Annotated in this window: 52 protein-coding genes and 1 pseudogene (1 of these 53 only partly in view); 34 read left to right on the top strand and 19 right to left on the bottom strand. The window is 72.0% G+C overall.

The genetic code is table 11. The features are described from left to right. Positions 1-20: the 5' portion of an amino acid deaminase gene (locus ACIPRD_RS03265; RefSeq protein ID WP_401559462.1), read on the bottom strand. 1,261 nt of this gene lie to the left of the window's left edge; the window shows 20 of its 1,281 coding nt (coding positions 1-20); it begins with the start codon at positions 18-20; its stop codon lies off the left edge, out of view. Between the two features lie 282 nt (positions 21-302). Between ACIPRD_RS03265 and ACIPRD_RS03260 the strand changes: the two genes are divergently transcribed. The 5 genes from ACIPRD_RS03260 (at position 303) to ACIPRD_RS03240 (ending at position 5,043) form a co-directional block, all read left to right on the top strand. Continuing rightward, positions 303-1,370: a sugar kinase gene (locus ACIPRD_RS03260; protein WP_401560034.1), complete on the top strand. Its 1,068-nt coding sequence runs from the start codon at positions 303-305 to the stop codon at positions 1,368-1,370. Beyond that, positions 1,367-2,131 carry an IclR family transcriptional regulator gene (locus ACIPRD_RS03255; protein WP_356410409.1) on the top strand — a complete coding sequence of 255 codons (765 nt, stop codon included), beginning with the start codon at positions 1,367-1,369 and terminating at the stop codon, positions 2,129-2,131. The genes ACIPRD_RS03260 and ACIPRD_RS03255 overlap by 4 nt, the downstream gene beginning before the upstream one ends. Continuing rightward, positions 2,128-2,538 (top strand): RidA family protein, encoded by a 411-nt coding sequence (locus ACIPRD_RS03250; RefSeq protein WP_356410406.1) that lies wholly within the window; start codon positions 2,128-2,130, stop codon positions 2,536-2,538. The genes ACIPRD_RS03255 and ACIPRD_RS03250 overlap by 4 nt, the downstream gene beginning before the upstream one ends. A gap of 286 nt (positions 2,539-2,824) precedes the next feature. Further along, positions 2,825-4,309 (top strand): GntP family permease, encoded by a 1,485-nt coding sequence (locus ACIPRD_RS03245; RefSeq protein WP_401559459.1) that lies wholly within the window; start codon positions 2,825-2,827, stop codon positions 4,307-4,309. 92 nt (positions 4,310-4,401) lie between these two features. Further along, positions 4,402-5,043, top strand: a complete 642-nt coding sequence (locus ACIPRD_RS03240) for a hypothetical protein (protein ID WP_401559456.1) — start codon at positions 4,402-4,404, stop codon at positions 5,041-5,043. Positions 5,044-5,259: 216 nt separating this feature from the next. On the opposite strand, the gene ACIPRD_RS03235 is transcribed toward ACIPRD_RS03240, so the two are convergent. Further along, the gene (locus ACIPRD_RS03235; RefSeq protein WP_356410396.1) at positions 5,260-5,475 is read right to left on the bottom strand and encodes a type A2 lantipeptide; all 216 of its coding nucleotides are present in this window, start codon (positions 5,473-5,475) and stop codon (positions 5,260-5,262) included. A gap of 499 nt (positions 5,476-5,974) precedes the next feature. On the opposite strand from ACIPRD_RS03235, the gene ACIPRD_RS03230 reads away from it, so the two are divergent. Then, the gene (locus ACIPRD_RS03230; RefSeq protein ID WP_401559452.1) at positions 5,975-6,592 is read left to right on the top strand and encodes a hypothetical protein; all 618 of its coding nucleotides are present in this window, start codon (positions 5,975-5,977) and stop codon (positions 6,590-6,592) included. A 341-nt stretch (positions 6,593-6,933) separates the two neighbouring features. Here the strand turns inward: ACIPRD_RS03230 and ACIPRD_RS03225 are convergent, their stop codons facing one another. Together ACIPRD_RS03225 and ACIPRD_RS03220 are read right to left on the bottom strand one after the other, a co-directional pair. After that, on the bottom strand, positions 6,934-7,347 hold the full coding sequence (locus tag ACIPRD_RS03225) for a hypothetical protein (protein WP_401559449.1): 414 nt from the start codon (positions 7,345-7,347) through the stop codon (positions 6,934-6,936). A 183-nt stretch (positions 7,348-7,530) separates the two neighbouring features. Next, positions 7,531-9,228, bottom strand: a complete 1,698-nt coding sequence (locus tag ACIPRD_RS03220; RefSeq protein ID WP_401559446.1) for a chitinase — start codon at positions 9,226-9,228, stop codon at positions 7,531-7,533. 332 nt (positions 9,229-9,560) lie between these two features. Between ACIPRD_RS03220 and ACIPRD_RS03215 the strand changes: the two are divergent. The 14 genes and pseudogenes from ACIPRD_RS03215 to ACIPRD_RS03150 form a co-directional block, all read left to right on the top strand. Next, a pseudogene (locus ACIPRD_RS03215) lies at positions 9,561-10,370 on the top strand (hypothetical protein); the annotation flags it as partial. Between the two features lie 260 nt (positions 10,371-10,630). Next, positions 10,631-11,335 (top strand): Flp pilus assembly protein CpaB, encoded by a 705-nt coding sequence (gene cpaB, locus ACIPRD_RS03210; RefSeq protein ID WP_356410384.1) that lies wholly within the window; start codon positions 10,631-10,633, stop codon positions 11,333-11,335. Between the two features lie 12 nt (positions 11,336-11,347). After that, positions 11,348-12,598 (top strand): CpaE family protein, encoded by a 1,251-nt coding sequence (locus ACIPRD_RS03205; RefSeq protein ID WP_401559443.1) that lies wholly within the window; start codon positions 11,348-11,350, stop codon positions 12,596-12,598. Positions 12,599-13,100: 502 nt separating this feature from the next. After that, on the top strand, positions 13,101-13,430 hold the full coding sequence (locus ACIPRD_RS03200; protein ID WP_356410377.1) for a pilus assembly protein: 330 nt from the start codon (positions 13,101-13,103) through the stop codon (positions 13,428-13,430). A gap of 1 nt (position 13,431) precedes the next feature. After that, complete coding sequence (locus ACIPRD_RS03195) at positions 13,432-13,788, top strand: TadE/TadG family type IV pilus assembly protein (RefSeq protein ID WP_356410374.1); 357 nt, start codon at positions 13,432-13,434, stop codon at positions 13,786-13,788. Positions 13,789-13,806: 18 nt separating this feature from the next. After that, positions 13,807-15,144 carry a CpaF family protein gene (locus ACIPRD_RS03190; RefSeq protein WP_401559440.1) on the top strand — a complete coding sequence of 446 codons (1,338 nt, stop codon included), beginning with the start codon at positions 13,807-13,809 and terminating at the stop codon, positions 15,142-15,144. A gap of 4 nt (positions 15,145-15,148) precedes the next feature. Continuing rightward, complete coding sequence (locus ACIPRD_RS03185) at positions 15,149-16,093, top strand: type II secretion system F family protein (RefSeq protein WP_401559438.1); 945 nt, start codon at positions 15,149-15,151, stop codon at positions 16,091-16,093. Between the two features lie 13 nt (positions 16,094-16,106). Beyond that, the gene (locus tag ACIPRD_RS03180) at positions 16,107-16,997 is read left to right on the top strand and encodes a DUF5936 domain-containing protein (RefSeq protein WP_401559435.1); all 891 of its coding nucleotides are present in this window, start codon (positions 16,107-16,109) and stop codon (positions 16,995-16,997) included. 358 nt (positions 16,998-17,355) lie between these two features. Then, positions 17,356-18,714: a sensor histidine kinase gene (locus ACIPRD_RS03175; RefSeq protein WP_401560032.1), complete on the top strand. Its 1,359-nt coding sequence runs from the start codon at positions 17,356-17,358 to the stop codon at positions 18,712-18,714. A gap of 80 nt (positions 18,715-18,794) precedes the next feature. Further along, the gene (locus ACIPRD_RS03170; protein WP_401559432.1) at positions 18,795-19,562 is read left to right on the top strand and encodes a response regulator; all 768 of its coding nucleotides are present in this window, start codon (positions 18,795-18,797) and stop codon (positions 19,560-19,562) included. A gap of 125 nt (positions 19,563-19,687) precedes the next feature. Continuing rightward, entirely contained in the window at positions 19,688-19,918 is a 231-nt protein-coding gene (locus ACIPRD_RS03165) for a hypothetical protein (protein ID WP_401559429.1), read from the top strand. 53 nt (positions 19,919-19,971) lie between these two features. Further along, complete coding sequence (locus tag ACIPRD_RS03160; protein ID WP_401559426.1) at positions 19,972-20,511, top strand: pilus assembly protein TadG-related protein; 540 nt, start codon at positions 19,972-19,974, stop codon at positions 20,509-20,511. 33 nt (positions 20,512-20,544) lie between these two features. After that, the gene (locus ACIPRD_RS03155; RefSeq protein ID WP_401559424.1) at positions 20,545-21,129 is read left to right on the top strand and encodes a hypothetical protein; all 585 of its coding nucleotides are present in this window, start codon (positions 20,545-20,547) and stop codon (positions 21,127-21,129) included. A 7-nt stretch (positions 21,130-21,136) separates the two neighbouring features. Then, positions 21,137-21,760, top strand: coding sequence for an OmpA family protein (locus tag ACIPRD_RS03150; RefSeq protein ID WP_401559421.1), 624 nt, complete (start codon positions 21,137-21,139; stop codon positions 21,758-21,760). Between the two features lie 57 nt (positions 21,761-21,817). Here ACIPRD_RS03150 and ACIPRD_RS03145 read toward each other — a convergent pair whose 3' ends face one another. Further along, complete coding sequence (locus ACIPRD_RS03145) at positions 21,818-22,204, bottom strand: DUF192 domain-containing protein (protein ID WP_401559418.1); 387 nt, start codon at positions 22,202-22,204, stop codon at positions 21,818-21,820. Positions 22,205-22,304: 100 nt separating this feature from the next. Here ACIPRD_RS03145 and ACIPRD_RS03140 point away from each other — a divergent pair, with 100 nt between their 5' ends. From ACIPRD_RS03140 to ACIPRD_RS03115, 6 genes are all read left to right on the top strand, one after another. Beyond that, the gene (locus ACIPRD_RS03140; protein ID WP_401559415.1) at positions 22,305-22,805 is read left to right on the top strand and encodes a GNAT family N-acetyltransferase; all 501 of its coding nucleotides are present in this window, start codon (positions 22,305-22,307) and stop codon (positions 22,803-22,805) included. 172 nt (positions 22,806-22,977) lie between these two features. Then, positions 22,978-23,763, top strand: coding sequence for a methyltransferase domain-containing protein (locus tag ACIPRD_RS03135; RefSeq protein WP_356410341.1), 786 nt, complete (start codon positions 22,978-22,980; stop codon positions 23,761-23,763). A 769-nt stretch (positions 23,764-24,532) separates the two neighbouring features. Beyond that, entirely contained in the window at positions 24,533-25,306 is a 774-nt protein-coding gene (locus ACIPRD_RS03130; protein ID WP_356410338.1) for an isoprenyl transferase, read from the top strand. Positions 25,307-25,675: 369 nt separating this feature from the next. Then, positions 25,676-27,001: a PhoH family protein gene (locus tag ACIPRD_RS03125; protein ID WP_356410335.1), complete on the top strand. Its 1,326-nt coding sequence runs from the start codon at positions 25,676-25,678 to the stop codon at positions 26,999-27,001. 433 nt (positions 27,002-27,434) lie between these two features. Continuing rightward, positions 27,435-28,136, top strand: coding sequence for a transglycosylase SLT domain-containing protein (locus ACIPRD_RS03120; protein WP_356410332.1), 702 nt, complete (start codon positions 27,435-27,437; stop codon positions 28,134-28,136). A gap of 140 nt (positions 28,137-28,276) precedes the next feature. Beyond that, a complete protein-coding gene (locus ACIPRD_RS03115; protein WP_401559410.1) occupies positions 28,277-29,917 on the top strand; it encodes an AI-2E family transporter in 1,641 nt (546 codons plus the stop codon). A 27-nt stretch (positions 29,918-29,944) separates the two neighbouring features. Here the strand turns inward: ACIPRD_RS03115 and ACIPRD_RS03110 are convergent, their stop codons facing one another. Continuing rightward, positions 29,945-30,478 (bottom strand): alkyl hydroperoxide reductase, encoded by a 534-nt coding sequence (locus tag ACIPRD_RS03110; protein ID WP_356410541.1) that lies wholly within the window; start codon positions 30,476-30,478, stop codon positions 29,945-29,947. Between the two features lie 3 nt (positions 30,479-30,481). Next, complete coding sequence (locus ACIPRD_RS03105; protein WP_356409294.1) at positions 30,482-31,033, bottom strand: peroxiredoxin; 552 nt, start codon at positions 31,031-31,033, stop codon at positions 30,482-30,484. Between the two features lie 133 nt (positions 31,034-31,166). Between ACIPRD_RS03105 and ACIPRD_RS03100 the strand changes: the two genes are divergently transcribed. After that, positions 31,167-32,123 (top strand): LysR substrate-binding domain-containing protein, encoded by a 957-nt coding sequence (locus ACIPRD_RS03100; protein WP_356409297.1) that lies wholly within the window; start codon positions 31,167-31,169, stop codon positions 32,121-32,123. A 266-nt stretch (positions 32,124-32,389) separates the two neighbouring features. Here the strand turns inward: ACIPRD_RS03100 and ACIPRD_RS03095 are convergent, their stop codons facing one another. The 3 genes from ACIPRD_RS03095 to ACIPRD_RS03085 are packed head-to-tail and all read right to left on the bottom strand — an operon-like array spanning position 32,390 to position 35,972. Next, positions 32,390-34,765, bottom strand: a complete 2,376-nt coding sequence (locus tag ACIPRD_RS03095) for an FtsX-like permease family protein (RefSeq protein WP_401559406.1) — start codon at positions 34,763-34,765, stop codon at positions 32,390-32,392. Then, on the bottom strand, positions 34,762-35,451 hold the full coding sequence (locus tag ACIPRD_RS03090; protein WP_356409303.1) for an ABC transporter ATP-binding protein: 690 nt from the start codon (positions 35,449-35,451) through the stop codon (positions 34,762-34,764). Before ACIPRD_RS03090 ends, ACIPRD_RS03095 begins: the two co-directional genes overlap by 4 nt. Next, a complete protein-coding gene (locus tag ACIPRD_RS03085; protein WP_356409306.1) occupies positions 35,448-35,972 on the bottom strand; it encodes a PadR family transcriptional regulator in 525 nt (174 codons plus the stop codon). The genes ACIPRD_RS03090 and ACIPRD_RS03085 overlap by 4 nt, the downstream gene beginning before the upstream one ends. A gap of 307 nt (positions 35,973-36,279) precedes the next feature. On the opposite strand from ACIPRD_RS03085, the gene ACIPRD_RS03080 reads away from it, so the two are divergent. Further along, entirely contained in the window at positions 36,280-38,646 is a 2,367-nt protein-coding gene (locus tag ACIPRD_RS03080; RefSeq protein WP_401559401.1) for a transglycosylase domain-containing protein, read from the top strand. 73 nt (positions 38,647-38,719) lie between these two features. Here ACIPRD_RS03080 and ACIPRD_RS03075 read toward each other — a convergent pair whose 3' ends face one another. From ACIPRD_RS03075 to ACIPRD_RS03060, 4 genes are all read right to left on the bottom strand, one after another. After that, positions 38,720-40,861, bottom strand: a complete 2,142-nt coding sequence (locus ACIPRD_RS03075; protein WP_356409312.1) for a SpoIIE family protein phosphatase — start codon at positions 40,859-40,861, stop codon at positions 38,720-38,722. 295 nt (positions 40,862-41,156) lie between these two features. Continuing rightward, on the bottom strand, positions 41,157-41,846 hold the full coding sequence (locus tag ACIPRD_RS03070) for a DUF402 domain-containing protein (protein ID WP_356409315.1): 690 nt from the start codon (positions 41,844-41,846) through the stop codon (positions 41,157-41,159). A gap of 84 nt (positions 41,847-41,930) precedes the next feature. Further along, the gene (locus ACIPRD_RS03065; protein ID WP_356409318.1) at positions 41,931-43,343 is read right to left on the bottom strand and encodes a class II fumarate hydratase; all 1,413 of its coding nucleotides are present in this window, start codon (positions 43,341-43,343) and stop codon (positions 41,931-41,933) included. A gap of 126 nt (positions 43,344-43,469) precedes the next feature. Next, entirely contained in the window at positions 43,470-43,946 is a 477-nt protein-coding gene (locus tag ACIPRD_RS03060; RefSeq protein ID WP_401559397.1) for a DUF6294 family protein, read from the bottom strand. Between the two features lie 130 nt (positions 43,947-44,076). Between ACIPRD_RS03060 and ACIPRD_RS03055 the strand changes: the two genes are divergently transcribed. After that, positions 44,077-46,704: a LuxR C-terminal-related transcriptional regulator gene (locus tag ACIPRD_RS03055; RefSeq protein ID WP_401559394.1), complete on the top strand. Its 2,628-nt coding sequence runs from the start codon at positions 44,077-44,079 to the stop codon at positions 46,702-46,704. A gap of 189 nt (positions 46,705-46,893) precedes the next feature. On the opposite strand, the gene ACIPRD_RS03050 is transcribed toward ACIPRD_RS03055, so the two are convergent. Beyond that, a complete protein-coding gene (locus ACIPRD_RS03050) occupies positions 46,894-48,564 on the bottom strand; it encodes a fumarate hydratase (protein ID WP_401559392.1) in 1,671 nt (556 codons plus the stop codon). A 321-nt stretch (positions 48,565-48,885) separates the two neighbouring features. Here ACIPRD_RS03050 and ACIPRD_RS03045 point away from each other — a divergent pair, with 321 nt between their 5' ends. Together ACIPRD_RS03045 and ACIPRD_RS03040 are read left to right on the top strand one after the other, a co-directional pair. Then, a complete protein-coding gene (locus ACIPRD_RS03045; RefSeq protein ID WP_356409330.1) occupies positions 48,886-49,620 on the top strand; it encodes a DUF1707 domain-containing protein in 735 nt (244 codons plus the stop codon). Between the two features lie 177 nt (positions 49,621-49,797). Further along, the gene (locus tag ACIPRD_RS03040; RefSeq protein ID WP_356409333.1) at positions 49,798-50,184 is read left to right on the top strand and encodes a WhiB family transcriptional regulator; all 387 of its coding nucleotides are present in this window, start codon (positions 49,798-49,800) and stop codon (positions 50,182-50,184) included. A 64-nt stretch (positions 50,185-50,248) separates the two neighbouring features. On the opposite strand, the gene glpX is transcribed toward ACIPRD_RS03040, so the two are convergent. Then, positions 50,249-51,283 (bottom strand): class II fructose-bisphosphatase, encoded by a 1,035-nt coding sequence (glpX, locus tag ACIPRD_RS03035; protein WP_330459580.1) that lies wholly within the window; start codon positions 51,281-51,283, stop codon positions 50,249-50,251. Between the two features lie 125 nt (positions 51,284-51,408). Here glpX and ACIPRD_RS03030 point away from each other — a divergent pair, with 125 nt between their 5' ends. After that, complete coding sequence (locus ACIPRD_RS03030) at positions 51,409-51,933, top strand: DUF4245 domain-containing protein (RefSeq protein WP_356409337.1); 525 nt, start codon at positions 51,409-51,411, stop codon at positions 51,931-51,933. Positions 51,934-52,054: 121 nt separating this feature from the next. Here ACIPRD_RS03030 and ACIPRD_RS03025 read toward each other — a convergent pair whose 3' ends face one another. From ACIPRD_RS03025 to xseA, 3 genes are all read right to left on the bottom strand, one after another. Continuing rightward, the gene (locus tag ACIPRD_RS03025) at positions 52,055-52,645 is read right to left on the bottom strand and encodes a malonic semialdehyde reductase (protein WP_356409340.1); all 591 of its coding nucleotides are present in this window, start codon (positions 52,643-52,645) and stop codon (positions 52,055-52,057) included. Positions 52,646-53,028: 383 nt separating this feature from the next. Beyond that, positions 53,029-53,262 carry an exodeoxyribonuclease VII small subunit gene (locus ACIPRD_RS03020; RefSeq protein WP_356409343.1) on the bottom strand — a complete coding sequence of 78 codons (234 nt, stop codon included), beginning with the start codon at positions 53,260-53,262 and terminating at the stop codon, positions 53,029-53,031. An 8-nt stretch (positions 53,263-53,270) separates the two neighbouring features. Beyond that, positions 53,271-54,524 (bottom strand): exodeoxyribonuclease VII large subunit, encoded by a 1,254-nt coding sequence (xseA, locus tag ACIPRD_RS03015; RefSeq protein ID WP_401559386.1) that lies wholly within the window; start codon positions 54,522-54,524, stop codon positions 53,271-53,273. Positions 54,525-54,613: 89 nt separating this feature from the next. On the opposite strand from xseA, the gene ACIPRD_RS03010 reads away from it, so the two are divergent. Together ACIPRD_RS03010 and ppgK are read left to right on the top strand one after the other, a co-directional pair. Beyond that, positions 54,614-55,630, top strand: coding sequence for a 4-hydroxy-3-methylbut-2-enyl diphosphate reductase (locus ACIPRD_RS03010; RefSeq protein ID WP_356409349.1), 1,017 nt, complete (start codon positions 54,614-54,616; stop codon positions 55,628-55,630). Between the two features lie 53 nt (positions 55,631-55,683). After that, the gene (gene ppgK, locus ACIPRD_RS03005) at positions 55,684-56,526 is read left to right on the top strand and encodes a polyphosphate--glucose phosphotransferase (RefSeq protein ID WP_401559383.1); all 843 of its coding nucleotides are present in this window, start codon (positions 55,684-55,686) and stop codon (positions 56,524-56,526) included. Positions 56,527-56,742 lie beyond the last annotated feature (216 nt).

Here is a 56,742-nt window from a genome sequence, read left to right as displayed (position 1 = left end):
CTGCCGGTGTCACGGGCCATTCCAGCCTCCTGATCTGCCTCGTTGCATCATGTGCAACGACCGTTGCGTGTATCGCGCACTGCTGTCTAACATCTCGGCCGACACGGGGTCAACGGATCGGCCGCCCCCGAGACGGACGAGGAGCCCGCGCCATCGTGACCTCCCACGGATGCCGCACCACCACACCGGACTCGGTGGACGCCGCCGGCGCGGTGCGGACCGCGAGCGCGGCGCACACGGCACACCTGGCGGACACACCGGGCGCGGCGAACACGGTGGACGTCGTCGCGCTCGGCGAGTCCATGGTCACCTTCCTGCCCACCCGGCCCGGCCGCCTCGCCGACGCCCCCGCGTTCGACCGGACCATCGGCGGAGCCGAGTCCAACGTGGCGTGCGCGCTCGCCGCCGCCGGACACTCCGTGCGCTGGGTGAGCCGGGTCGGCGCCGACGGGTTCGGCGACCATCTGACCGAGACGATCGGCTCGTACGGCGTCGACGTCACCCGTGTGGCGCGGGACCCGGAGCGTCCGACCGGCGTCTACTTCCGCACCGCCGCCGACCGGGCCACGGCGGAGCACGAGGTGGCCTACTACCGGGCCGGCTCGGCCGCCTCCGCGATGACCGTGGACAACGTGGACCTGACGGCGGTGCGCGCGGCCCGGGTGCTGCACCTGTCGGGCATCACCGCGGCCCTGTCCGGGGACTGCCTGGAGCTGATGCGGGAACTGACCGCGCCCCGCCCGGGACGCCCGCTGGTCTCCTTCGACGTCAACTTCCGCCCCGCGCTCTGGCGGGACGCCGACGGGCCGCGCGTGCTGCTGGAACTCGCGCGGCGCGCCGACATCGTCTTCGTCGGCGACGACGAGGCCCGCGAGGCGTGGGGGCTGCGGGACGGCCGGGCCGTCCTGGACGCGCTGCCCGGACCGGGCCTGGTGGTCGTGAAGCAGGGGCCGGACGGGGCGTTCGTGGCGGGCGACGCCACCGGCGGTGCGGAGATCGCCGCCGGTGCGGAGACCGCAGACGGTGGGGAGGCCACCGGGGTCCCTGGTGGCACCGGGGAGGGCGGCGGCACCCTGACCCGTGTCCCGGCGCCCCGTGTGGACGTCGTCGCGCACGTGGGCGCCGGGGACGCCTTCGCCGCCGGATTCCTCTCCGCCACCCTGCGCGGCCTCCCCCTGCGCGACCGGCTGCGACACGGCCACCTCATGGCGGCGGCCACGCTCACCGTCCCCGGCGACCTCGCCGCCCCGCCCTCCCGGAGCCACGCCGACCGCCTGACGGCCCTGGACGACGACGCCTGGGGGAGACTTCGACTCGGCCCCGGCTGGACACAGGCCGAGCGGGCCGACGAGGAGGCAGACACCCCATGAGTCAGACCGTCGACCGCGCCCTCGGCATCCTGCCGCTGCTCGCCGAGGGCCCCGCGGACCTCGGGCAGGTCGCCGACCGTCTGGGCGTGCACAAGTCCACGGCCCTGCGGCTGCTGCGCACCCTGCACGAACACGGCCTGGTCTACCGCCAGTCCGACCAGCGCTACCGCCTCGGCGCCCGCCTCTTCGCCCTCGCCCAGGAGGCGATGGAGAACCTCGACATCCGCGAGATCGCGCACCCGCACCTCGTACGCCTCAACGAGGTCTGCGGGCACACCGTGCACCTCGCCGTCCACGAGGACGACGAGGTGCTCTACATCGACAAGGTCGACAGCCGCTACCCGGTGCGCATGTACTCGCGCATCGGCAAGCCCGTCGCCATCACCGTCGCGGGCGTGGCGAAGCTGCTCCTCGCCGACCTGCCCGGACCCGAGCGCCGCGCCCTCGCCGAGACGCTCGACTACCCCCTCTACACCCCCCGCTCCACCCCCAACGCCGCCGCTTTCCTCAAGGAACTGGAGAAGGTGCGCGAACAGGGCTGGGCCACCGACCTGGGCGGCCACGAGGAGTCCATCAACTGCGTCGCGGCACCCGTCCGCGGCGCCGACGGCCGGGTGGTCGCCGCGATGTCGGTCTCCGCGCCGAACGTCGTCGTCACCGCCGAGGAACTCCTCGCCCTGCTGCCGCAGGTGCGCCGCACCGCGGACGCCATCAGCGGCGAGTACTCCGGAAGAAACCCACAGAAGGACCCCAGCGCATGACCGAGAAGACCGCCCTGACCCCCAAGACCCACACCACCCCGCCCGCGAAGTTCTCGCACGGCGTGCGCAAGGGCAACATCCTCCAGGTCGCCGGCCAGGTCGGCTTCCTCCCCGCCGAGGAGGGCAGGCCCCCGACCCCGGCCGGCCCCACCCTGCGCGAGCAGACCCTGCAGACCCTCGCCAACGTCAAGGCGATCCTCGAAGAGGGCGGCGCGAGCTGGGACGACGCGATGATGATCCGCGTCTACCTCACGGACGTGGACCACTTCGCGGAGATGAACGACATCTACAACACCTACTTCGAGGAGCAGGGCCTCACCCAGCCGCCCGCCGCCCGCACGACGGTCTACGTCGGCCTGCCGGCCGGACTGCTCATCGAGATCGACGTGCTGGCCGTACTCGGCTAGGCCCTTCTTCCGGATCAGGCCGGCCTGGACGTGCGGCGCCTCACAGCAGGCCGGACCCCGCGCCCCCGGCAAGATCCGGAAGACAGGCCCTACCCACCCCTGCCGCCGGGTCGGGCGATCACCCGGCCTTCGCACCACGTACACGGCACGGCACCTTCACCGGGTGCCGTGCCGCGCTCCACCCTGCACGAAAGCACCATGCACGCACCGCACTCACGGCATCTCCGCCGCGTCCGGCACCCCCGCCGCACCCGGCGCTCCCGGCACCCACGAAGAGGACCCCCGTATGTCCTTCACGCTCGCCGCACCAGCCCCGGCCCCCGCCGCGCCACCCCACACCGGAGGCCTGCTCCTCCTCGTCGACGGCACCGCGGGACTGCTCACCGTCGCCGCCATCGGCATAGCCCTGCTGCTGTTCCTCATCATCAAGGCGCGCATCCAGCCCTTCGTGGCCCTGCTCACCGTCTCCATAACCGTCGGCCTGCTCGCCGGCCTGTCGGTCACCGAACTCTTCGGCACCGTCCAGCGCTCCGACGCCGTCTCCACCATCGAGTCCGGCATGGGCGGCATCCTCGGCCATGTCGCCGTCATCATCGGCCTCGGCACCATGCTCGGCGCGATCCTCGAGGTCAGCGGCGGAGCGGAGGTGCTGGCCACCCGCCTGCTGGGACTGTTCGGCGAACGCCGCGCCCCGCTCGCGATGGGCCTGACCGGCCTCGTCTTCGGCATCCCCGTCTTCTTCGACGTCGGCATCTTCGTCCTCGCGCCGATCGTCTACGCGGCCGCCAAGCGCGGCGGCAAGTCGATCCTGCTCTACTGCCTCCCGCTCCTCGCGGGCCTGTCGATGACGCACGCCTTCCTGCCCCCGCACCCCGGCCCGGTCGCCGCGGCCGGCCTGCTGCACGTCCAGCTCGGCTGGGTCGTCCTCATGGGCATCGTCTGCGGCATCCCCGCCGTGCTGGCCGCCTGGGTGTACGCCGCGTGGATCGGGCGGCGCATCTTCGTCGCCGTACCGCAGGACATGGTGGAGGCGGCCGAGGAGGCCAAGCGGGCCGTCCTCGCCGAGCAGCGCGCCTCCGGTGTGGAGCCGCAGGAGAAGCCCGTGCCGCTGGCCACCGTCCTCGGCATCATCGGCACCCCGCTGGTGCTGATCCTCGCCGCCACCTTCTCCTCCGTCGCGCTCGACCCCTCCACCGGCCGCTCGGTCGTCGAGTTCTTCGGCCACCCTTTCGTCGCCCTCACCCTCGCCCTGTTCCTCGCCTACTACCTGCTGGGCATCCGGCGCGGCTGGTCCCGCAAGTCCCTGGAGACGGTGTCGACCTCGTCCCTCAAGCCGATCGGCAACATCCTGCTGGTGGTCGGCGCGGGCGGTGTCTTCGGCGCTGTCCTCAAGGCCAGCGGGGTCGCCCAGGCGCTCTCCGACACCTTCCACGACGTGGGCCTGCCGGTGATCGTCCTGTCGTACCTGATCTCGCTCGTGCTGCGGGTCGCCCAGGGCTCGGCCACGGTCGCGATCGTGACGACGGCGGGCATCGTGGCCCCGCTGCTGAGCGAGGGTCACCACTCCCAGGCCTTCGCCGCGCTGGTCATCATGGCCATCTCGGCCGGCTCCATCTTCGCCTCGCACGTCAACGACGGCGGTTTCTGGATGGTCGCCAAGTACTTCGGCATCACCGAGCGCGACACCCTGAGGACCTGGACGGTTCTGGAGTCGGTGCTGTCGGTGGCCGGGTTCGCGGTGGCCGGCGCGGTGAGCCTGTTCGTGTCGTAGCCGGTGCCGGAACAGGCCCAAGTGACCGGTGTGTACCGGGGGATCGGTGGGCTGACTGGTTCCGGCACAGGGAAGTCGTCCATACTGCCGCCGTGGACCAGCGCATAGGATCGAGCAGCCAGCCCTTGAAGGGCGAGCCCGTCAAGGGCGCCGGGTTCGACCCGGCCTTCATCCCCGGGATCACCTCGCCGGTGAAGGCGGCGGCGCCCGGACCGGAGGACGCGGAGCCGGCCGGGTCCGCGGACCCCGCCGACGCGGTGGAACCGGCGTCCGCCGGGGAAGCACGGGTGGACGCGACGGACGCGACGGACGCTTCGGAGGCCTCGGACGCCTCCGACGCCTCGGATGCGGCTCCCGTGGCTCCCGCGGCTCCCGTGGCGGACGCGGCGGACACGCCCGGTGCGGCCGACGAGGCCGTCGCAGGCGGTGAGTCCGAGGAGACGGCGGCCCCCGACGGTCCGGTCTTCGAGGCCGCCGACCGCCGGGCCAGGATCGTCGCCGACCACCGCGGCGTCCGTCTCAGTCTCGACGACGAGTCCTGCGAGTTCCGCTGGAGCGAGATAGCGGCCGTCGAGACCGAGTCCCCGCGCTTCGGCAAGCGCTTCACCGTCACCGTGCACACTCCCGAGCGCCGCTGGTACCCGATCGAGATCGAGGCCACGGCGAGGTCCCGCTTCAAGGAGTGGGAGTCGGAGCTGGACGCGGTGCTGGACGCGTACTTCGAGGAAGCCTGACCCGGGCGTCGCACCCCGCGCGCCCGCGGACGACACGCAGAACGGGGCATCCCGCAAGGGGGTGCCCCGTTCTACGTGCGCGCGGTCTGAGACCTGAACCTGAGGTCTGAGCTTGAGGTCTGAGCCTGAGGTCTGAGACCTGAGCTTGAGACCTCAGGTCGGCCGTCAGCCGTCAGCCGTCAGCCGTCAGCCGTCAGCCGTCGGCCGGTCGGCCGCTCAGAGGCCGGCGGTGGCCGTCTGCTGGAGGCCGGTCACCGCGCCCAGGGCGGCCGTCTGGAGGGAGCCGACCTGGGACAGCAGGTCACCGGCGTCGAGGGCCACACCGGCGGACAGACCGGCGGCGGTGCCGGCCTGGACGGCCAGGCCGCCGGCCACGGCGTCGAGGTCGGCGTCGGAGATCTCGGCGGTCTGGATCTGGGGAGCGGAGTTCATCACGAACGTTCCTTCGTGTCGGTGTACTTGCCGGAGAGTGGCCCACCGGGGACAGGTGCCGGGCCACGGTCACGAGCCCGCGGCGCTCCACTGCGGGAGCCTCCGCACGACCGGCGACGCAAGGATCACACCACGCCGGACGCTGGCATTCCGGCGACCACCCGTTATCCCCACGGGAGTTGAACAGGTCGTCCGCGTCACCCCCTGAGACGGTCACGAACCTCCGCTCGCATCTCCACAACCCACCGCGCGACGCCCGCCGCACTCCCGCCCGCGGGGCGGCCCGCGCGGAGTATGGACGCGTCTTCCTCCGGCCCCATAAGATGCGGCGCTCAATTCGAACGTGATCATGCAAGGGGGGCGCGGAATGCTACTGACGTGCCAGAAGTGTCGGCAGCGCGAAATCGCTTTCGACGGGATCAAGGGACTCTGTCCGGTCTGTCAGGAGGAGAGCGATCTGGCGAAGCCGCCGCAGCGTCGCGGAAGCAACCACAAGTCGGTGTTGCTGATCCAGTCCAAGGTGAGTCCTGGCCGGGTCTCGATGACCGGCCCGCTGGTCACGGTGCTGGTCGCGATCGCGGCAGCTGTCGCCGGTGAGGTCGTGCGGTTCTCCGCCGATCGCGCGCGGGCCCATCAGTGGGTTCTGATCGCCGACGGCCACGGCTACGACCAGCACGCTCTGCACAGCGCGGACCAGGCGACCCAGGTCACGAGCATGCTGCGCTTCGTGCTCTTCCTGGCTGTCCTGTTCGCCTACCAGCGGTGGGTGCGGGTCGGTCACGCGAACGCGATGGCGCGCACCGACATCGGGCTGGGGTGGCTCAGGGCCCTGCCGGGCGGCAGCGGAGTCATCAAGACCTACCTCCTGTGGATCCTGTCGGTCTTCGCCTCGCTCCTGGTCACGTTCGTGACCAGCATCAACCTCCAGACGCCCGGCGACTACGAGACCGCGGCGAACGTCGACGCCGGCTACAGCCTGGTCCGCATGGTTCTGGCCGTCGTGCTGGGCGTGTTCGTCGTGCGGTTGACCCTCGGCCTGAACAAGCTGCTGGCCACACCGCAGTCGGCCCCCACGGACGAACCCCCCGCCGAACTGCAGTCCCTCCCCGGACACTGACCTTCCCTCGGCCGCCCGATGATGGCGACTTCGGCGGCACTCGGAGCCTTGCGGTCACGCAGCGCTGCGCGGGTGCCGCCTTCGGCGACTTCATCACCCCGGCCGCTCCGCTGAGGCTGATCGTCGTGTGGCTGCCCCTCGGCCTGAAAGCACAGTCGGCCACACCGCAGCCCGTCCTCGCGGCCGAAACCCCTGCCGCCTGCCGCCTGCCGCCTGCCGACGGACACCGACGCGGAACGCGGTTTCCTCGGCCGTCGCCGACAATTGCCTTCGTGCCTCAATTCGAGAGGCGAATAGCCCTCTTGGAATCTCGATCACAGAGCAGAAGGTGGCTCGGTTTTTCAAGTAAGTTCTTTCGCGAGGATCCAGTACTCGGCACCCTCCCCGCTTGCGGCGCACACCTGATTGCCGGTCGGGCTACGAGAAATGAACAAGAGGTCGCCTTCTTGGTCTTGCGTGGAAAAGATACTGGTCGTGGGGGTCAGTTTTACGTGGATCCAGCCATGCTCAAGGCTGCCGGCGGCAAGGAACGAGCCGTCTTCGGACAGCACCCCCATGCTCTGCGCGTGCGCCTGCCAGGATTCGCTTACCCGGTTGGCGGCTTCGGGGCAGTCTCTTGGAATCGTCTCGACAGGTTCCGCGTCCACGTTCACCACTCGATGGAATGCTTCGGCGACGCTTGAGCCCGCGCCTGAGAACGGTCCGACCACCTCTAGGCCCGCGGCTTCGAGGCGAAGCCTGATGTCGTCGTTCATGGCGAATCCTTTCATTTATTTATCTTAGAAGCAGTGAGGCCTCCGTCGATCTTGTTCAGTACGTGACATCGCTCGCCACGCGCTACGTGCCCCACCCGTCAGGTCCGGCCGTCACGCCTCATGGATACGACATGACGGCGCCCGGACCTGGAGGGCCCGGGCGTCCGTGTTCAGGGGTTCGGGTTACGGCAGTGCGTGGACGTGGGGGCCCACCGAGTTGGACCAGGCGTTGCCCGCGGAGGCGTCCCAGTTGGTGGACCAGGTCATGGCGCCGCGCAGGGCGGGGTAGGTCGTGGAGGGCTTGAAGGAGCCGCAGTTGGTGCCCCGGGTCAGGCAGTCCAGGGCGTTGTCGACCACCGTCGGGGAGACGTAGCCGCTGCCGGCACCGCTGGTGGAGGCGGGGAGGCCGAGGCCGACCTGGGACGGGGCGAGACCGCCCTGGAGCTGGATGCAGGCGAGGGCGGTGAGGAAGTCGACCGAGCCCTGGCTGTAGACCTTGCCGTCGCAGCCCAGCATGGAACCGCTGTTGTAGTACTGCATGTTGACGACCGTGAGGATGTCCTTGATGTTCAGGGCCGTCTGGAAGTAGGAGCCCGAGGTCGACTGCATGTCGATCGTCTGCGGGGCCATCGTGATGACCAGCGAGGAACCCGCCTTCGCCGACAGGGAGCGCAGCGCCTGCGTCATGTAGGTCGCGTTGAGCCCGTTCTCCAGGTCGATGTCGACGCCGTCGAAGCCGTACGTCTGCATCAGCGAGTAGAGGGAGTTGGCGAAGTTCGCCGCCGACGTCGAGTCGGTCACCGACACCGTGCCGTTCTGGCCGCCGACCGAGATGATCACCTTCTTGCCGGCCGCGTGCTTGGCGGCGATGTCCGCCTTGAACTGGGCGACGGTGTAGCCGCCGAGGCCCGCCGAGTCCAGGGTGAAGCTCACCGCGCCCGGTGTGGAGGTCGCGTCCGCGAAGGCCACCGCGATGATGTCGTAGGCGGAGGGGACGTCCGAGATCTTCTGGACGGTGGCACCGTTGTTGAAGTTCTGCCAGTAGCCGGTCACGGCGTGCTTGGGGAGCGTGCCGCCCCCTCCGCCTCCGGACGCGGTCGTCTTCGCCGTCACCGCCGCCGACTTCGGCGACTCACCGGCCGAGTTGGTCGCGGTGACCTGGAAGGAGTACGACGTCGACGCCGAGAGTCCGGCCACGGTCGCCGACGTGCCCGTCACGGCCGTCACCTTCGAGCCGTCGCGGTAGACGTTGTAGCCGGTCGCGCCCGACACCGTGTTCCAGGTGAGGGAGGCCGAGGACGAGGTCGTACCGGCGACCGCGAGGCCCGTCGGGGCGGCGGGGACCGTGGGGGGAGTGTCGCCGCCCCCGCCGCCGTCGGGGCCGAACACCGAGATGTCGTCGGCGTAGTAGGCGGCCTGGCCGTACCAGCCGTGGACGTAGACCGCGACGGAGGTCGTGGACGCGCCCGTGGTGAACGTCGTCGACAGCTGCGTCCAGGACGGCGCGTCGGGCGTCCAGGTCGAGGTGTCCGTCGTCCCCGTGCCCGTGACGCCCAGGAAGGAGTAGCCGCCCTGGACCCATCCGCTCAGCGTGTAGGTCGAGTTGGGCTTGACCGCGACCTGCTGGGAGCACTGGGCGTTGTCCTGGCCGGCCGGGGTCGCCTTGAGGGCGGAGGAGCCGCCGTGCACCGGGGAGGAGACGGTCGTGCCGCTGGCCGCCGTGCAGGTCCAGTTGCCGAGGCCCGACTCGAAGCCGGCGTTCTTGGCGTTGTTGACGTCCGCCGCGGAGGCGGGGGCCGCGGCGAGACCCGCGACGGCGAGGGCGAGCGTGGCGGCGGCCGACCATGTGCGCAGACGGATAGGGCGTCTGCGTCTGGGCATGACTGGTACGCGGTCCACTGGGGCCTCCGGTGGGGGAGAGGGGAGTCGAGGGACGGTGGCCACCGCTCGCTACAAGTTGGTCCAGACCAATAGGACTGTCAAGGGGTGCGGAACGGGGGAGTCTTCGGCGACGTGCTCAACCTGTCCTGTTTTGACGGGAGTTGTCGGAAGAGAGTTCCACACGGGCTGCACAAACGCTGTTCTCGGGCCATTGGGGCGTGGATACAGTGCCTAGGTAGTCACGCAATGAAGTCGTCCTGGCGCATTGGAGTCACACCGGTGGGCCGGAGGGTGTGAAGAGCGGGGAGCTGCGCGTGCCAACTGCCGTTGCCGTGACGAGTGCCGACCTGGCGCTGCCGGCGCAGGACGAACGGACCATGCCCGCCATCGTGCTGCGCGATCTCGACCGCCGTCCGCTCGATCACGCCCTCACCGAGGTCCACGCCCTGATCGAGCAGTTCGGGCACCTGGTCGTACTGTGCTCGCACGCCACCCCGGAACCCGTCGTACGGCGGCTGCACACCCTGCGGTCGCTGCTGGAGAGCGACCGCATCGCGCTCTTCCGGCCCGCTCTGCCCCCGCTCGGGATCGCCGTCCTCGCACGGCAGTTGAGGCAGCTCGCCTCCTGCGAGCTGAGCCCGGGCGTCCTCGCCTCCGCCGGGCGCCTGCTCACGCACTACATCCACGCCGGTGCCGTCCTCGGCTCGGTCGCCCGGCTCGACCGGGTGCCCGTCGGGCTCAAGGCGCACGCCAGGTCCTGGGTGCCGGGCAGCCAGTTCGCCGTACTCGCCCACCCCGAGCCGCAGCTCGTGAAGATCGCCCCCGGAGCCACGCTCAAGGGCCCGGAGTTCGGCACCTGGATGCTCGTCGCCAAGGGGCAGCTGCAGACCGACTGGGTCACCGGCCTCGCGAAGACCTGGGCGGTGCAGGGGCTGCGCGAGGCACCGCTGCCCGCCGAGTCGGCGCAGTGGTGGGGGACCGGCCGCGTGGTCGAGTTCTGCAGCTACCTCGGCGACCTCTCCGTGCTCTACCAACTGGTCACCTCCGTACGGCAGTCCAGCTGTCACTGGTGCGGTTTCGACGTCATCGGCGACCGCTGCGTCTTCTGCTCCGCAGTCCCGCCCGAGTACGGCCCACCGGCCCCGCACGCCCCGGGGCGGGCCGCCTCCGGCCGGCAGGGCAGCGCCGGGAGGCGGCGGAGCGCCGGCGAGGCGGGCGGCGCCGGGGGACCGGACGGCGGCGCCGGGGCACGGCGAGACGCCCTGGAGCCGCCGAGAAGGCTCGCCGGCACCGAACCCCGCAGGGCCCTGGAACCCCGGACGCCCGCCTGACCGGCCCCAGATGACACCGTCCGTCGCTCATATCCCGCTCGACCGATTCCCCCAATGAGGTTGCACGGTTCATGAACTCCCGTCAGCGCCGCGGCGTGATACTCCTGATCCTGTCGGTCCTGTGCGCTCTCGGCGCGTTCGCCGGCGTGCTCTCCGTCATCCACGACGTCCAGTCCAAGGTCGGCCCCGAGGTCGCCGCCTACCGGGTCAGGACCGAGGTGAAGCCGTACACCACCCTGGATCCGGGGCAGTTCGAGAAGATCCGGATGCCCCGGCGCTGGCTGTCCGGCAACGCCGTCACCAGCCTCGGGCAGATCCGCGGCAAGATCGCGGTGACCACCCTGCACACCGGCTCCCTGCTCCAGACCGACATGGTCGTCGACCAGCCCGCCCTGCGGCCCGGCCAGCAGGAGGTCGCCATCATGATCGACGCGGCCACGGGTGTCGCCGGCAAGATCACGCCCGGCTCCCGCGTCAACGTCTACGCCACCTTCGAGGGACGCAAGGACAGCGACCCCGACCAGTCGAAGATCATCGTCACCGACGCCCGGGTCCTCGACGTCGGCCGCATCACCGCACTGGACCCCGACCGCAGCAAGGACCAGCAGCCCACCGAGGCCGTCCCCATCACCTTCGCGCTGTCCACCCTCGACGCCCAGCGCGTCACCTACGCCGAGTCCTTCGCCCAGCGGGTCCGCCTCGCGCTGGTCGCCCCGGGCGGCGACACCGGCGTCCCCGACCGGGACCGCACCTACGAACTCGCCACGGACAAGTGAGAGGCGTCCCGCATGCCCACCAGGATCCTCCCGGCCGGCGCGGACCCGGACGCCGTCCGCTCGCTCGTCACCCTGCTCAGCCAGCTCCCGGACGCCGAACCGGTCCCCCCGGTGACCGACTCCACCCAGCTCGTCGACACCCTCGGCCGCCTCGCCGCCGAGTCGGTCGACGAACTGCCCGAGGTCGTCGTCGTCCACGAACGCATCGGCCCGGTGCCCGCGCTGGAGCTGATCCGCGAGGTCGCCCTGCGCTTCCCGGCCGTCGGCGTCATCCTCGTCACCACCGACGCCGGCCCCGGCCTGTTCGCCGCCGCCATGGACTCCGGCGCCCGCGGTCTGGTCGCGCTGCCGCTGTCGTACGAGGAACTCGCCCACCGCGTGCAGGCCGTCGCCCAGTGGTCCACCGGCGTCCGCCGCCACCTCGGGCACGGGGGCGCCGAAGCCCTCACCGGAGCCGGCGGCAGGGTCGTGACGGTCAGCGGAGCCAAGGGCGGGGTCGGCGCGACCACGGTCGCGATCCAGCTCGCCCTCGCCGCCCAGGCCTCCGGCCGCGCCACCGCCCTGGTCGACCTCGACCTCCAGACCGGCGACATCGCCTCCTTCCTGGACGTCCAGTTCCGCCGCTCGGTCGCGGACCTCGCCGCCATCAACGACATCTCCCCGCGCGTCCTCGCCGACGCCGTCTTCCGCCACGACACCGGCGTCGCCCTGCTCCTCGCGCCCGGCGAGGGCGAGCGCGGCGAGGAGGTCACCGACCGTTCCGCCCGCCAGATCGTCAGCGCCCTGCGCACCCGCTACGAGGTCGTGGTCGTCGACTGCGGCGCCCAGCTCAGCGGCGCCGGCGCGGCCGCCGTCGAGATGGCCGACACCGCGCTGCTGGTGACCACCCCGGACGTGGTCGCCGTCCGCGCCGCCAAGCGGACCGTGCGCATGTGGGACCGGCTCCAGATCCGCAAGGCCGAGGAGACGACCGGTGTCGTCAACCGCCTCGGCCGCGCCACGGAGATCCAGCCCGCGCTCGTCCAGCGCATCACCGGCACCGCGCTCGCCCGCACGGCCGTCCCCGCCAACTTCAAGGAGTTGCAGGCGGTCGTGGACGCCGGCCGGGTCCACGAACTCGACAGCCGGAGCACCGTGAAGCAGGCCCTGTGGGCCCTCGCCGGGGAACTGGGGCTGGCGGCGGCGCCCGAGGGAACCCCGCGCGGCGGCGGCCGGCTGCGCGGCGACCGGGGCTCGGTCAGCCTGCGGCGGCGGAAGGAGTGAGACGCCGATGAGACGCCTGTGGGGGAGAGACCGGGAGCCGGTGCGCGCCTGGGCGGATGGGGGACCGGTGCGCGCCGGTTCGGAGGCGGGACCGGTGCGCGCCGGGTCCGTGGGGGTACCGACGCGCGCCCGGACCGCCGGGAGCGGGCCGTACGGCGGGCAGCGGGTCCGGTGCCGCGCGGGTGACGGCGGACCGTCCGCGAGTGACGGCGCTCCGTCCGCGCATGGCGGCGGACCGTCCGCGGGTGACGGCGCCCAGTCCCCGCATGACGGCGGACCGTCAAGGAGCGCGATGCCCGTGCCCGGTCCGCACGGCCCGCACGGCCCGCACGGGATCCGGAGCGCCGCCCGAACCCCCGGTCGCCGGACCGGCACCGACGCCCCCTCCGGCCCCGCACCGGAGCCCCGCGACGAGCGCCGCGCACGCACTCCCGCGTGCGCGTGCGCGTGCCGTCGGCGCCGGGCCGGCGACCGGGGGCAGGTCAGCATCGAGCTGCTCGGGATGACCCCGCTGATCGTGCTGACCCTGGTGCTCATGTGGCAGGCCGTCCTCGTGGGGTACACCTTCACGCTCGCCGGGAACGCCGCCGACGAGGCCGCGCGCGCGGGGACCGCCGCCCCGCCCGGCGGGGCGCGCCAGGCCGCGTGCGAGGCGGCGGGACTGGAGAACCTGTCGGGGGCGTGGCGGTCGGGCGCGTCGGTGAACTGCAGCCCGTCCGGTTACGTCACGGCCGACGTCTCCCTGAGAGTCCCCGTCCTGTTCCCCGGAGTGGTCCCCTTCCCCGTCACCGTGCCGGGCCACGCGGGTGCTGTCGAGGAGGTGAAGCGCTGAGATGCGCAGGACGCCCCGGCGCGGCGGGAGGAACCGCGAGCGCGGCCAAGTGGCCATCGAATACCTGGGGTTCATCCCGATCCTGCTGATCGTCGCCCTGGCCGGCATCCAGCTCGGCGCGGTCGCCTACGCGGCCGAGCAGGCCGGCACCGCCGCCCGCGCGGGCGCGCGGGCCGCCTCCCTGCGGCAGTCGTCCGCGCAGGCGTGCGCGGACGCGGTCAGCGGCGGGATCTCGGTGACGTGCGCGCAGGCAGAAGGGGACGGCACCGTCACCGTGACCGCGACGGTGCACATCCCCGAGGTCGTCTGGGACCTCGGCGACGCCCGGAAGACCGCCACCATGCCCCTCGACCACTGACCGAGGAGAAGCGAACCCATGAGCCTGCGGGCACGCATCAGCACTCCGGAGGAGCACGGCAGCCGGGGCGAGGACGGCCACATGGTCGCCTCCTACCGGGCCAAGCTGCTGGAGGAGATCGACCTCGCGGAGATGAGCGCGCTCGCCGCCGCCGAACGCAGGGCGCGGCTCGAACGGGTGCTCGGGCACATCATCAGCCGCGAGGGGCCGGTCCTGTCGACCGCCGAACGCGCCCAGCTGATCCGCCGGGTCGTGGACGAGGCACTCGGCCTCGGCATCCTGGAGCCCCTCCTCGAGGACGCCTCCGTCACCGAGATCATGGTCAACGGACCGGACGCGGTCTTCGTCGAACGCGGCGGCCGCGTCGAGCAGTTGCCGATCCGCTTCGCCTCCGCCGACCAGCTGATGCAGACCATCGAGCGGATCGTCTCCACCGTCAACCGCCGCGTGGACGAGTCGAACCCGATGGTCGACGCCCGCCTCCCGTCCGGCGAGCGCGTGAACGTCATCATCCCGCCGCTGTCCCTGACCGGCCCCATCCTCACCATCCGCCGCTTCCCGCGCTCCTACACCCTCCAGGAGCTGATCGGCTTCGGCTCGCTCGACGAGCAGATGGTGTACCTGCTGGCCGGGCTGGTGCAGGCGAAGTTCAACGTCATCGTCTCCGGCGCGACCGGCACCGGGAAGACCACCCTGCTCAACGCCCTCTCGGGCCTGATCCCGTCCCACGAGCGCATCATCACCATCGAGGACTCCGCCGAACTCCAGCTCCAGCAGCACCACGTGGTCCGGCTGGAGTCCCGCCCGCCGAACGTCGAGGGCAAGGGGCAGGTCAGCATCCGCGACCTGGTCCGCAACTCGCTGCGCATGCGGCCCGACCGGATCGTGGTCGGCGAGGTCCGCGGCGGCGAGTCCCTCGACATGCTCCAGGCCATGTCCACCGGCCACGACGGCTCCCTGGCCACCGTGCACGCCAACAGCGCCGAGGACGCCCTCACCCGCCTGCAGACCCTCGCCTCCATGTCCGGCGTCGAGGTGCCCTTCGCCGCGCTGCACGACCAGATCAACAGCGCCGTCGACGTCCTCGTGCAGCTCACCCGGTTCGCCGACGGCGCCCGCCGTATCACCGAGATCGCCCTGCTCGACAGCCACGGCGGCGAACCGTACCGGCTGGCCACCGTCGCCCGCTTCCACGCCCAGCCCATGACCGCCGACGGCCGGGTGTACGGCACCTTCGAGTACTTCCCGCTGCCCCGCCGTACCGCCGACCGCCTCTACATGGCGAGCCAGCCCGTCCCGCAGGCCTTCGGAGTCGCCCACACCGCGGCCCAGCTCGCCACCCGAGAAGCCAGGTAGGACCATGGAACTCCACCGCCTCGTCCAGCTCACCACCGGCATCGCGCTGCTGACCTGCGTCCTGGCCGTCGCCGGCACCCAGGCCTACGCCTCGGGCCGGGCCCAGCGCGCCGCGCTCATCGACCGCCTCGCGCACGGCGGACAGCCCCTGCCGCCCGGACGCAGGCGCCGCTTCCGCACCCTGGACCGCCGGCTGCGCCGTACCGCGCTGGGCCGCCGGCTGGAGCTGAGGCTCGCGGCCACCGGCCTGGACGTCACCCCGGGCGAGTTCTTCGCCGGCATGCTCGCCGCGGTCGCCGCGCTCTGGCTCATCGGACAGGCCGCCCTGGCCCCCTTCTTCGGCCCGCTCGCCGGACTGCTCGGCATCGGAGCCGCCGTCCAGTTCCTCAACTGGCAGCGGCAGAAGCGCATCGAGCGGTTCATCGGGCAACTCCCGGAACTGGCCCGCATCCTGGCCAACGCCACCCAGGCCGGACTCGCCCTGCGCACGGCGATCGGCATGGCCGCGGAGGAGCTGGAGGCCCCGGCGGGCGAGGAACTGGCCAAGGTAGCCGACCAGTTGTCGATCGGGCAGTCGATGGACCAGGCGCTGGGCGAACTCTCCGAACGGCTGCCCTCCCGCGAACTCGTCGTCCTCGTCACCACCCTGGTCCTCTCCAACCGGGCCGGCGGCCAGGTGGTCTCCGCGCTGCGCAACCTCACCGACACCCTGGAGGAGCGCAAGGAGACCCGCCGCGAGATCCGCACCCAGCTCTCCCAGGTGACCATGACGTCGTACGCCGTCCCCGTCCTGGGCGTCGGCGCGCTCTTCCTGATGAACGGCGTCAAGGACGGCGCCCTGGAGCGCATGACCGGCTCGCACCTCGGCCAGGCCTGCGTGATCATCGCGTTCGCCATGTACGCCGTCGGCTTCCTCCTCATCCGGCGCCTGAGCCGGATCGACGTCTGAAGGGGGCGGACCGATGACCGCTCTGCTCCTCGCCCTGCTGATGGCCCTCGGCGTCTGGGGTGTCTTCGCCGGGCTCCGCATGTACCGCGCGGACGCGAAGCTCCCCGGCGACCTGGCCGTCGCGCTGGAGATAGGCGCCACCCGCACCGGCGCCGTCGGCTCGGTGATCGACCGCATGGGCATGCGGTACGCGCCCGCGGTCCTGCGCCTCATGGGACCCCGTCTGGTCGCGAAGTACCGCCGCCGGATCGACCTCGCCGGCAACCCCGGCGGCCTCACCATCGACCGCTACGCCGCCCGCCGCGCGGTCTACGGCGCCCTCGGCGCGACCGGTTTCCTCGTCTTCCTGCTCCGCGGCCAGTGGTTCGTCGCCCTGCTGCTCCTGCTGTTCGGGGCGTTCTGGACCGAGGTCGGCATCTGGTCGGCCATCCGTGTCCGCAAGGATGTGATCGAACGGACCCTGCCCGACTTCCTCGACGTCCTCGCGGTCGTCGTCAGCGCGGGCCTCGGCTTCCGCCAGGCCCTGGACCGGGTGGCCTCCCGCTACGAGGGACCCTGGGCCGACGAACTCCGCATCACCCTGCGCCAGATGGACCTCGGCGTGAGCCGCCGCCAGGCCTTCACGGAGCTGCGCCGGCGCAACGACTCCGAACAGGTCGCCATGTTCGTCACGGCCCTCCAGCAGGGCGAGGAACTGGGCGCGCCCATCGTGGACACCCTGGTCGCCCTCGCCAAGGACATGCGCCGTACGGACGCCCAGAACGCCCGCCGCAAGGCCGCCCGCGCGGTCCCCAAGGCCACGCTGATGATCACCACGTTCATGGTCCCGGCGACCATGCTGCTGCTCGCCGCCGGCCTGCTGCTGGGGTCCGGGGTGGACTTCGGGTCGCTCGCGGGGGAGTGAACGGGCCATGGGGGCGGGTCTGAGGAGACGGGTCGGCCGCTGGGCACGGCTGCCTTCCCGGGGACGGGGCGGGGGTCCGCGTGCCGCACGTGTCCCGCGTGCCACGCGTCCGGCGGGGCGGGAGGACGGAGAGGCGGGTGCGGGAGCGGTGCCGGAGATGCCGGGGGCGGCCGGTGGTGGCCCGGCGTCCGCTGGTGGTGGTCCCGAGTCCGTCGGTGAGGGGCCCGCGCCCGCCGGTGGTGCTCCCGAGTCCGCCGGTGAGGGGCCCGTGTCCGCTGGTGGTGGTCCCGAGTCCGCCGGTGAGGGGCCCGCGTCGGTCCGGCCGCCCGAGAGGATCCAGATCCGGGCTCTGCAGGCCATGTGCCGGCAGGTCTTCGGCTTCCGGCTGGCGATGATCGTCCTCGCCGCCCCGGCGGCCCTGCTCAACGCCGCCCCCGGCCTCGGCGCCCGCCTGGTCGGCGCGGCCGTCGTCGTCACCTTCATGGGATCGTACGTCCTGTTCCGCGACTGGGAGCGCTTCGGCCCCCTTTTGCTGCGCCACCCCAGCCTCCTCGCCGTCGACACCCTCTTCGGTTTCCTCCTCCTGGTCTCCGCCGGCCCGGACACCACCCTCGGCTACGTCAGCGTCTGCACGCCGCTGCTGGCGGGACTGGTCTACGGCTGGCGGGGCGCGGCCGGGTTCGCCTCGCTCCAGGCCCTGATCCTGCTCCTCGTGCACGCCACCCTGAAGGGAAGCCGGCACGCGGGTGTCGCCGAGGCGCTCCTGCTGCCCGGCCTGTGCGTCGTCGCCGGTGCCATGGGGTCCAGCCTGCGCGGCCTGATGCTCCGCTTCGGCGCCGCCACGCAGGCCCTCACGGTCGTCCAGGCCCGCCTGGCGGCCGCGGAGGCCGTCCACGCCGAACGTGCCCGGCTGGCAAGGGAGATGCACGACTCGGTGGCCAAGACCCTGCACGGCGTGGCCCTCGCCGCCGACGGCCTCGCCGTCACGGCCTCGGCGGACACCCCCGATCCGGCCCGGGTCCGACAGCAGGCGGAACTGGTGGCCCGCTCGGCACGCAGGGCGGCGGCGGAGTCACGGGACCTCCTGACGGACCTGCGCCGCGAGAGGACGGGCCCGGGCGGCGGGAGTGGGGCCGCCGCGGGTGCCGGGAGGGCGGTCGTCCCGGGCGCGGGGGAGGAAGGTGGAGAAGGGGCCGGGGAGGGTAGGGAGACGGCAGCGGACACGGCTCCGCGCACGGCCCCCGGACCGGTCCCGGGAGCACGGCGGCGGGCCGGGGGGATCCGGGCGGAACTGGAGGAGCGGGTGGCCGACTTCGCGGCGCTCACAGGCCTGCGGGCCGAGTGCCGGCGCCTGGGGGAGACCCCCGTCCCGGAGATCCCCGCACCCCTGGCGCACGATCTGCTCGCCATCACCGCCGAGGCCCTGGAGAACGCGCACCGGCACGCCCGGGCGGCGCGCGTGGAGGTGACCCTGGGGGTCGACGGGGACCAGCTCCGCCTCACGGTCCACGACGACGGCGTGGGCCTGCCGCCCGGCACCACGCTCGAACACCTGCGTGACAGCGGCCACTTCGGCCTTCTCGGCATGGTCGAGCGGGCCGCGGGAGCGGGCGCCCGGATCCGTGTGGGCCGGGGGGAGAACGCACGCGGGACGGAGGTACGGGTGGACCTGCCCCTGCGCGCCCTCGCCCGCGCGGCCCCGGCGCAGGACCCCTGAGACGCCTGAGTCCCCTGAGTCCCCTGAGCCCCCTGCGGCACCTGAGTCCGCGGCCCGCGACGCCCGAGAGGAGGCACCCGATGCACCATCCTTCCGTCCGGCAGGACTTCCCGCCGGTGCCCGCCGCGCCCCCGATCCGTCTCGTGGTCGCCGACGACAACCCCGTGGTCCGGGCCGGCCTCACCGCCCTTCTCTCCGGCCGCGAGGACACCACGGTGGTGGCGGAGGCGGCGGACGGACGCGAGGCGTACGAGGCGACCCTGCGGCACCGGCCCGACGTCGTCCTCCTCGACGTCCGCATGCCCGGGGTCGACGGAATCTCGGCATTGCCGCACCTGGTCCGGCTGGCTCCGGTCATGATGCTGACCTACAGCCATGAGGCGGAGACCGTGCGGGAGGCGCTGCGACTGGGTGCGGGGGGCTATCTGGTGCACGGCGAGTTCACCGCCGAGCAGTTGGTACGGGCGGTACGGGACGTCCGCGAGGGCCGGCCCCATGTGACCCCGGGGGCGGCGAGGGCGTTGCTCGACGAGCTCAGGTCGAGTGCGACTGCACAGTCGGGTGCCGGGTTTCCGGCCCTTGGCCCTTCCCTCGTAGGTAAAGCTTCACCTGAATCGCTTTCGCAGTTGCAATCCGCTGTGGGACAGTCATTCCGGTCGCAGTTCCAACTCAGCGCCAGGGAGGCGGAGATCATGGACCTCGTCGCGTCCGGCCTGACCAACCAGCAGATCGCCGCCGTCTGTTTCATCAGCGAGAAGACCGTCAAGAACCACATCAACCGCATCTTCGCCAAGCTCCACAGCACGAACAGGGCCCAGGCGGCGGCCAAGTGGCTGGGGGTGGCCTGAGATGGGGGCGCGGAGCGACGGACACCTGGGAATTTGGGCCCGGGGGTGGGTCCTGGGGCCCTGGGGCGGCGGCCGGCTGTCCCTCTATGGTTCGCGCGTCGGACGCGTCAACGGAGGGAAGCGCCTTGAGCGATCTGCTGCTGAGAACGGCTGTGGCGACGAAGGTTCGCGTCAACGGGTGGAAGAACACGACGGCCGAGGCGGTGCGGCGGCGAGCCGGAGACAGGGGGCAGACCGCCGTGGAGTACCTGGGCATCATCGCTGTGGTGGTGGCGATTGTGCTCGCGATCACCGGTACGGACATCGGCAAGGCGATTCTGGACAAGATCAAGCAGAAGATCGCGCAGATCACCTGATCGTCCCGCGGTCGCGCAGGGATTCAGGGCAGGCCTTCCCCATCTACATCACGGTGGCGGCGGGTCTGCTCTTCCTTGCCCTCGCCTATCTCGCCGTCGGCCAGGCCGCGGTGAATAGAAGCGGCGCGCAGTCGGCTGCCGACGCGGCCGCACTTGCGGCAGCGCAGAACCGCCGTGATCAGCTCGCGGGTCAGTGGGTCGAAAGCCTGAAGGATCTGACCAAATGGACGGACATCTTCAGGGGCAGAGCGGATGTCACCCCTTCCTGCTGGCGGGCCGATCAGCTTGCCGCTCAGAACGATGCGCAACTCCAGAACTGCGACGAGTCGCAGCTCTTGGAGATAACGGTCGAGGTCAGAACGAACAAACCGATCGGATCCTCCGTGGTCCCGGGAGTGAGCGACCGTCGGTCCACGGAATCGGCCACAGCCGTGATCGAGCCTCTTTGTGATTTTGTTGAGCCAACCGAGGATGCCGAGCCGCCTTCGCTGCCCAAACTTACGTGTGACGGCAAGAGCTGGAGTCTGGACCCGAGCGATACGGTCCATCTCCCGCATCCGGAAGACCTGTTCGATGTTCATCTGTCCGAATGACAAGCAGCGAGGGAAGAAGGGAGGGTCCTGACGATGAGCACTCGGCGCAATGCATATGTTCGCCGCAGGACGTTTGCAGTCGGTATGGCGGTTGGCTTGGCATTCGGGTTGGCCGGGTGCGGTGGAGGGGGGAGCGACGAGAAGAACCAGCCGGAGGTCTCGGCGTCGGCCTCCAGGCATGGCGGATCCGCACCCAGTGCTCAGGAGGGGCAGTCCGAAGACCCTCTCGCGGAACTGCGGGGCCCTGATGGTCTGGTGCTGAAGGTCACGTCGGCGACCCGCGACGGGGGTGGATTCGTCACGGTCAACGCGGAGCTGAAGAATGACGGAGGCAAGGAAGCCGTCCTCTCTTCTCAGCTCACCGGCAACGAAACCGAGATCATGAAGAACGGGCAATCGTTCGGAGGGGCCACCCTGGTGGACCCGAAAGGGCGGAAGCGCTACTACGTGCTCCGGGACACCGATGGGCGGCCTCTCACCACCACCGGGGTCCAGAGCGTGAGGGCGGGAGACACCATCCCCGTGTTCATGCAGTTCCCCGCCCCGCCCGACGGCACCGCGGAAGTGACCCTGCAGCTGCCCACCTTCTCCAGCGCCCCCATCCAGATCTCCGGGTGAGGCCGAAGTGACCACCACACCCCGCCTCACCCTCACCCTCACCGCCGCCGCCCTCCTCGCGGCAGCCAACCTCACGCTCGCCCACGCCGACGACACCGACCCCAGTGAGCCGCCCGGTACCGAGCCCACCGCGGCCGCGCCGGTGAAGGTGGACCCCACAGATCCCGACCTCAAGCTCCCGGAAGGCGCCACGCTCGCGGATCCCAAGGTGCTGGACATCAAGTCGGTCGTGGAGGACCAGAGCGGCGAGGAGCGCAGGGAGGACACGAACGCGGACGTCACCTTCGCGCTCCAGGCGGAGGTCCTCTTCGGCAAGGACAGCGCGAAACTCGGCGGAGCGGCCAAGGCCCGCATCGAGGCCATCGCCGAGGAGATCAAGAAGCAGAACGCCACCCAGGTCCGGGTGTTCGGGTTCACGGACGACCTCGGCTCCTCGGCCCACGGCGACGTCCTGTCCAAGCAGCGCGCCAACGCCGTACAGGCCGTACTGGACCAGGACCTCAACGACCCCGGCGTCACCTTCGAGGTGCGCGGCTACGGCGAGCAGTACCCGATCGCCGACAACTCCTCGGAGGCGGGCCGGAAGAAGAACCGCAGGGTGGAGGTCTCCTTCCCGCGTTCCGGAGGCTGAGAGGGGGCGCATAGGGAGGACCGCTCGTGCGGCGGTCCGTCGCCACCGGCGGTACGCCTACCCCTGGGGCGGCCGAACGGGTTCGACGGTCAGCCGTGCTCCCGGCCTCAGGCCCCACCCCGCCATCGCCCCCGCTGCCGCCTCCAGGACGTGCCGGGAGCGCAGCCGGGGCAGGCCCAGGCGGCCCGGCACCATCGTCCGCACGGCCCGCACCGTGAGGCGGCGGTCGAGGTACGCCACGTCGATGGCGAAGCGCATCCCGAACGTGTGCACGCTGCCGGCCGGGGAGAGCAGCATGGCCCCCTCGACCGTGTCACGCCCCAGCAGTCCCCGGGTGCGGGCGCGGTAGGAGGCCGCTATCTCCAGGGGCACGGTGACCGCCGTACCCCCGTCGTCCCGCGGAATCACCAGGCTGCCCGGTCCGTCCCGCCATCGCCTCGTCACGGCCCCACCTCCGCGCCGACGGTACCGGCGGCGGAGCGGGCGCGGGCAGGGGTGTGCGGGTGGGAGGGCGTTGTCAGTGGCGGGTGTCACACTGCGGACCATGACCGATGGACAGGAAACCCGCGGATCCGAGGTGCACGGGCCTGTACGCCTGCGCGAGGTGACCGAGGACGACCTCCTCGTCTTCCTCGTCCACGAGCACGACCCGGAGGCGGTCCGGCGCTCCCGGTTCACGCCCCGGCCGCGCGAGGCCTTCCTCACGCACTGGCGGCAGCGCGTGCTCGGCACCCCCGGCTCCCTCGTGCGGACGGTGACCGTCGGCGGGGAACCGGCCGGGAACATCCTGTCCTGGACGGAGGAGGGACGGCGTTTCGTGGGGTACTGGCTCGGACGGCCCTACTGGGGCCGCGGCGTCGGGACCGAGGCCCTCGCGCTCTTCCTCGACGCCGAACCCGTACGGCCCCTGTACGCCGAACCGCACTCGGGGAACACGGCCTCCATACGGCTGCTGGAGAGACACGGCTTCACCCACGTCCCCACCGACCCGCACGAGGACGACGGACACCTGCTCCTGGTGCTCGGACAGCCCCACGCGACCTGAGCGCGCACCACGACAGCCCCCACGCGATTTGAGCGCGCACCACGACAGCCCCCACGCGACCTGAGCGCGCACCCGCGCACCCTCGGACGGCGGCCGGAGTCGTCATGTATGCGGAATGTACGCGGAAAGAAATGGCAGGACGCGCCGGCAGCGCCCTGGGACCATGGCGCGCATGGCGGACCATCGTTCTTTCGAGGATCTCGTGGCGGAGGGCGCCGCGGTGCCGACCGAGGGCTGGGACTTCTCCTGGTTCGAGGGGCGGGCCACCGAGGAGCGGCCCTCGTGGGGGTACGCGCGGTCGGCGGGGGAGCGGCTGGCCCGCGCCGAGGCAGCGCTCGACATCCAGACCGGCGGCGGCGAGGTGCTCGACGTCTCCCTGGCGGCCGCCGCCCCGGAGCGTCCGCTGCTGGTCGCCGCCACGGAGGGCTGGCCGCCGAACGCGGCGAAGGCTACCCGTCTGCTGCGGCCGCGCGGTGTGGTGGTCGTCGAGGCGCGGGACGACGCCCCGCTGCCCTTCGCCGGTGAGGCGTTCGACCTGGTGCTCAGCCGGCATCCGGTGAGCCCGCGGTGGGCGGAGATCGCCCGGGTGCTGCGTCCGGGCGGCACGTACTTCGCCCAGCACGTCGGGCCCAGCAGCGTGTTCGAACTGGTCGAGCACTTCCTCGGGCCGCTGCCGGCGGACGTGCACAACGTGCGGCATCCCGACCGTGAGCGGGCCGGGGCGGAGGCCGCCGGTCTGGAGGTCGTGGACCTGCGCGCGGAGCGGCTGCGGATGGAGTTCCACGACATCGCCGCCGTCGTCCACTTCCTGCGCAAGGTGGTCTGGATGGTCCCCGGCTTCACCCCCGAGGCGTACGAGCCCCGGCTCCGCGCGCTGCACGAGCGCATCGGCGAGGAGGGCCCGTTCGTGGCCCACAGCGCCCGCCAGCTCTTCGACGTCCGGAAGCCGACCCCCTGACGAACGGGACGTACGGGACGGAAGCGCGGCCGAGTTCACCTGTGGTTCCCCGTCAGTTCCCCCTTCGTTGTCCACAGCTGTTCACTTCGGCCCCACCGTCCACACGTGTGTGGACCGGCGTCCTTCACCCGCGCAAAGAAGCACGGGTGGTGCCCTGGGGTGAAGGGGGCGTGCGGTGCCGTGACGTCCGCTGATCGCGTAGCGGAACCGTCAAGTCACCGTTAACGGCCGGGGTCGCCCGTCGGGGGGACGGCGGACAACTCGCCGAGGGGTCACCAAGACGGCTCAATTCCTCTTGATCGTCCTGAATCTGGCCGAATCTCCTGGGATTCCGCTGTGAATCGGCCATGAAACACCCCGGAATCCGGCCCTCCAGGCCCCTCGGGGCGTCGTCGGGTGACTGCGCAGAGTAGTTGTGTCGCGCCGATGCACACGCCATCCCTCACGAAGGGTTATGGTGGAACCCCCCCCTCGGGCCGGTCCGTCTCCCCCCCACGGACCGGCCCGTTTTTTTCTCCGGGGCTCCGGCGGCCCCCGCCGGGAACCGGAACGCACCCCCCGGGCGTCCCCGCTCAGGGGCGTGGGCCCGTGCCGTCGCACGGCCGCCCCGCACCTGCGCGACCGGCCCGCACCGGCTCCGCAGCGGGCGCCGGCGCCTCCTGTCCGTACTGATCAAGCACCCGAACCCCCCGCCACGAGCAGGCCGGTTGCACCGGTAGGCTCGGCCACCGCGGGGACCGCAACCGCGGCCACATGGAGGGGCTCTCACGTGAACCTGCGCGACAAGCTGCGCGGCCTGCTCGTCAGGCTCTACGCGCGCCGGGTGGAAGGTCACCTGGACCACGCTCAGGTGCCCAAGCACATCGGCGTCATCATGGACGGCAACCGCCGCTGGGCGAAGGCCTCCGGGTCCAGCACGGTCCACGGCCACCGGGTCGGCGCCGAGAAGATCGAGGAATTCCTCGGCTGGTGCACCGAGACCGACGTCGAGGTCGTCACCCTGTGGCTGCTGTCCACGGACAACTTCGACCGCCCGCAGGACGAGCTGGGCCCGCTCCTCGGCATCATCGAGGACGTCGTCCGCAGCCTCGCCTCCGACGGCCGCTGGCGCGTGCACCACGTCGGCACCCGCGACCTGCTGCCCTCCGGGATGCAGCGCACCCTCAAGGAGGCCGAGGAGAACACGGCCGACGTCGGCGGGATACTGGTCAACGTGGCCATCGGCTACGGCGGCCGCCAGGAGATCGCCGACGCCGTGCGCTCCATGCTGTACGACGCCCGGGACAAGGGTGTCGCGATGGAGGACCTCGCCGAGGCCGTCGACATCGACATGATCGGCCGTCACCTCTACACCGGTGCGCAGCCCGACCCGGACCTGGTCATCCGCACCAGCGGCGAGCAGCGCCTCTCCGGCTTCATGCTCTGGCAGACGGCGCACTCCGAGTACTACTTCTGCGACGTCTTCTGGCCGGCCTTCCGCAAGGTCGACTTCCTGCGCGCCCTGCGCGACTACGCCGCCCGCCACCGCCGCTACGGCGGCTGAGCACCGGCCGCACCCACCAGGACACCACACGACGCCCCGCCGCGCACCACCGCGGCGGGGCGTCGCGTATACCCAGTCCGGGACGGAAGTAACAAGGAGTTCACCAGCGCGTACGTGGCCGCTTCTGCATGGCTGCGCGTGTTCGAGGGAATAAGCCAACCAGGTCGACACCCGAACCACGGGTGTCGGATCTCAGCGGGCGGCAGGGGCCGTCCGCCCGGGAGGCCCTTTGCACCAGCCCGACCGTGCGGTCACTGCACGGCAGCAGCCGCGGAGGGCCGGTTCCAGGCCCGCCGCGCGCGGGGGCCATGAACCGGTCCAGTTCCACTTCGTCGCTCCCCGACCTCATCCGAGGGGGTACGTCCTTCCGTGGTGACCAGCACAAAGCGCCACAAGCCCGACCGGCGCACCTATGTTCTCGACACCAGCGTCCTGCTGTCGGACCCGAACGCCCTGACCCGCTTCGAGGAGCACGAGGTCGTGCTGCCCATCGTCGTGGTCACGGAGCTGGAGGCGAAACGGCACCATCCCGAACTCGGGTACTTCGCCCGCCAGGCCCTGCGCCTGCTGGACGACTACCGGGTGAAGCATGGCCGCCTCGACGCCCCCATCCCGATCGGCGAACTGGGCGGGACCGTCCGTGTCGAGCTCAATCACTCGGACCCCAGCGTGCTGCCCAGCGGCTACCGCCTGGGGGACAACGACTCGCGCATCCTCGCCGTGGCCCGCAATCTGCAGGCCGAGGGCTTCGATGTCACCGTTGTCTCGAAGGATCTGCCGCTCCGTATCAAGGCGTCCTCCGTCGGCCTGCTGGCCGAGGAGTACCGTGCCGAGCTTGCCATCACGGACTCGTCCGGCTGGACCGGAATGTCCGAACTCACCCTGCCGGGTGAACAGGTGGACCTCCTCTTCGAGGAAGGGCACGTGTACGTCCCCGAGGCCTCCCACCTTCCCGTGCATACGGGGCTGACCATCCAGTCCGAGCGCGGCAAGGCGCTCGGCAGGGTCACCGCGGAGGGCAACGTCCGCCTGGTGCGCGGCGACCGGGAGGCGTTCGGCATCAAGGGCCGCAGCGCCGAGCAGCGCATCGCCCTCGATCTGCTGCTCGACCCGGAGGTCGGGATCGTCTCGATGGGCGGCCGGGCCGGCACCGGCAAGTCGGCCCTCGCGCTGTGCGCGGGACTGGAGGCGGTCCTGGAGCGCCGCCAGCACAAGAAGGTGATGGTCTTCCGGCCGCTGTACGCGGTGGGCGGGCAGGAGCTCGGCTATCTGCCGGGCAGCGAGTCCGAGAAGATGAGCCCCTGGGCCCAGGCGGTCTTCGACACCCTCTCCGCGGTCACCAGCCGCGACGTCATCGAGGAGATCACCGCACGCGGGATGCTGGAGGTCCTGCCGCTCACCCACATCCGCGGCCGCTCGCTGCACGACGCGTTCGTGATCGTGGACGAGGCGCAGTCGCTCGAACGGAACGTCCTGCTGACCGTGCTCTCCCGTATCGGCGCGAACTCGCGGGTCGTTCTGACCCATGACGTGGCACAGCGGGACAATCTGCGCGTCGGCCGCTACGACGGCGTGGTCGCCGTGGTGGAGAAGCTGAAGGGACACCCCCTCTTCGCCCACGTCACCCTGACGCGGTCCGAGAGGTCCCAGATTGCCGCCCTTGTGACCGAAATGCTGGAGGACGGCCACATCTGACGCGTGATCGGAAGTCATCGGCGCCGTCCGGCGAAGGCGAAGAGCCTAGCGGGGCGGCGCCTCGGCGCGTGGGGGTTTCCTGAAACCCCTGGGGCCAAACGGGATGTGACGTTTCACACGCAACACAGAATTGCCACCGGCGCCCCGGTGCGGCAGAGTCTCACTCCTGTCAGGCCCCGCATACGACACATCCGTACCCCTCGGGGTACCTCCCACGTCCTCTGGGGCGATGGGGGATGTACAGCACCACGAAGTCATCTTCAACTCCATACCGGTCGTCGTATGCCGCCCGAGCTTCACGCGGTGCTCCCTGTAAGGGAGTTGCCCACCGGGCCCGTGCCTCCCGTGACCCCGCAGTTGGGAGGCCAGTGTTCAGGGGGCACGATTGCGTCCGCCAGGGTCACCGAAGCGGGCGATGCTGGAAGGAAACCGAGTGAGCCGGATTTCGGTCCGGGGATTCGCAGTGGCCTCCGCCACCGCGGTCACCGCCGTCGGAAGCGTCGTCGGAGTTGCCTCGGGCAGCGTCGCGCAGCCCAACAACGACGCCGAGGCGACGGCTGCCGACGCCACCACCCTCCTCGCGGACATTCCCGCGGGTGAGCAGGCGCAGGTGCAGACCGCGTCCCTGACGCAGCAGGCCGACGCGCAGGCCATCGCCGCGGACGCGAGCGCCAAGAAGGACGCCGAGGAGGCGGCCCGCAAGGCGGCCGCCGAAACCGCCATCGCGAAGAAGGACGCCGCCGAGAAGGCGGCCAAGCTGGAGAAGGAGCGCATCGAGGCGAAGGCCGCGGCCAGCCGCGACGACGTCCGTGACGCCTCCAGCTTCCCCACCCAGAGCAACTACACCGTCGCGCAGATCCAGGCGATGGCGAGCCAGATGGTGGGCGCCGGACAGTTCCAGTGCTTCAGCAACATCGTGAACCACGAGTCCAGCTGGAACTACCACGCGGTCAACGCCTCTTCGGGTGCCTACGGTCTCTTCCAGGCACTGCCCGCCGGCAAGTACGCCTCCGCCGGCTCCGACTGGCAGACCAACCCGGCCACCCAGATCAAGTGGGGCCTCAACTACATGAACAGCCGGTACGGCAGCCCGTGCCAGGCCTGGTCGTTCTGGCAGGCCAACAGCTGGTACTGAGCCGGCCCCCGGTTCACGCTCAACCCCGCGCAGCCCCTCCCCGTCCTAGGGGGAGGGGCTTTCGCCCTGTACGGTCGTACGCGAACGGCTCCAGGGGGAGTGTGGCGAGCACCCCGTGACTCGGGGGAAGGGGACGGAACATGTCGCGAGTGCCAGGGTGGCTCCGCCGCCTCGGAGCAGGACTGACCGAGATGAGCGAGCGCCTGGACGAGCGCCGCGCCGAGGTCGAGAACGAACTCTCCGCGCCCGCACCGCCCTTCGGCGACCCACCGCCGCGCGATGCCCCGTCCGCCGAGCCCCCCGCCCGCGAGGCGGCGTCCGGCGAACCGGGCGACCACGCGCCGCCCGCCCCCGTGCACGCGCCCGCCGCGGGTGCCGCCGCCCCCGCCGGAACGGCGGAGCCCGCCTCCTCCTCCACAACCGCCGCGCCCACCGGGGCCGGCGGTGCACCCGAAGACGTCCCGTCCGCCGGACCTGCCGGACCCACCGCCTCCGTGGCGGGCGGCGTGCCCGCCCAGGCCCCCGCCGGGGCGGCCGCCGTGTCCTCCGCGGCCGCGGCACAGGCCGTCGCGCACCCGCCGGCCCACCGGCACGCCGCCTCCCGCCCCGATCCCGCGCAGGCCGTCCCCTGGGGCGTGCGGGTCGCGGCCGAGGCCGGCTGGCGGCTGCTGGTCCTGGCCGGCACGGTGTGGGTGCTGATGCGCGTCATCAGCGCCGTCCAGCTGGTGGTGTTCGCGTTCGTCGTCGCCCTGCTCGTCACGGCCCTGCTCCAGCCGACGGTCGCCCGGCTGATGAGGTACGGCGTGCCGCGCGGCCCGGCGACCGCGCTCACCGCCATCTCGGGCTTCGTCGTCATCGGCCTCATGGGCTGGTTCGTGACCTGGCAGGTCATGGAGAACATCGACATCCTCTCCAACCAGATCCAGAGCGGCATCGACGATCTGCGCAACTGGCTGCTGAAGAGCCCCTTCCACGTCACCGACAAGCAGATCAACCAGATCGCCAAGAACCTCCGCGAGGCCATCGGCGCCAACACCGACCAGATCACGTCGGCCGGTCTGGAGGGAGTCCAGGTCGTCGTCGAGGCGCTGACCGGCATCCTGCTGGTGTTCTTCTCGACGCTGTTCCTGCTCTACGACGGCGAGCGCATCTGGCAGTGGTCCCTCAAGCTGGTGCCCGCCGCCGCCCGCCCGGGTGTCGCCGGCGCCGGACCGCGCGCGTGGCGCACCCTCACGGCCTATGTGCGCGGAACCGTCCTCGTGGCCCTGATCGACGCCATCTTCATCGGCCTCGGCATCTACTTCCTCAACGTGCCGATGGCCGTCCCGCTGGCCGTGTTCATCTTCCTGTTCTCCTTCATCCCGCTCGTCGGCGCGGTCGCCTCCGGGGCGCTCGCGGTGGTGGTCGCCCTGGTGACCCAGGGCCCCTTCACCGCGGTCATGACCCTGCTGGTCGTGCTCGCCGTGCAGCAGATCGAGGGGCACGTCCTGCAGCCGTTCATCCTCGGCCGCGCGGTCCGCGTCCACCCCCTCGCGGTGGTGCTCACGGTCGCGGCCGGCGCCATGGTGGCCGGCGTCGGCGGAGCCGTCGTCGCGGTGCCGCTGGTGGCGGTGACGAACACGGTGGTGGGCTACCTGCGGCAGTACTCGATGGAGCAGGAGCCGGAGGTGACGGCCGCCCCCGCGCCCGCCGGGAGTGCCGTCCGCTCCGGCGGGGGCTCCGGGGGCACGGTCGCGGTGGCCGTCCGCGGGAACGACGAAGGCCTCGCCCACCAGGAGTGAGCGAGGCCCTTCGGGGGTCCGGCAGGACTACTCGGCGAGGATCGCCTCGGTGTCCAGCGTGACGCCGACCGCCTGGATCACAGAGGCGATCTTGAACGCCTCCTGGATCACGTCGCGCTCGACGCCGGCCTTGCGGAGCACCTGCTCGTGCGAGTCCAGGCACATGCCGCAGCCGTTGATGGCGGAGACCGCGAACGACCAGAGTTCGAAGTCGACCTTCTCCACGCCCGGGTTGCCGATGACGTTCATCCGCAGGCCCGCGCGCAGGGTGCCGTACTCGTGGTCGGACAGCAGGTGGCGCGTCCGGTAGAAGACGTTGTTCATCGCCATGATGGCGGCCGCGGACTTGGCCGCGGTGTACGCCTCCGGCGTGAGGTTCGCCTTCGCCTCCGGCTCCAGCTCACGCAGGACGATGGGGGAGCGCGAGGCGATGGCGGTCGCCAGCACGGTGCCCCACAGCTGCTGCGCGGGAAGGTCGGAGTTGCCGATGACCGAGCCCAGGTTGAGCTTCAGGTCCTTGGCGTAGTCCGGGACGCGGGACTTCAGCGAGTCGAGGGACACGGGTCACTCACCGGCCAGCAGCGCGACCGGGTCGAGGGTGTCCTCGCCCTTCGACCAGTTGCAGGGGCACAGCTCGTCGGTCTGCAGGGCGTCCAGGACCCGCAGGACCTCCTTGGGGTTACGGCCGACGGAACCGGCGGTCACCATGGAGAACTGGATCTCGTTGTTCTGGTCCACGATGAAGACGGCGCGCTTGGCGTAGCCGTCCTCGCCCTCGATGCCGAGGTCGCGCATCAGCTCGTGCTTGGGGTCGGCCATCATCGGGAACGGCAGGTCCGTCAGGTCCGGGTGGTCCTTGCGCCAGGCGTGGTGCACGAACTCGGAGTCACCGGAGAAGCCGAGGATCTGGGCGTCACGGTCGGCGAACTCCTCGTTCAGCTTGCCGAACGCGGCGATCTCGGTCGGGCACACGAAGGTGAAGTCCTTGGGCCACGCGAAGACCACCTTCCAACCCTCGTAGGTCTTGTGGGTGATCGTCTCGAACTCCTTGCCCTTCTCCAGCGAGACGCAGGCGGTCAGTTCGAACTCGGGGAACTTGTCACCGACAGTGAGCACGTGCTCTCCTTGCAGCGAGGAAGCCTCCCTTGTGGGGACGCTTCCCTTGGGTTGGACGGCGACGATGCTTGCACAGGGTGCATTGATTAGGGAAATAGCTACACTGGCTCCAGTTGATCGGAGGTAGCTATCAGTGACCGTCAGTAGCGGCAAGCGCCGTCAGCCCAGCCTCTCCCAGCTGCGGGCCTTCGCCGCGGTCGCCGAGCACCTGCACTTCCGGGACGCCGCGGCCGCCATCGGGATGAGCCAGCCCGCCCTGTCCGGCGCGGTCTCGGCGCTGGAGGAGATCCTCGGGGTGACCCTCCTCGAGCGTACGACCCGCAAGGTGCTGCTCTCGCCCGCCGGCGAGCGGCTGGCCGTGCGGGCCAAGGCAGTGCTGGACGAGGTCGGGGCGCTGCTGGAGGAGGCGGAGGCGGTCCGGGCACCGTTCACCGGGGCCCTGCGGCTCGGGGTCATCCCGACCGTCGCGCCGTATCTGCTGCCGACCGTGCTGCGGCTGGTGCACGAGCGGTACCCGCAGCTCGACCTCCAGGTGCACGAGGAGCAGACCGCCAGCCTCGTCGAGGGCCTGAACTCCGGCCGGCTCGACCTGCTGCTGCTCGCCGTACCCCTCGGAGTGCCCGGTGTCGTGGAACTCCCGCTCTTCGACGAGGACTTCGTGCTCGTCACCCCGCTGGAGCACCGGCTCGGCGGCCGCGAGGGCATCCCGCGCGAGGCGCTCAGGGAGCTGAACCTGCTGCTCCTGGACGAGGGCCACTGTCTGCGGGACCAGGCGCTGGACATCTGCCGTGAGGCCGGCCGGCGCGACGCGCCGGTGACCACCACGGCGGCGGGTCTGTCCACCCTGGTGCAGCTCGTGGCGGGCGGCCTCGGCTGCACGCTGCTGCCGCGGACCGCGGTGAAGGTCGAGACGAACCGTGGCAGCGAGCTGCGTACCGGTTCGTTCGCCGATCCGGCTCCCAGTCGGCGCATCGCGCTGGTCATGCGGGCGGGGGCGGCGCGGGGTGCCGAGTACGGGGAGCTGGCTGTTGCTCTGCGTGAGTCCATGCGGGTTCTGCCGGTTCGGGTGGTCGATCCGGCGGCGTCCTGAGCTGCGCTCCGCGCTCCTGAGGGGTGGGTGGGGGGTGTGGTCGGGTGCGGGTGGGGGGTGGCTGGTCGCGCAGTTCCTCGCGCCCCTGAGGGGGTTGGGGTGCGGGGTCGGGTGCGGGTTTGAGGGGGCTGGTCGCGCGGTTCCTCGCGCCCCTGAGGGGGTTGGGGTGCGGGGTCGGGTGCGGGTTTGAGGGGGGCTGGTCGCGCGGTTCCTCGCGCCCCTGGGGTGCGGGCCGCGGGTGGGGGCCCGCACCCGGCCTGGTGTTGTTATTCCGTCCTCAGTCCGTCCGGGCGCATCAGGCGTAGCAGGGGCGGGAGGCTGAGGAGGGTGACCGCGAGGACCACCGCCGCGCCGACACCGGTCAGGGACAGCACGCCCGGCCAGTCCACGGACACCGGCGTCGCCGTCATCCTCAGCAGGACCGCGCCGAGCACGAGACCCACCGCCGAGGCCAGCAGCAGCCCGAGGGCGATGGGCAGCGCCGTCTGCCACAGCACCGACAGGCCCAGCGTGCGGCGCCGGGTGCCGAAGGCGACCAGGGCCGACAGCAGGGTGCGCCGCTCGCGCAACTGCTCCAGCTGCGAGACCAGCAGGCTCGCGCCGATCAGCGCCAGCACACAGGCCGCGCCGGCGAACAGACCGGTGCGCAGCGAGGCGAACTGCCCCGACTGCCTCGTCGCCGCCCATTGCCAGGCGGAGGCGAGGGGGTCCACCCGGGCGGCCGTGTTCCGCACGTACTCCTCCGCGTCCGGCACCGACAGATCGAGGCGGACGAAGACCTGGCCGTGCCCGTCGGTCCGGGTGGCGGCGGGCAGCGCGGACGGGGTGACCAGCAGGCCGTCGATGCCCGGCTGGAGCGAGTCGGGGCGGAGCGCCGCCGTGCGCAGGCCGGCCGGCACCGTCCAGGGGATCTCACGGCCGGGCAGGGACTTGTCGAAGGTGGGGTCGAGGAAGTCGTGGCTGCCGGGCCGCAGGAAGGCGCGGGCGGCCCGCCCGGTGCCGGGGCGGTCGAGCACGAACGTATCGCCCTCCCGGCAGGACGGCAGACGGGCCAGTTCGCGCAGCGAGGCACAGTCGCCGACGGTGACGCTCGCCGAATGGCCGGGGTTGTCGCGCCGGTCGCCCACGCCCACCGTGGACAGCGCCGCGGCCGCCCGTACGCCCTCGGTCCGGGCGAACGCGCGGCCCGCGACCGCCGCGGTGGTCCGGCCGGACAGGTCGATCTCCATCTGCGCCCGCTGCGGGTCCCGCCCGGTGTCCTCGGTGTACTGGCTCTCCACGCCCGCGAACAGCATCTGCAGGGCGATGGCCCCGGCCACCGCGACGGCGATGCCGTTGACCATGCGGGCCGCCGTCCCGCTGCTCAACTGAAGCCGTCGCACAGCCAGTTGCCAGGAGAGCGCACCCGCTCCGAGCCGGGCCACGACCGCCTCCACGACCCAGGGCAGCAGCGCGGTGACGCCGACGAGCAGCAGCAGGACGCCGGCCACCACCAGGTACTGGTTGAAGTCGCCGTGAGTGCGCCCCTTGCCGGTCATCGGGTAGAGCAGGGCGAGACCGGCGACCGGCAGCAGCAGCCGCCACCACAGGCGCCGCCGGGCCGGCCGGGCGGTCCGCACCACACCGAGCGGTTCCACGACCACCCGGCGCATGGCGAGCAGCGTGACCAGCACCGCGGACGCCGGGACCGTCACCGCGACCACCGCCACGAGCACGGGGGAGGGGTTCAGATAGCTGGGGAAGAGACTCACGTCCATCACCTCGACGGACCCCACGGCCTGCCGTCCGGCCAGGAAGAACAGGGCCCCGGCGACGAGTCCGAGCAGGGCGCCGGCCAGCGCCTCGCCCGCGGCGATCCGCCGGGTCATCCGGCTGTCGGCGCCCACCAGGCGCAGTGCCGCCAGCCTGCGGTCGCGCCGCTCGCCGCCGAACCGTACGGCCGTGGCGATGAACACGGCGACCGGCATCAGCAGCGTCACGAACACGACCAGCGTCATCAGGACCAGCACCGGGTCGCTCCGCTCGGGCTGCTGGTCCGGGTTCCCGAACGCGTGCAGCCGCTGCACACGGGTACCGCCCGGCTCCGGCGCCAGATCGCGGGAGCCCGCGTAGTAGGCCAGTTCGTGGGAGCCGATCAGCCCGCTCTCCCCGATGGTCCCGGCGATCCGGTACGGGAGCCGCTCGCGCAGCAGTTTCGCCCCGTCCGAGCCGAGCAGGTCCCGCAGCGCCGGCGAGACCACCATCTCGCCGCTGCCCGGGAACCGGCCGACGCCGGGCGGTAGCGGCGCCCGCGGGCCCTCGGGCTTCAGCAGCCGGCCGCGGATTTCCGCGGAGTGCCAGCTGGTGTCGGCCGACGCGATCAGCAGGGTGTCGTCGGCCTTCGGCGGCACGGTCGTGGAGAACACGTGGCCTTCCTGCCGGGCGTCCTCCCGCTGGTGGCGCGCGTTCAGCACGCTGGGCAGCGCGGTCGTCAGCAGCAGCAGCGCCACGCCGAGCCCGACGCCGACCGCCGTCAGCAGCAGCCGTACCCACCCCTCGCGCCCGCCGGTGACGGCGAACCGCGCCCCCATGGCCAGGTCCCTGGACCTGCGCCGGGCTCCCGGGCGCTCCCCGGCCGTGAGCCTCCCCCCTCGTGGATTCATGCGGTGCGCTCCATGTCCCGGGACCTGCCGTCCCGTACGACGATCTCGCGGTCGGACCAGGCGGCCACCCGGGCCTCGTGGGTGACGAGCACCACCGCGGCACGGGTGGAGCGGGCCGCGTCCGTGAGCAGTTCCATGACGCGCTCGCCGTTGAGGGAGTCCAGCGCGCCGGTCGGCTCGTCCGCGAACAGCACCCGGGGGCCGGTGACCAGTGCCCGGGCCACCGCGACCCGCTGGCCCTGGCCGCCGGAGACCTCGCCGGGCCGCTTGCGCGCGAGGTCGTCGACCTCCAGGCGTTCCAGCCAGACCAGCGCCGCCTTCTCGGCTTCCTTGCGGGAGGTGCCGTTCAGGCGCAGCGGGAGCGCGACGTTCTCCACGCAGGTGAGTTCCGGCACGAGCTGCCCGAACTGGAAGACGAAGCCGAACTCGCCGCGGCGCAGCGCGCTGCGCTGGGCGTCGGTCATGGCGGACAGTTCGCGGCCGTCGTAGTGGATCGTGCCGGAGTCGGGCGGCACGATGCCGGCGAGGCAGTGCAGCAGCGTCGACTTGCCGGAGCCGGAGGGCCCCATCACGGCGACCACCTCGCCCGGGTGGATGGAGAAGCCGGCGCCGTCGAGGGCGACGGTCGGGCCGTAGGCCTTGCGCAGGTCCTCGGCGGTGAGCAGCGAGCCGGCGGGCGCGTTCACTTCGCCACCTCCGTGCCGAGCCGGTCCAGCCGCGCGGCCGTCAGCTCCAGCCAGCGCAGGTCCGCCTCCAGATGGAACAGGGCGTGGTCGCAGATCAGCTGGTCGGCCAGGTCGCCCCGGCGCTTGCGGTCGGTCAGGATCCGCATGCTGCGCAGGTGCTCGGCGCGCTGGGTGTCGAGGACGTCGGCGGCGTCGCGGCGGGTGAGCAGCGCGAGGACGACCTTGGTGTACAGGGTCGACTGGAGGTACTCCTCCGGCTTCTCGGGGGTCGCGAGCCAGCGTTCGACGTCGGTGACCCCGGCGTCCGTGATGGCGTACCGCTTGCGCTCGGGGCCGCCGGCGGCCTCTATGCCGTCGACCTCGACGAGCCCGTGCCGCAGCAGCCGCGACATCGTCGAGTAGACCTGGCCGTAGTGCAGGGGCCGGTCGTGGCCGAACTTCTCGTCGAAGGCCCGCTTCAGGTCGTAGCCGTGCCGGGGGCCGGACTCAAGGAGTCCCAGAAGGGTGTGACCGATGGACATGCGGAGCACTCTACACACGGTGTATACCCGCCGTGTATACACGGCGGGTGCAGTCCATGGCCAGGAGCGGGAGCGCGCGGGCGGAGAGAAGGGCTCCGGTCGCGGCCGGAAGCCCTCCCCTCCGGGAATCCTCAGGCCGGGAACAGGTTTCGCCGGAAGGCAACCTGGTGGGGCTGTAGTTCGTCGGTTCCCATGGGGTGGGTGCTCATTCTCACGTCCATAAAAGGGCGGATCAGATGCCCTTTGTCATATAGAGGGGTGTTAGCTTTCGGAGCTGACCCCGAGACGGAGCGGAGCGAAGGGACTCATGGGACGAGCCGAAGAGAGACGAGCGCGGCAGAGCGCCGGGCGCCGCGCGGCGCCCCGTCGCCACCCGCAGTCCCAGGCGGCCGGCTCGCCCGCGGGCTCCGGGTCGCAGGCGGGCGGCAGAGCACCCAAGGCCGCCAAGGGCCGAATACGCCGGCTCTTCACCTGGAGGAAGATGCTCGGCGCGTTCTTCGGCCTGTGCCTGCTGGTGATCGGCGGCTTCGCCGCGCTGTACATGTCGGTCGACATCCCCGTCGGCAACGACCTGGCCAAGAAGCAGAGCAACGTCTACAAGTACAGCGACGGCACGCTCCTGGCCCGGGCCGGCACGGTCAACCGGGAGAACGTCGACCTGTCGAAGGTGCCGAAGAAGGTCCAGCTGACCTTCGTCGCGGCCGAGAACAAGTCCTTCTACAGCGACCCCGGCGTCGACATCAGGGGCACCACCCGCGCCCTGCTGAACACCCTGGCCGGCAAGGGCAAGCAGGGTGGTTCCACGATCACCCAGCAGTACGTCAAGAACTACTACCTCGACCAGGAGCAGACCGCCTCGCGCAAGCTGAAGGAACTGGTCATCTCGCTCAAGGTCGAGCGTGAGAAGTCCAAGGACGAGATCCTCGCGGGCTACATCAACACCAGCTACTACGGCCGCGGCGCCTACGGCATCCAGGCCGCGGCGCAGGCCTACTACCGCAAGGACGCCCAGGACCTCACGGTCGAGCAGGGCGCCTACCTCGCCGCGCTGCTCCAGGCACCCAGCCAGTACGACTGGGCGGTCGCCGGACCCGTCGGGAAGCGGCTGGTGACGGACCGCTGGAACTACGTCCTGGACAACATGGTCAAGGAGGGCTGGCTCGACAAGGCCGAGCGCCGGACCATGAAGTTCCCCTACCCCAAGGACCCGAAGGGCGCCCCGGGCATGGAGGGGCAGACGGGCTACCTCGTCTCCCTGGCCAACGCCCAGGTGGAACAGCAGCTGATGAAGACCGAGGGCCTGTCCCGCTCCGAGGCGGCCGCCAAGGTCGAGGGGCAGGGCTGGACCATCACCCTGAACATCAGCCGCAAGAAGCAGGCCGCGCTCGAGAAGGCCGTCAAGACCCAGCTCACCGAACGCCTCAGCCCGAAGAGGCGCAAGGTCGACGCCGACGTCCAGGCCGGTGCCGTCTCGGTCGACCCCAAGACCGGGAAGATCGTCGCGCTGTACGGCGGCAAGGACTACTTCTCGCACTGGACCGACAACGCCACGCGCCGGGACTACCAGCCCGCCTCGACGTTCAAGCCGGTCATCCTCGCCGCCGCGCTGGAGCAGAACGCCACCACGCAGGACGGCGACGCCATCAACGCGGGCACCGTCTACGACGGCACCAGCGGCCGCCAGGCCGTCGACCACGGCGTCAAGGTGGGCTTCGGCCCGCCCAACGAGGACGACGCGAACTACGGCCCGATCACCGTCCAGCAGGCCATGGACAAGTCGGTGAACTCCGTCTTCGCGCAGATGGGCGTCGACGTGGGCATGGACCAGGTCATGGCCACCGCCAAGCAGCTCGGCATGGACACCGCGGGCATGCAGGCCGTGCCCGCGCAGACCCTCGGGTCGATGGGCGCGAGCCCGCTGGAGATGGCGGGCATCTACGCCACCCTCGACAACCACGGCCGCAAGGTGACCCCGAGCATCGTCAAGTCGGCCGAGCAGCCGGACCGCACGGTCCGGATGCCCGACCCGATCGGCGGCTCGGTGATCAGCCGGACCGCCGCCGACACGGTGACCTCCGTGCTCACCGGCGTGGTCGACGACGGTACGGCCCGCCAGTCGGTGGCGAACAACCCGCTGCGCGCCGGACAGCAGGTGGCCGGCAAGACCGGTACCTCCGACTGCAACCGCTCCGCCTGGTTCACCGGCTACACCCCCGACCTCGTCACCTCCGTCGGCCTGTTCGGCGAGGCGGCCAAGGCCGGCGGCACGGGCTGCGACAACGAGCCGATCAAGCAGTACGCCCATGTCTCCCTGAAGGGCGCGATGGGCGGCGGCCGCGTCAACGGAGGTGGCACGCCCGCGCAGATCTGGGCGGCCTACACCTTCGGCGTCACCGACCGGGCCACGTTCGACCTGAACACCGACCAGGGCGCCGCGGTCGCGACCACGCCGCCGCCGACCGTCAGCGACTCGCCGTCCGACTCCCCCTCGGAGTCCGCGTCCAGCGAACCGCCGACGTCCGCGCCGCCGTCGGAGACGGTGACCGAGACGCCGCCGACCGGGCCGGCCACGCAGACGCCGACCACACCGCCGCCGCCGTCGCAGCCGACGACGACCCCGCCGCCGACCGGGGGTCCCACCATCAGGAACCCGTTCGAACCCGGCGACCAGTAGGAGCGCACGCGAAGGGCGCCCGGCCACAGGCCGGGCGCCCTTCGCGTCGTCACCACCGAGAACCCGCAGGGGCTCAGCTCCGGTTCAGTTCGAACCACACCACCTTGCCGGTGCTCAGCCGCGTCGCGCCCCAGCGGCGGGCCATCTTGTTGACCAGGTACAGCCCCCGGCCGCCCTCGTCCGTCGCCCGCGCCTGCCGCAGCCGCGGCAGCTGCGGCACGTCGTCGCCGACCTCGCAGCGCAGCACGTCCGTGCGCAGCAGACGCAGCGTCACCGGACGCGAGGCGTAGCGCACCGCGTTGGTGACCACCTCGCTGACCAGCAGCTCCACCGAGTCCGTCAGGTCCTCCATGCCCCACCGCGACAGCGCGCGCCGGGCCAGCCGGCGGGCCCGGCCGGGAGCCGAGTCCTCCGGATCGAGCGACCAGTACGCCACGTCGCTCGGCGCGATCCCGTCGAAGCGGGCCGCGAGCAGCGCGATGTCGTCGTCCCGGTCGCCCGGGCCCAGCATGTCCAGCACCTCGTCGCAGAGGGCCTCCAGCGGCGGCGAGTGGTCGGGTCCGGTCAGCTGCGCGGTCGCGGCGAGCTTCTCGCGCAGCTGCTCTATCCCGGTCCACACGTCCCGCAGCCGGGACTCCACCAGGCCGTCCGTGTACAGCAGCAGCGTGGCCCCGGCGGGCGCGTCCAGCTCGACCGCCTCGAAGTCCACACCGCCCACGCCGATCGGCGCGCCCGGCGGCACCCGCAGCACCTCGGCCCGGCCGCCCAGGTGCAGCAGCACGGGCGGCGGATGACCTGCGTTGGCGATGGTGATGCGGTGCGTGACGGGGTCGTAGACGGCGTACAGGCAGGTCGCCATCCGGTCGGTGCCCAGCCGCTGCGCCTGCTCGTCCAGGTGGTGCAGCACCTCCTGCGGAGGCAGGTCGAGACCGGCCAGGGTCTGCGCCGTCGTCCGCAGCTGGCCCATGATCGCCGCCGAGGTCATGGAGTGCCCCATGACGTCACCGACCACCAGCGCCACCCTGCTGCCGGGCAGCGGGATCGCGTCGTACCAGTCGCCGCCCACCCGCGCGGTCTCCGCCGCCGGCAGATACCGCGAGGCCAGCCGCACGCCCGTCGGGTGCGGCAGCGTCTCGGGCAGCATGGTGCGCTGCAGCTCGTCGGCGATGTACGCCTCACGGCCGTACAGCACCGCCTTGTCGATGCCGAGCGCGCTGTGGGTGGCGAGCTGCGCCGCCACCAGCAGGTCGTCGACCTCGAACGCCTGGCGCTCCGGGCGGCGCAGGAACACCGCCGCGCCGATCACCCGCCGCCGCCCGCGCAGCGGCGCGAGGATCGCGTGCTGACCGTCCGGTACGAGCGCCTCGCCGCCCTCGCCGAGCAGCTCGGGCAGCGCGGCCCGGGCCGCGGGGGTGTCCGCGAACACCGGCCGCACCCCGCGCAGCACCTCGTTCAGCGCGCCTCCCGGCCGCACCTCGCACAGTTCGGCGGTGAGCGCCGGGGGACCCGAGAAGCCCGAGAACACGGCCAGACCCGACGGGTCCGGCTCCGGTTCCGGGAAGGGCGGGGGCAGCAGGCCCTCGGTGCCGCGCTCGTCCGGTATCCGGTCCGAGCGGCGCAGCCGGAGCACGACGGGACCGGTGGGCCGCTCGTCGCCCACCGGCAGCGGGTCCCGGAGGTAGACGAGGATCGCGTCCGAGAACGTCGGCACCGTGGCCCGGCACAGACCCATCACGATCTCGTCCAGGTCCAGACCGCGGGCGATCCGCCGGGTCGCGGCGCCCACGAAGCGCAGCCGGTCGCCGTCACGGCGCATCGGCATCGGACGCCCCGGCGGCAGACCCCGCCCGGTACGGCGCTCCTGCCCGGTCGGCGTGCGCTCCTGATCGGCCCCGGGCTGCGGCGGAATGCTCTCCGGCGCGGGACGCGGACGATGGTCTCCCACGCTCGACTGCGCACGCGCGGGAGATGCCCCCACCGGCTCGTCGGTGGCCGGCTGGGAGTGTTCGGGGCCGTTGACTGGAGGCTCCTTCTCCTTGTCGCCCTTGCCGTGGGGCGCGGTCGTGCCCGGAGGGGACGGGGTTCCGTCCGCCCCGGCCTGTGCGGGTAAGCCGGAGGCGCCGAGCGGCTTCGGGGTACGCAGGAGCGCCCCGCGGTGCTCCGCGGGGTCGGCGCCCGCCTGGGGGCGTCCGTAGGACGTGGGCTGCTCCGTCACGCGTGTCGAATCCATCCGTCCGGGGCTGCGCGCCGGGCGCGCAGATGGTCCCGCCGAAATCCCGATACCCGGAATACGTGCCCCAGGAACGGAATTCCCGCGTGGTCACAGGTTGTTCCCGCGCCACCGGCGAACGTGGCGCGGTCCGCGATGGTGTTGCCCTGGTACCCCTCGATCACTTCCTGCCGCCCCTCGGTGACATACGGTCAAGCCCGGCGCAAGATCCGGGAGTTACGAATCGGCGCCCTTGCGGAGGACGATCCTACGGTTGTGGTCCGGGGGCGCATCAAGGGTCTCATGAGGACATGCGCGCGGGTGTGCGGTCCCAGTCCCCAGGAAGCGACGGTACTCCCCAGGACGGGTCCGGGCGCCAGTGCTGCCAGCCGTCAGTGAACGGCGGCCCCCAGCCCCGGATGGTCTCCACCGCCGCGAGCCCCGCCGCCCGCACCCGCCCGGCGGTGTCCGTGTCCATCAGCCCGTCCCGCTGGGCCTGTGCGAACTCGTCCTCGTCGCGCCAGTCCCAACTGCGGTCGGGATTCACGGTGATGTCCAGGAAGTGGTCCTCGGAGTCCACCCCGCCCGACCAACGGGCCAGCGGTTCTTCGAGATTGACGTACCAGTTCTTGAACTGCCAGCCCGGGTCCCAGAACAGCCACACCGACCAGGGCTCACCGGGCCGGGCGAGCTTCAGCACGCCCGTGCCGAACCAGCGGCCCCGCTGGACCGTGCGCGGCTTGGTGTAGCGGGTCTCCAGCGGTTCCAGGTGCAGCGGCCTGCCGTCGGCCAGCACGGGCTTCACGCACTCGGTGCCGGGCGCCATCCAGACCGCGAGCAGGTCCGCGTCGTCCCGTACGACGGTCACCGGGCGCACGACGTGGAAGTGCTCGCCGGCGTTCTCCCGGTACCGCCACAGGATCGGGGTCCCCGGCGCCCAGTACGTGGCAGGGACCGCTTCCACTCGTCTCACCGCTCCGTCGTCCGTCATGGACAGATATTAGGTGCCTGCGGCACACGACGCTGCGATCCCTCTCACGGTTCCCGGCCGCGGGCCGGAAAGGTTCGCCAGGCGTCACGGGTGCGTCATCCGCAGGACATCCAGCGCCTCGTCGAGCTGTTCCAGGGTGAGGACACCCCGCTCCACATAGCCGCCCTCCAGGACGACCTCCCGGATGGTCCGCCGCTCGGCGAGCGACCTCTTGGCGACCTTCGCGGCCTCCTCGTACCCCAGGTACTTGTTCAGCGGGGTCACCACGGACGGCGAGGACTCGGCGTACTCACGGGCCCGTTCGCGGTCGGCGGTGATGCCGTCGACCGTCCGGTCGGCCAGCAGCCGGGAGACGTTGGCCAGCAGCCGGACCGACTCCAGCACGTTCCGCGCGATCACCGGGAGCATCACGTTCAGCTCGAAGTTCCCCGAGGCTCCGGCGGTGGCGATCGTCGCGTCGTTGCCGATCACCTGGGCCGCGACCATGAGCACGGCCTCCGGCACCACCGGGTTGACCTTGCCCGGCATGATCGACGAGCCGGGCTGGAGATCGGGCAGCCGGATCTCGGCCAGCCCGGTGCGCGGGCCCGACGCCATCCAGCGCAGATCGTTGGCGATCTTCGTCAGCCCGACCGCGATCGTCCGCAGCTGCCCGCTGGTCTCCACGATCCCGTCCCGGGCGCCCTGCGCCTCGAAATGGTCGCGGGCCTCGGTCAGCGGCAGCCCGGTCGCCCGCGCCACCTCCCGGATCACCGCGGCGGAGAACCCGGGCGGCGTGTTGATCCCGGTCCCCACCGCCGTCCCGCCCAGCGGCAGCTCGGCCAGCCTCGGCAGCGAGGACCGCAGCCGCTCCACGCCGTAGCGGACCTGGGCGGCGTAGCCGCCGAACTCCTGCCCCAGCGTCACCGGCGTCGCGTCCATCAGATGCGTGCGCCCGGACTTCACCACGTCCGCGAACTCCACGGACCTGGCGCTGAGCGCGGCGGCCAGGTGCTCCAGCGCCGGGATCAGATCACGGGTGACCGCGGCGGTGGCGGCGATGTGGATCGACGAGGGGAACACGTCGTTGGACGACTGCGAGGCGTTCACGTGGTCGTTGGGGTGCACGTCCCGGCCCAGCCGCTCGCTCGCGAGGGTGGCGATCACCTCGTTGGCGTTCATGTTGGACGAGGTCCCGGACCCGGTCTGGAACACGTCCACCGGGAAGTGCTCGTCCCACTTCCCCTCGGCGACCTCCCCGGCCGCCTCCTCGATCGCCGCCGCGACGTCCGCCTCCAGCACCCCGAGACCGGCGTTCACCTTCGCCGCGGCCCCCTTGATCCGGGCCAGCGCCTCGATGTGCGCCCGCTCCAGGCGCTGCCCGGACACGGGGAAGTTCTCCACGGCACGCTGCGTCTGCGCCCGCCACTTGGCGTGGGCGGGGACCCGTACCTCGCCCATGGAGTCGTGCTCGGTGCGGTAGTCCTGCCCGCCGTCCGCTGCACCCGTCGTCGTCATCGTCGTGGTACCTCCTGGAACGGGAGCACGGGCGGGACGCACGCTATTCCCGCGACCCCGTTCCAGGATCGGACGCCCGGCCGCCGCTGTCGCGGCGACCCGGGCGCGGCCCGCGGCCGGCCCCGCTCAGCAGCTGCTGACGAGGGACATGCGCGCGATGTCGTCGTACCAGCCGGGGTCGAAGGTCCCCTTGGCCGTCCACACGTACCGCTGGGTGCGGTCGGGCAGGTTCTTCACGAACTTGGCCGGGACGGCCGGGTCCTGGAGACGCGCGTTGCGCAGGGCCGTGAGAACCGCCCCGTCCGCGTCCTTCAGGCGCGCCCGCATCAGCCAGGCGTCGTTGTTGTCGCTGCTGGTGACCGTGGCCCGGAAATAGGCCGTGCCGTCCGGGTACACGGTCCACCGCGCGCCCCGGAACATGGTGCAGTCGCCCTTGCGCAGGGTGTGCCACGTGAAGGACTTCCAGGCCGGGGCGTGCGCGGGCGCGGCGGCCGCGCCCGCCGTGGGTATCAGGGCGCCGGCGGTCAGCGCGGCGGTGGCCACGGCGGTGGCCAGGAGCTTGCGGGTGCGACGGGTCCCGCCGATGGTCCGGATGCTGCTCACTGAATGGTCCTTTCCTCACCGTTGGTGCGGGTGCCGGACCAGGATCGCCGTACCGGTACGGGCGGTCCCGAGTAGTTGGCTACTCGAATTGGGCTTCGGGACGGATGTCCCGGTTTGTAGGATTCTCCGTGTGGGGCGGGAACTGGGGCGGGAATGGCCGTTGACCGGCCGTACGGAAGAACTGCGGTTCATCGAGAGGGTGGGGCGGCGCGGCCGTCACGCACGCGGCGTGCTGCTCGCCGGAGCGGCCGGGGTGGGCAAGACCCGGCTCGCCCGGGAGGCGGTCGCGGCCGCCGTGCGCCGCGGTGCCGCCACCAGGTGGGCGACCGGCACGGCCTCGGCGCGGGCCCGGCCGCTGGGAGCGTTCGCCGCCTGGGCCGGACCCGGCGACGGGGACGCCTCCCGGGCGCTGGAGCGGACGACGGCCGCGCTGCTCACCGGCACCGGTCCGGCCGGCCCGGTGATCGCGGTCGACGACGCGCACCTCCTCGACGACCTGTCCGCGCTGCTCGTCCACCAGCTGGTGCTGCGGCAGGCCGCCGCGGTCGTGATCACGGTGCAGGCCGGCCGCCCGGCCCCGGACGCCGTGACCGCGCTGTGGAAGGACGGCCACCTGGACCGCGTGGAGGTACGGCCGCTGTCCCCGCCGCAGACCGGCGCCCTCCTCGAAGCGGTCCTCGGCGGCCCCGTGGACCGCACCGCCGTCGCCCGGCTGTGGAAACTCACCCGGGGCAACGCCCTGATCCTGCGGCACGTGATCGACACCGAACTGGCGGTGCGTCATCTGCGCCGGGTGCGGGGCCTGTGGCGCTGGTCCGGGCCGCCGGCCGTCTCACCCGTGCTCGCCGACCTGGTCGCCGCCCGCATGGGCGAACTCTCCGGCACCGAGCGGGACGTGGTGGACCTCCTCGCCCTCGGTGAACCCGTCGACACGGCACTCCTCGGCCGGCTCGCCGACCCGCGGGCGGTCGAGGAGGCCGAGGCGCGGGGGCTGGTGACGGTGGAGCAGGCCGGCGACACCCTCTGGGCCCGGCTCGCCCACCCCCTGTACGGCGAGGTGCGCCGCGCCGCCCTCGGCACCCTGCGCGCCCGCCGGCTGCGCGGCCGGATGGCACGGGCGCTCGCCGACCGCCCCGGACACCACCACGACGACACCCTGCGCCGGGCCGTGCTCGCCCTGGACTCCGACCTGCCGCCCGACCCGGACCTGTTCACCGCGGCGGCCGCGCACGCCGCGCTCCTCGCCGACATGCCCCTGGTCGAGCGGCTGGCCAGGGCGGCGGTCGCGGCCGGCGCCGGCTTCGAGGCGCAACTGCTGGTCACCACCGCGCTCGCCGCGACGACCCGGCACAAGGACATCGAGGACGAGCTGGCCGTCCTCACCGCCCTGGCCGCCACGGACGCCGAACTGATCCGGGCGACCCTGGTCCGGGTCCCCGCGCTCGCCTACGTGACGAGCGGACCCGCCGAGGCGGAAGCCGTCCTGGACGAGGCCGAGTCCCGCGTCCGGCAGCCCGGCTTCCGGCGCCAGCTGACGGCACTGCGCTCCTACCTGGAGGCGACCCAGGGACGCGTGGCCCGCGCCGTCGCGTGCGCCACCGCCGCGCTCCAGGCCCCCGACCTGCCGGACGAACCGGTCATCCTGGCCTCCGTCGGGCTGGTGGCCGCCCTCGGGGTGACGGGCCGCGCCGACCTCCTGTCCCCGGCCGCCGCCCGGGGCACCGAGGCCGCCGCGCGCTCCAGCCAGCTCGGCTTCCTGCGCGCCCCGCTGACGATGGCCCACGTCACGGGGCTGCGCCTGGCGGGCCGGCTGCGGGAGGCCGGGGACGTCGCGGCCCGGTTCCGGGAGGAGACCCGGGACCAGGACTTCGGCGACGAACTCGGCGGCTTCCTCGTCGGCGAGACCGAGCTGGCCCGCGGCCGGGTGGCCGACGCCGTACGGCGCCTGCGCGAAGCCCTCGTGGGCCTGCGCGAACACGGCAACGCCGGCGGGTTCGTGTACTTCTGCCTGCTGTCGCTGACCCGCGCCCTGGCCCTCACCGGCGATCTGCCGGGGGCCCGCAGCTCACTGGCGGAACTGGAGGCCGAGCGGAGCCCGTCCTTCGCGGTCCTCGACCCCGAACTCGCCCTGGCACGGGCCTGGGTGAGCGCCGTCGAGGGGGCGCTCGGCGAGGCGGTCGCCCTGGCCCGCGCGGGCGCCGACGCCGCCGCCCGCAACGGCCAGCACGCGCACGAGGTGCTGGCCCTCCAGACCGCCGTCTGCCTCGGTGACACCTCGCTCGCCGCGCGGCTCGCCGGCCTGGCCGCCCGGGTCGACGGCCCGCGGGTACGGGCCGCCGCCGCGCACGCCGCCGCGCTGAGCACCCGCGACGGCGAGGGACTGCGCGCCGCCTCCGCCCGCTGGGAGGAGACGGGCGATCTGCTGGTCGCCGCGGACGCCGCCGCGCAGTGCGCGAGCACCCATCTGCGGCACGGGGACCGGGCCCCCGCCCACGCCGCCGCTGCCCGCGCCCACCGGCTCGCCGAGGCCTGCCAGGGGGCCCGCACCCCGGCCCTCCTCGAAGCGGCCCGGCCGGTGCCGCTGACCCGCCGCGAACGCGAGATCGCGGTCCTCGCGGCCCGCGGTCTCACCAACCAGCAGATCGCCGACCGCCTGACCGTCTCCGTCCGCACGGTGGAAGGCCACCTCTACCGCGTCTGCGGCAAGCTCGGCATCACCAACAGGAAGGACCTCGCGGCCCTCCTCCTGAACACCTGAACCGATCGGCCCGGGCGGCACTTCTCAGGATGGGCCACCACTCAGCCTGTCCGGCGCTTGAGGACGAGGCCGTCAGGCCGACCGGGGTCCGGGGCTCGGCCCCGGCGGGGGTGAAGGGGCGGAGCCCCTCAGGGACGGGACGGGCAGGGGCGGCGCGGGCGGAGAAGCCCCCGCCGCCCCTTTGGGAACCTACGCCAGCCCAGGCCCCCGCACGGGAATCGTCGTGAACGTCGGCGCCGGCGCCGGATCCTGGAAGAAGTCGTTCCCCTTGTCGTCCACCACGATGAACGCCGGGAAGTCCTCGACCTCGATCTTCCAGACCGCCTCCATGCCCAGCTCCTCGTACTCGAGGACCTCGACCTTCTTGATGCAGTCCTGCGCCAGCCGCGCCGCCGGCCCGCCGATGGAGCCCAGGTAGAAGCCGCCGTGCGCGTCGCACGCGGAGGTGACCTGCTTGCTGCGGTTGCCCTTGGCGAGCATCACCTTGGAACCGCCCGCCGCCTGGAACTGCTCCACGTAGGAGTCCATGCGGCCGGCCGTCGTCGGACCGAAGGACCCGGAGGCGTACCCCTCGGGGGTCTTGGCCGGACCGGCGTAGTACACCGGGTGGTCCTTCAGGTACTGCGGCATCTCCTCGCCCGCGTCGAGGCGTTCCTTGATCTTGGCGTGCGCGATGTCGCGGGCCACGACCAGCGGTCCGGTGAGCGAGAGCCGGGTCTTGACCGGGTACTTCGTCAGCTCGGCGAGGATCGTGTCCATCGGCTGGTTGAGGTCGATCTCGACGACGTCGGACGCCTCGTCCAGGTGCTCGTCGGTCGTCTCCGGCAGGAAGCGCGCCGGGTCCGTCTCCAGCTGCTCCAGGAAGACGCCCTCGGCGGTGATCTTCGCGACGGCCTGGCGGTCGGCCGAGCAGGACACGGCGATGGCGACCGGGCAGGACGCGCCGTGCCGCGGCAGGCGCACCACGCGCACGTCGTGGCAGAAGTACTTGCCGCCGAACTGCGCGCCGATGCCGATCTTCTGCGTCAGCTCGAAGACCTTCTCCTCCAGCTCCTTGTCCCGGAAGCCGTGGCCGAGCTCGGAGCCCTCCGCCGGGATCTCGTCCAGGTAGTGCGCGGAGGCGTACTTCGCGGTCTTCAGCGCGAACTCGGCGCTGGTGCCGCCGACGACGATCGCCAGGTGGTACGGCGGGCAGGCGGCCGTGCCGAGCGAACGGATCTTCTCCTCCAGGAACTTCATCATGGAGGACTCGTTCAGGACGGCCTTGGTCTCCTGGTAGAGGAAGGACTTGTTGGCGCTGCCGCCGCCCTTGGCCATGAACAGGAACTTGTAGGCGCCGCCGTCGGTCGCGTACAGCTCGATCTGCGCCGGGAGGTTGGAGCCGGTGTTCTTCTCCTCCCACATGGTGAGCGGAGCCATCTGCGAGTAGCGCAGGTTGAGGTTCAGGTACGCGTCGTAGATGCCGCGGCTCAGCGCCGCCTCGTCGCCGCCCTCGGTCAGCACGTTCTGGCCACGCTTGCCCATGACGATCGCCGTGCCGGTGTCCTGGCACATGGGCAGCACGCCCGCCGCCGCGATGTTCGCGTTCTTCAGCAGGTCCAGCGCGACGAACTTGTCGTTGGCCGACGCCTCGGGGTCGTCGATGATGCGGCGCAGCTGCGCGAGGTGGGCCGGGCGCAGGTAGTGCTGGATGTCGTGGATCGCCTCTTCGGCGAGCTTGCGCAGCGCCTCCGGCTCCACCTTGAGGAACGTGCGCCCGTCCGGACCCTCGACGGTGGACACGCCCTCCGAGGTCACCAGCCGGTAGGGGGTGGTGTCCTCGCCCTGGGGAAGCAGATCGGTGTACGCGAACTCAGGCATCGCAGCCCATTCCTCACTCTGACGGATGGCCGCCCGCCGACGCTGGCGGGCCCCACCAGCGTAGAACCTGCCGCCGGGACGAATCCTGTGAGGTAAGGCTCAGTAGGGACGCCCACCCCCTAGGGGGCGTCTCTCCGATCTTCGTGGGTCCGCGACGCCCGGCACGGCACCTCGCCGCACGGCCGAACCGCCCACGTACGCCCAGTACGAGGGCGGTCCGGCCGCACGCCGAGGCACCGCACCGGACGCCGCGGCCTGATCCGCGAAGATCGAAGAGACGCCCCCTAGTCGCGATCTATCGCGTTTCGGTACGCTGCTGCCGTGGACCTTCAGAAGCAGGCTCAGCCCGCCCAGCCCCAGGACGGCGCGGCGCGCGTGTCCGAGCTGCGCGCCTCGGACGCCGACCGTGACCGAGTCGCCGACATCCTCCGCGAGGCACTGGCCGAGGGCCGGCTGACCGCCGAGGAGCACGCCGAGCGCGTGGAGGGGGTGCTGCACACCAAGACGGTGGGTGAACTGGACGTCTACATCCGCGATCTGCCGGGCGCCCACCAGCGCCGGACCGGCCCCGCCTACGTGTCGGCCCCCGCGCACCCCGAGCCCGGGGCGGTCCCGGCCGAGGCCGACGCCAGCGTGGTGGCGGTGTTCAGCAGCGCCGTGCGCCGCGGCCGCTGGCGCGCCGGGCGCCGCCTGCACGCGTACGCCGTCTTCGGCAGCGTCGAGATCGACCTCAGCGAGGCGATCTTCGAGTACCAGCAGGTCGTGATCAAGGCGGTCTCGGTCTTCGGCGACATCCAGATCCGGGTGCCGGAGAACGTGTCCCTGCGCGGCACCGGCGGCGGTGTCCTCGGCAACTTCGAGGCCGACACCCTGGACTCGGCCGAGGCCGACGCGCCCGTGGTCTACGTCGACGGCTGGGCCGTGCTCGGCAACGTGGAGGCGCGTCCCAAGCGCGGCAAGCTGGTCTCGGACATCCTCGACCGGGTCTCGGAACGGGTCCAGGAGCGGGTCCAGGCCAAACTCGACCGGAAGCTGCGCAAACACCTGGACCGTTGACGGTCGCGAATCCCGCGGCGGGTGCGGAACGATACGGTCCGCCCCGCGGAAGGCTTCCGGGGGGCGTGAACAAGCCGTCGCGCGCCTGCGGTCGGGAACGCTGTGCATAGGCGCGCGCACAGCGGGTAGGGCTGCTGCATCGTCTCTCGCTCGCGAAGCCGTCGTCAGGAGTAGACCGTGCCGCAACCGCCGCATTCGTCTCTACAGGTAGCTGCCGTACCGGCCCAGCGGGTGCCGACGCGAGACAGGGACAGGGGCAGGGACCAGGACACGCCCTGGCACACCGAAGCGGTGTGCCGGCGTGACGAGGCCGGCCTCTTCTTCGCCCCGTCGAAGGAGCCGACCGCCGCCCGGCTGTCCCGCGAGGAGGCGGCGAAGCGGGTGTGCGCCCGCTGTCCCGTCATGGTCGAGTGCCGTGAGCACGCCCTGCTCCAGCCCGAGCCCTACGGCGTCTGGGGCGGCCTGACCGCGGCGGAGCGCCGGGTGGTCCTGGCCAGGCGCCGCCGGCGCGAGATGGAGCTGAAGTCGGCGACGCGGGCGACGGCGAACCGCATAGCGGGCTGAACGCCGACGGGCGGCACCCCCTCCGCACCGGGGGTGCCGCCCGTCCGGGCGCGTGTCCGCCGGGCTACTTCGCCCGGTCGAAGTCGATCGCGCTGTAGGCACGCAGCTTGCTCAGCCGGTGCTCGGAGTCGATCCGCCGCACGGTCCCCGACTTGGAGCGCATCACGATGGAGTCGGTGGTCGCGGTCTCCGACCGGTACCGCACCCCGCGCATCAGCTCGCCGTCGGTGATGCCGGTGGCGACGAAGAAGACGTTCTCCCCGCGCACCAGGTCCTCGGTGGTCAGCACCCGGTCGAGGTCGTGCCCGGCGTCGATCGCCCGGGCCCGCTCCTCGTCGTCCTTCGGCCACAGCTTGCCCTGGATGGTGCCGCCCAGGCACTTCACGGCGCAGGCCGAGATGATGCCCTCGGGGGTGCCGCCGATGCCGAGCAGCAGGTCGATGCCGGTGCCCTCGCGCAGCGCCAGGATCGAGCCGGCGACGTCACCGTCGGAGATCAGCTTGATGCGGGCGCCGGCCTCCCGGACCTCCTTGATGATGCCCTCGTGCCGGGGGCGGTCCAGGATGACGACCGTGACGTCCTCCGGCGCGGACCGCTTGGCCTTGGCGATCCGCCGGATGTTCACGGCCACGGGCGCGTCGATGTCGACGAAGTCCGCGGCCTCGGGGCCGGTGACCAGCTTGTCCATGTAGAACACGGCGGACGGGTCGAACATGGCGCCGCGCTCGGCGGCGGCCAGGACGGCGATCGCGTTCGGCATGCCCTTGGCCGTCAGCGTGGTGCCGTCGATCGGGTCGACGGCGATGTCGACCTCGGGGCCGGTGCCGTCACCGACGCGCTCCCCGTTGAACAGCATCGGGGCTTCGTCCTTCTCGCCCTCGCCGATGACGACGACGCCGTTCATCGACACGGTGGAGACGAGGGTCCGCATGGCGCGCACGGCGGCGCCGTCGGCGCCGTTCTTGTCGCCGCGGCCGACCCAGCGGCCCGCGGCCATGGCGGCGGCCTCGGTCACCCGGACGAGTTCCAGGGCGAGGTTGCGGTCGGGAGCCTCGGAGGGGACATCGAGTTCGGACGGCAGGTGATGATGTTCGGTCATCGGAGCGCACCTTTCTGATACGACGACGGCCGGATGAGGGTGTTCCACGACTCTATCGTTAGGCCGACAAAATGAGCAGGGGGCCCCACGGATGAGCGCACGGGGCACCTGCGACCATAGGGGACGTGGCAGGTTCGAACGGTAAGCAGAAGACGGCCCGGGACATGATCCTCTCGCTGGCCCTGATCGGTATCGCGGCGGCGGTGGTCTACCTCTTCGTGCCGCACGACGATCACGCTCCCGACATCAAGCGGGTCGACTACCGCGTCGAGCTGCTCACGGCACGCCGTGCGGCGAGCTACCCGGTGGAGGCCCCCGAGGGGCTGCCGGAGGCCTGGAAGGCGACCTCCGTGCGCTACCAGGGCGAGGACTCCGACCGCTGGCACCTCGGCTTCCAGGCGCCGGGCGGCCAGTACGTGCAGGTCGAGCAGTCCGCCGGCAAGCGCGCCGACGTCATCGGCCAGGCCAGCCAGGGCGCCTCGGCGACCGAGCGGACCCAGCGGATCGACGGCCGCACCTGGACCCGCTACAGCGGCGGCCGCTACGACGCGCTCGTCCTGGAGGACACCCCCGGCTCGACCACCGTGGTGGCCGGCACCGGGTCCTTCGACCAGCTGACGACGATGGCGGCGGCCCTCAAGGCGAAGTGAGCCGTGGCGCGCCCGGTCGGTGGGCCGGGCGCGCACGGCGGCCGCGCGCGCCCGGCGCGCGACGGCGTACGACGAAGGCCCCCGGCACTGCCGGGGGCCTTCGTCATGCGCGCGGGGCCGCTCAGACGGTCGTGACGACGTCGTCGTAGGCCAGGCGCGGCGAGCGCGGGAACCAGGCGTCCTCGCCGGGCTTGCCGATGTTGACGACCATCAGCGGGGTGTGGTCGTCGTCCAGGAACTCCTTGCGGACGCCCTCGAAGTCGAGGCCGGTCATCGGGCCGGCGGCGAGGCCCGCGGCGCGCACGCCGATGATGAAGTACGCGGCCTGCAGCGCGGCGTTCAGACCGGCGGCACCCTCGCGGACCGGACGCTCGCTGAAGAACACGTCCTTGGCCTGCGGGAAGTGCGGGAACAGCGCCGGCAGCTCCTGGTGGAACTCGTTGTCCGCGGAGAGGATCGCGACCAGCGGGGCGGCGGCCGTCTTGGCCTGGTTGCCCTCGGCCAGGTGCTTCACCAGGCGCTCGCGGGCCTCGGGGGAGCGGACCAGCGTGACGCGCAGCGGGCTCTGGTTGAAGGCGGTCGGGCCGTACTTGACCAGGTCGTAGATCGCCTGGACCTGCTCGTCGGTCACCGGCTCGTCGGTGAAGGTGTTCGCGGTGCGGGCCTCGCGGAAGAGCAGGTCCTGGGCGGCGGGGTCAAGAACGAGAGACATGCGTGACTTCCTCGGATGCGCGTCCGGTCCGGGGGGACCGGCTGACGGGCTCGATCCTACGCACGTTAAGTTCAACGTTCAACAAAACTCCGGACGCAGTGATCCGCTTCACACGTTCGCACCATCGCGTCCCCGTACGTCCCCCGCCACGCGCGAGCCGGCCCCGCCGATGCGCGCCGGCCCCGGTCGCCGCACCGGCCGTACTGCGCCCCGGTCGCCGCACCGCTCCTCCTGCGGCCCCGATCGCCGGGCCGGTCCTCCCGCGGCCCCGGTCGCCGGGCCGGTCCCGCCGCGGCCCCCGGTGCAGCGTCAGTGCCCGCTCCGTAGCCGCGCCAGTGCTCCCCCGGCGCCCACCCCGGCCCCGCCGGCCCGCCCGGGAGGGCCTACGCGTCCTCCGGCCCGGACTCTCCCGCCGCCTCCTCGGCCAGCGCCGCGTCCAGCCGGGCCCGCGCGCCCTCCAGCCAGCGGCGGCACACCTTGGCCAGCTCCTCGCCGCGCTCCCACAGCGCCAGGGACTCCTCCAGCGTCGTACCGCCGGTCTCCAGACGCCGTACGACGTCGATCAGCTCGTCCCGCGCCTGCTCGTACGAGAGCGCCTCATCCGTCCTGCCGGTCATGTCCACCCTTAGAGATTGCCGTTGTCGCCGGTGTCACCGGCACCGCTCGAACCCTGCACTTCGACCCGCACCGTGAACTCGCCCTCGGCGACCCGCGCCCGCAGCGTCTCCCGCGGTGCGACCTCGCCCGGATCGCGCACCACGTGCCCGTCCGCCTTCTGGAGCACCGCGTATCCGCGCAGCAGCGTGGCCGCGGGGGAGAGGGCGACCACACGCGCGTGCGTGTGCGTCAGCTCCGAGTCGGCGCGGTCCAGGAGATGGCCGAGCGTGCGCCGGGCGCGGCCCAGCAGCGCGTCGAGCTGGTCGGCGCGCTCCTCGACCATCCGGTGCGGATGTTCCATCGACGGCCGCGCCAGCGCGTGCGCCAGACCCCGCTGCTCCCGGTCGACGAGCCCGGTCACACACCGCCGGGCCCGATCCCGCAGCATCCGCACCCGCTCCGCCTCCTCGCCCACGTCCGGCACGACCTTCTTGGCCGCGTCGGTCGGGGTGGAGGCGCGCAGGTCGGCCACATGGTCCAGCAGCGGGTTGTCCGGCTCGTGCCCGATGGCGGACACGACCGGCGTACGGCACTGCGCCACCGCCCGCACCAGCTGCTCGTCGGAGAACGGCAGCAGGTCCTCCACGCTGCCGCCGCCCCGCGCCACGACGATGACGTCCACCTCGTCCATCGCGTCCAGTTCCTTGACGGCCTGTACCACCTGAGGCACCGCGTGGACGCCCTGCACGGGCACGTTGCGCACCTCGAAACGGACGGCCGGCCAGCGGTGCCGGGCGTTCTCCAGGACGTCCCGCTCCGCAGCCGAGGCACGGCCGCAGACCAGTCCGATCAGCTGCGGCAGGAAAGGGAGCGGCTTCTTGCGCTCGGGCGCGAACAGCCCCTCGGCCGCCAGGGACTTCTTCAGCTGCTCCAGCCGGGCCAGCAGCTCGCCCACGCCCACCGGCCGTATCTCGGCGGCGCGCAGCGACAGCTGCCCCCGCGGGGCGTACCACTCCGGCTTGGCGAGCACCACGACCCGGGCGCCCTCGCCGACCACGTCGGCCACCGTGTCGAACACCTGCCGGTAGCAGGTGACGCCGACCGAGATGTCGTGCGACGGGTCGCGCAGCGTCAGGAAGACGACCCCCGCGCCCGGCCGCCGCGACAGCTGCGTGATCTGCCCCTCGACCCACACCGCGCCGAGCCGGTCGATCCAGCTGCCGATCAGCCGGGAGACCTCACCGACCGGGAGCGGGGCTTCGGGAGACGTGTTCACAGCCATGCGGCGAGACTAACGGCCGGTACCGACAAAGGCGGTGTCCCCGGACACCCCGTGAGGGGGATCTCCGGCCCACCGCACCCGCCCTTACGATGGGTGCCATGACCGCTTCTCCTGGCCGCCGTGTCCTGCTCGCCGCCCCCCGTGGCTACTGCGCCGGTGTGGACCGCGCCGTGATCGCCGTCGAGAAGGCCCTCGAACAGTACGGGGCCCCGATCTACGTCCGGCACGAGATCGTCCACAACAAGTACGTCGTGCAGACCCTGGAGAAGAAGGGCGCCATCTTCGTCGAGCGCACGGAGGAGGTGCCGCCGGGCAACATCGTGATGTTCTCCGCCCACGGCGTCGCCCCGGCCGTGCACGAGGAGGCGAAGCGCGGACAGCTCGCCACCATCGACGCGACCTGCCCGCTGGTGACCAAGGTCCACAAGGAAGCCGTCCGCTTCGCGAGCGAGGACTACGACATCCTCCTGATCGGGCACGAGGGCCACGAGGAGGTCATCGGCACCTCCGGCGAGGCCCCCGACCACATCCAGCTCGTCGACGGCCCCGAGGACGTCGCCAAGGTCGAGGTCCGCGACCCCTCGAAGATCGTCTGGCTGTCCCAGACCACCCTCTCCGTGGACGAGACCATGGAGACCGTGGACGCGCTGAAGGCGAAGTTCCCCGGCCTCGTCTCCCCGCCCAGCGACGACATCTGCTACGCCACGCAGAACCGTCAGCTCGCCGTGAAGCAGATGGGCGCCGAGGCCGAGCTGGTCATCGTGGTCGGCTCCCGCAACTCCTCCAACTCCAAGCGCCTGGTCGAGGTCGCCAAGCTCGCCGGCTCCCGCGAGGCCTACCTCGTGGACTTCGCCGACGAGATCGAGGAGGCCTGGCTGGAGGGCGTCACCACGGTCGGCGTCACCTCCGGCGCCTCCGTGCCCGAGGTGCTGGTCGAGCAGGTCCTGGAGTGGCTCGCCGAGCGCGGCTACGGCGACGTGGAGCTCGTCAAGGCCGCCGAGGAGTCGATCACCTTCTCGCTGCCCAAGGAACTCCGCCGCGACCTGCGCGACGAGGCGGCCGCCCTGGTGGCCGAGCGCGGCGGCTCCGGTACGTCGGACGCGTGACCGACTCTGCGCCCCGTGGCGTGACCGTCAGTCGCCCGTCGTAACGTGGGGCCATGCAGATCTTCGGCGTGGACATCGGCGGATCCGGGATCAAGGGCGCTCCCGTGGACCTGGACAAGGGCGACCTGGCCCAGGAGCGCTGCAAGGTGCTCACCCCGCACCCGGCGACGCCCGACGGCGTCGCCGACGGTGTGAAGCAGGTGATCGACCACTTCGGCTGGACCGGCCCGGTGGGCCTGACCTTCCCCGGAGTGGTCACCGGCGGCGCGGTCGTCCGTACGGCGGCGAACGTCGACCCCGGCTGGATCGACACCGACGCGCGGGCCCTCTTCAGCGAACGCCTCGGCGGCCTGCCGGTGACCGTGGTCAACGACGCGGACGCGGCGGGCGTCGCCGAGATGCAGTTCGGCGCGGGCCGGGGCCGCGGGGGCACGGTCATCCTGCTCACCTTCGGCACCGGCATCGGCAGCGCCGTCTTCACCGACGGCGTCCTCGTCCCCAACACCGAGCTGGGCCACCTCGAGCTGAACGGCCACGACGCCGAGAAGCGCGCCTCCAGCAAGGCCAAGGAGGACCAGGACCTCAGCTGGGAGCACTGGGCGCGGCGCGTGCAGAAGTACCTGGCCCATGTCGAGATGCTCTTCTCGCCCGACCTGTTCATCATCGGCGGCGGAGTGAGCCGCAAGGCCGACAAGTTCCTGCCCCACATCCAGGGCATCAAGGCCGAGATCGTGCCGGCCCAGCTCCAGAACAACGCGGGGATCGTGGGAGCGGCGATGCGGGCCGCGCAGACGGAGTCGGCCGCGGCGGGGGCCGCCTCGCAGGCCGCCTCTCCGGGCGGCACGCAGGAGGCTCCGGCGAGCGCGCCCAGCACGTCGGAGACGCCGGAGAGCTAGGCGAACGCCGCCGGGGCCGCGGGGGCCGCCGGGGCCGCCGGGGAACCCGACCGGTGGCCCTGGGCCGCGGGCCGGGAGCCCCGGCCGCCCGCCACGGGCGCGGTAGACCTGGCCGGAAGCCGGAAGCCGGAAGCCGGAAGCCGGAAGCCGGAAGCCGGAAGCCGGAAGCCGGAAGCCGGAAGCCGGAAGCCGGAAGCCGGAAGCCGGAAGCCGGTA

Source organism: Streptomyces sp. NPDC090108 (genome assembly GCF_044747185.1).
Taxonomy (GTDB): Bacteria; Actinomycetota; Actinomycetes; order Streptomycetales; family Streptomycetaceae; genus Streptomyces.
Note: the sequence above shows the minus strand (reverse complement) of the source record. Positions and strands in the feature narration are given on the sequence as shown.

What these genes read in the sequence shown, in the direction of transcription:
- ACIPRD_RS03260 (WP_401560034.1), top strand. Translation starts at nt 303, where the DNA reads ATGGTCACCTTCCTGCCCACCCGGCCCGGCCGCCTCGCCGACGCCCCC.
- ACIPRD_RS03255 (WP_356410409.1), top strand. Translation starts at nt 1,367, where the DNA reads ATGAGTCAGACCGTCGACCGCGCCCTCGGCATCCTGCCGCTGCTCGCC.
- ACIPRD_RS03250 (WP_356410406.1), top strand. Translation starts at nt 2,128, where the DNA reads ATGACCGAGAAGACCGCCCTGACCCCCAAGACCCACACCACCCCGCCC.
- ACIPRD_RS03245 (WP_401559459.1), top strand. Translation starts at nt 2,825, where the DNA reads ATGTCCTTCACGCTCGCCGCACCAGCCCCGGCCCCCGCCGCGCCACCC.
- ACIPRD_RS03235 (WP_356410396.1), bottom strand. Translation starts at nt 5,475, where the DNA reads ATGAACTCCGCTCCCCAGATCCAGACCGCCGAGATCTCCGACGCCGAC.
- ACIPRD_RS03225 (WP_401559449.1), bottom strand. Translation starts at nt 7,347, where the DNA reads ATGAACGACGACATCAGGCTTCGCCTCGAAGCCGCGGGCCTAGAGGTG.
- ACIPRD_RS03220 (WP_401559446.1), bottom strand. Translation starts at nt 9,228, where the DNA reads ATGCCCAGACGCAGACGCCCTATCCGTCTGCGCACATGGTCGGCCGCC.
- cpaB (WP_356410384.1), top strand. Translation starts at nt 10,631, where the DNA reads ATGAACTCCCGTCAGCGCCGCGGCGTGATACTCCTGATCCTGTCGGTC.
- ACIPRD_RS03205 (WP_401559443.1), top strand. Translation starts at nt 11,348, where the DNA reads ATGCCCACCAGGATCCTCCCGGCCGGCGCGGACCCGGACGCCGTCCGC.
- ACIPRD_RS03200 (WP_356410377.1), top strand. Translation starts at nt 13,101, where the DNA reads ATGACCCCGCTGATCGTGCTGACCCTGGTGCTCATGTGGCAGGCCGTC.
- ACIPRD_RS03195 (WP_356410374.1), top strand. Translation starts at nt 13,432, where the DNA reads ATGCGCAGGACGCCCCGGCGCGGCGGGAGGAACCGCGAGCGCGGCCAA.
- ACIPRD_RS03190 (WP_401559440.1), top strand. Translation starts at nt 13,807, where the DNA reads ATGAGCCTGCGGGCACGCATCAGCACTCCGGAGGAGCACGGCAGCCGG.
- ACIPRD_RS03185 (WP_401559438.1), top strand. Translation starts at nt 15,149, where the DNA reads ATGGAACTCCACCGCCTCGTCCAGCTCACCACCGGCATCGCGCTGCTG.
- ACIPRD_RS03180 (WP_401559435.1), top strand. Translation starts at nt 16,107, where the DNA reads ATGACCGCTCTGCTCCTCGCCCTGCTGATGGCCCTCGGCGTCTGGGGT.
- ACIPRD_RS03175 (WP_401560032.1), top strand. Translation starts at nt 17,356, where the DNA reads ATGTGCCGGCAGGTCTTCGGCTTCCGGCTGGCGATGATCGTCCTCGCC.
- ACIPRD_RS03170 (WP_401559432.1), top strand. Translation starts at nt 18,795, where the DNA reads ATGCACCATCCTTCCGTCCGGCAGGACTTCCCGCCGGTGCCCGCCGCG.
- ACIPRD_RS03155 (WP_401559424.1), top strand. Translation starts at nt 20,545, where the DNA reads ATGAGCACTCGGCGCAATGCATATGTTCGCCGCAGGACGTTTGCAGTC.
- ACIPRD_RS03140 (WP_401559415.1), top strand. Translation starts at nt 22,305, where the DNA reads ATGACCGATGGACAGGAAACCCGCGGATCCGAGGTGCACGGGCCTGTA.
- ACIPRD_RS03135 (WP_356410341.1), top strand. Translation starts at nt 22,978, where the DNA reads ATGGCGGACCATCGTTCTTTCGAGGATCTCGTGGCGGAGGGCGCCGCG.
- ACIPRD_RS03115 (WP_401559410.1), top strand. Translation starts at nt 28,277, where the DNA reads ATGTCGCGAGTGCCAGGGTGGCTCCGCCGCCTCGGAGCAGGACTGACC.
- ACIPRD_RS03095 (WP_401559406.1), bottom strand. Translation starts at nt 34,765, where the DNA reads ATGAATCCACGAGGGGGGAGGCTCACGGCCGGGGAGCGCCCGGGAGCC.
- ACIPRD_RS03085 (WP_356409306.1), bottom strand. Translation starts at nt 35,972, where the DNA reads ATGTCCATCGGTCACACCCTTCTGGGACTCCTTGAGTCCGGCCCCCGG.
- ACIPRD_RS03080 (WP_401559401.1), top strand. Translation starts at nt 36,280, where the DNA reads ATGGGACGAGCCGAAGAGAGACGAGCGCGGCAGAGCGCCGGGCGCCGC.
- ACIPRD_RS03070 (WP_356409315.1), bottom strand. Translation starts at nt 41,846, where the DNA reads ATGACGGACGACGGAGCGGTGAGACGAGTGGAAGCGGTCCCTGCCACG.
- ACIPRD_RS03065 (WP_356409318.1), bottom strand. Translation starts at nt 43,343, where the DNA reads ATGACGACGACGGGTGCAGCGGACGGCGGGCAGGACTACCGCACCGAG.
- ACIPRD_RS03050 (WP_401559392.1), bottom strand. Translation starts at nt 48,564, where the DNA reads ATGCCTGAGTTCGCGTACACCGATCTGCTTCCCCAGGGCGAGGACACC.
- glpX (WP_330459580.1), bottom strand. Translation starts at nt 51,283, where the DNA reads ATGACCGAACATCATCACCTGCCGTCCGAACTCGATGTCCCCTCCGAG.
- ACIPRD_RS03025 (WP_356409340.1), bottom strand. Translation starts at nt 52,645, where the DNA reads ATGTCTCTCGTTCTTGACCCCGCCGCCCAGGACCTGCTCTTCCGCGAG.
- ACIPRD_RS03020 (WP_356409343.1), bottom strand. Translation starts at nt 53,262, where the DNA reads ATGACCGGCAGGACGGATGAGGCGCTCTCGTACGAGCAGGCGCGGGAC.
- xseA (WP_401559386.1), bottom strand. Translation starts at nt 54,524, where the DNA reads ATGGCTGTGAACACGTCTCCCGAAGCCCCGCTCCCGGTCGGTGAGGTC.
- ACIPRD_RS03010 (WP_356409349.1), top strand. Translation starts at nt 54,614, where the DNA reads ATGGGTGCCATGACCGCTTCTCCTGGCCGCCGTGTCCTGCTCGCCGCC.
- ppgK (WP_401559383.1), top strand. Translation starts at nt 55,684, where the DNA reads ATGCAGATCTTCGGCGTGGACATCGGCGGATCCGGGATCAAGGGCGCT.